The sequence below is a fragment of the Paenarthrobacter sp. TA1.8 genome (genome assembly GCF_048595705.1).
In the GTDB taxonomy this organism is placed as follows: domain Bacteria; phylum Actinomycetota; class Actinomycetes; order Actinomycetales; family Micrococcaceae; genus Arthrobacter; species Arthrobacter nitroguajacolicus.
Genome location: NZ_CP184287.1, coordinates 2,001,437 through 2,059,107, shown reverse-complemented (window position 1 = coordinate 2,059,107; position 57,671 = coordinate 2,001,437). Strand labels below are relative to the sequence as shown.

Annotated in this window: 46 protein-coding genes (2 of these 46 running past the window's edge); 20 read left to right on the top strand and 26 right to left on the bottom strand. The window is 59.7% G+C overall.

Features of this window, described 5'->3' with window-relative positions; translation table 11 throughout:
• Together ACNAOT_RS09575 and ACNAOT_RS09570 are read left to right on the top strand one after the other, a co-directional pair.
• Positions 1 to 345, top strand: the end of a protein-coding gene (locus tag ACNAOT_RS09575) for a flavin monoamine oxidase family protein (protein WP_420180858.1). It extends 939 nt beyond the left edge of the window; 345 of the gene's 1,284 nt are visible here — the last part of the coding sequence; the start codon falls outside the window, past its left edge; the stop codon is at positions 343 to 345.
• A gap of 210 nt (positions 346 to 555) precedes the next feature.
• Positions 556 to 1,137 carry a pyridoxamine 5'-phosphate oxidase family protein gene (locus ACNAOT_RS09570; protein ID WP_420180857.1) on the top strand — a complete coding sequence of 194 codons (582 nt, stop codon included), beginning with the start codon at positions 556 to 558 and terminating at the stop codon, positions 1,135 to 1,137.
• A 502-nt stretch (positions 1,138 to 1,639) separates the two neighbouring features.
• On the opposite strand, the gene ACNAOT_RS09565 is transcribed toward ACNAOT_RS09570, so the two are convergent.
• On the bottom strand, positions 1,640 to 1,927 hold the full coding sequence (locus ACNAOT_RS09565) for an antibiotic biosynthesis monooxygenase family protein (protein WP_420181146.1): 288 nt from the start codon (positions 1,925 to 1,927) through the stop codon (positions 1,640 to 1,642).
• 573 nt (positions 1,928 to 2,500) lie between these two features.
• Between ACNAOT_RS09565 and ACNAOT_RS09560 the strand changes: the two genes are divergently transcribed.
• A complete protein-coding gene (locus ACNAOT_RS09560; protein WP_420181145.1) occupies positions 2,501 to 3,754 on the top strand; it encodes a CaiB/BaiF CoA transferase family protein in 1,254 nt (417 codons plus the stop codon).
• Positions 3,755 to 3,766: 12 nt separating this feature from the next.
• On the opposite strand, the gene ACNAOT_RS09555 is transcribed toward ACNAOT_RS09560, so the two are convergent.
• On the bottom strand, positions 3,767 to 5,278 hold the full coding sequence (locus ACNAOT_RS09555) for a PucR family transcriptional regulator (protein ID WP_420180856.1): 1,512 nt from the start codon (positions 5,276 to 5,278) through the stop codon (positions 3,767 to 3,769).
• A 114-nt stretch (positions 5,279 to 5,392) separates the two neighbouring features.
• Between ACNAOT_RS09555 and ACNAOT_RS09550 the strand changes: the two genes are divergently transcribed.
• From ACNAOT_RS09550 to ACNAOT_RS09535, 4 genes are read left to right on the top strand one after another with little or no spacing between them, the layout of a single operon-like run.
• Complete coding sequence (locus tag ACNAOT_RS09550) at positions 5,393 to 6,781, top strand: aminotransferase class III-fold pyridoxal phosphate-dependent enzyme (RefSeq protein ID WP_420180855.1); 1,389 nt, start codon at positions 5,393 to 5,395, stop codon at positions 6,779 to 6,781.
• Positions 6,782 to 6,811: 30 nt separating this feature from the next.
• Positions 6,812 to 7,972, top strand: a complete 1,161-nt coding sequence (locus tag ACNAOT_RS09545; protein ID WP_420180854.1) for an acyl-CoA dehydrogenase family protein — start codon at positions 6,812 to 6,814, stop codon at positions 7,970 to 7,972.
• 25 nt (positions 7,973 to 7,997) lie between these two features.
• Positions 7,998 to 9,485 (top strand): aldehyde dehydrogenase family protein, encoded by a 1,488-nt coding sequence (locus ACNAOT_RS09540; protein WP_420180853.1) that lies wholly within the window; start codon positions 7,998 to 8,000, stop codon positions 9,483 to 9,485.
• 60 nt (positions 9,486 to 9,545) lie between these two features.
• Positions 9,546 to 10,415 (top strand): 3-hydroxyacyl-CoA dehydrogenase family protein, encoded by an 870-nt coding sequence (locus ACNAOT_RS09535; RefSeq protein WP_420180852.1) that lies wholly within the window; start codon positions 9,546 to 9,548, stop codon positions 10,413 to 10,415.
• Positions 10,416 to 10,640: 225 nt separating this feature from the next.
• Here ACNAOT_RS09535 and ACNAOT_RS09530 read toward each other — a convergent pair whose 3' ends face one another.
• Both ACNAOT_RS09530 and ACNAOT_RS09525 read right to left on the bottom strand, forming a co-directional pair.
• Positions 10,641 to 12,089, bottom strand: a complete 1,449-nt coding sequence (locus ACNAOT_RS09530) for an APC family permease (protein ID WP_420180851.1) — start codon at positions 12,087 to 12,089, stop codon at positions 10,641 to 10,643.
• Between the two features lie 292 nt (positions 12,090 to 12,381).
• Positions 12,382 to 13,758: an FAD-binding oxidoreductase gene (locus ACNAOT_RS09525; protein WP_420180850.1), complete on the bottom strand. Its 1,377-nt coding sequence runs from the start codon at positions 13,756 to 13,758 to the stop codon at positions 12,382 to 12,384.
• A gap of 394 nt (positions 13,759 to 14,152) precedes the next feature.
• Between ACNAOT_RS09525 and ACNAOT_RS09520 the strand changes: the two genes are divergently transcribed.
• Positions 14,153 to 15,297 (top strand): IS3 family transposase gene (locus tag ACNAOT_RS09520; RefSeq protein WP_420180849.1). Its coding sequence is split into 2 segments (ribosomal slippage): positions 14,153 to 14,429 and positions 14,429 to 15,297, totalling 1,146 coding nucleotides; the frame shifts between segments, so codons are not numbered across the junction.
• Positions 15,298 to 15,676: 379 nt separating this feature from the next.
• Here the strand turns inward: ACNAOT_RS09520 and ACNAOT_RS09515 are convergent.
• Positions 15,677 to 16,267, bottom strand: a complete 591-nt coding sequence (locus ACNAOT_RS09515) for a TetR/AcrR family transcriptional regulator (protein ID WP_420180848.1) — start codon at positions 16,265 to 16,267, stop codon at positions 15,677 to 15,679.
• 717 nt (positions 16,268 to 16,984) lie between these two features.
• Here ACNAOT_RS09515 and mobF point away from each other — a divergent pair.
• Together mobF and ACNAOT_RS09505 are read left to right on the top strand one after the other, a co-directional pair.
• Complete coding sequence (gene mobF, locus ACNAOT_RS09510; RefSeq protein ID WP_420180847.1) at positions 16,985 to 20,539, top strand: MobF family relaxase; 3,555 nt, start codon at positions 16,985 to 16,987, stop codon at positions 20,537 to 20,539.
• A 25-nt stretch (positions 20,540 to 20,564) separates the two neighbouring features.
• The gene (locus tag ACNAOT_RS09505) at positions 20,565 to 21,068 is read left to right on the top strand and encodes a hypothetical protein (protein ID WP_420180846.1); all 504 of its coding nucleotides are present in this window, start codon (positions 20,565 to 20,567) and stop codon (positions 21,066 to 21,068) included.
• 88 nt (positions 21,069 to 21,156) lie between these two features.
• Here the strand turns inward: ACNAOT_RS09505 and ACNAOT_RS09500 are convergent, their stop codons facing one another.
• From ACNAOT_RS09500 to ACNAOT_RS09460, 9 genes are all read right to left on the bottom strand, one after another.
• A complete protein-coding gene (locus ACNAOT_RS09500; RefSeq protein ID WP_420180845.1) occupies positions 21,157 to 21,438 on the bottom strand; it encodes a hypothetical protein in 282 nt (93 codons plus the stop codon).
• Between the two features lie 108 nt (positions 21,439 to 21,546).
• The gene (locus ACNAOT_RS09495) at positions 21,547 to 22,053 is read right to left on the bottom strand and encodes a single-stranded DNA-binding protein (RefSeq protein WP_420180844.1); all 507 of its coding nucleotides are present in this window, start codon (positions 22,051 to 22,053) and stop codon (positions 21,547 to 21,549) included.
• A gap of 51 nt (positions 22,054 to 22,104) precedes the next feature.
• Complete coding sequence (locus tag ACNAOT_RS09490; protein ID WP_420180843.1) at positions 22,105 to 23,250, bottom strand: ArdC-like ssDNA-binding domain-containing protein; 1,146 nt, start codon at positions 23,248 to 23,250, stop codon at positions 22,105 to 22,107.
• 85 nt (positions 23,251 to 23,335) lie between these two features.
• Positions 23,336 to 23,836, bottom strand: a complete 501-nt coding sequence (locus ACNAOT_RS09485; RefSeq protein ID WP_420180842.1) for a hypothetical protein — start codon at positions 23,834 to 23,836, stop codon at positions 23,336 to 23,338.
• Entirely contained in the window at positions 23,833 to 25,626 is a 1,794-nt protein-coding gene (locus ACNAOT_RS09480; protein WP_420180841.1) for a type IV secretory system conjugative DNA transfer family protein, read from the bottom strand. The genes ACNAOT_RS09485 and ACNAOT_RS09480 overlap by 4 nt, the downstream gene beginning before the upstream one ends.
• Positions 25,623 to 27,083, bottom strand: a complete 1,461-nt coding sequence (locus ACNAOT_RS09475; protein ID WP_420180840.1) for an ATP-binding protein — start codon at positions 27,081 to 27,083, stop codon at positions 25,623 to 25,625. The genes ACNAOT_RS09480 and ACNAOT_RS09475 overlap by 4 nt, the downstream gene beginning before the upstream one ends.
• Positions 27,080 to 28,558 (bottom strand): SCO6880 family protein, encoded by a 1,479-nt coding sequence (locus tag ACNAOT_RS09470; protein WP_420180839.1) that lies wholly within the window; start codon positions 28,556 to 28,558, stop codon positions 27,080 to 27,082. The genes ACNAOT_RS09475 and ACNAOT_RS09470 overlap by 4 nt, the downstream gene beginning before the upstream one ends.
• Positions 28,551 to 29,957 carry a type IV secretion system protein gene (locus ACNAOT_RS09465; protein ID WP_420180838.1) on the bottom strand — a complete coding sequence of 469 codons (1,407 nt, stop codon included), beginning with the start codon at positions 29,955 to 29,957 and terminating at the stop codon, positions 28,551 to 28,553. The genes ACNAOT_RS09470 and ACNAOT_RS09465 overlap by 8 nt, the downstream gene beginning before the upstream one ends.
• Positions 29,958 to 29,963: 6 nt before the next feature.
• On the bottom strand, positions 29,964 to 30,251 hold the full coding sequence (locus ACNAOT_RS09460) for a hypothetical protein (RefSeq protein ID WP_157372120.1): 288 nt from the start codon (positions 30,249 to 30,251) through the stop codon (positions 29,964 to 29,966).
• A gap of 622 nt (positions 30,252 to 30,873) precedes the next feature.
• Here ACNAOT_RS09460 and ACNAOT_RS09455 point away from each other — a divergent pair.
• Positions 30,874 to 31,059, top strand: coding sequence for a hypothetical protein (locus ACNAOT_RS09455; RefSeq protein ID WP_420180837.1), 186 nt, complete (start codon positions 30,874 to 30,876; stop codon positions 31,057 to 31,059).
• A gap of 70 nt (positions 31,060 to 31,129) precedes the next feature.
• On the top strand, positions 31,130 to 31,471 hold the full coding sequence (locus ACNAOT_RS09450) for a hypothetical protein (RefSeq protein ID WP_420180836.1): 342 nt from the start codon (positions 31,130 to 31,132) through the stop codon (positions 31,469 to 31,471).
• A gap of 1,360 nt (positions 31,472 to 32,831) precedes the next feature.
• On the opposite strand, the gene ltrA is transcribed toward ACNAOT_RS09450, so the two are convergent.
• Entirely contained in the window at positions 32,832 to 34,184 is a 1,353-nt protein-coding gene (gene ltrA / locus ACNAOT_RS09445) for a group II intron reverse transcriptase/maturase (RefSeq protein WP_420180835.1), read from the bottom strand.
• Positions 34,185 to 35,002: 818 nt separating this feature from the next.
• On the opposite strand from ltrA, the gene ACNAOT_RS09440 reads away from it, so the two are divergent.
• Positions 35,003 to 36,022, top strand: coding sequence for an HNH endonuclease (locus tag ACNAOT_RS09440; protein WP_420180834.1), 1,020 nt, complete (start codon positions 35,003 to 35,005; stop codon positions 36,020 to 36,022).
• A 681-nt stretch (positions 36,023 to 36,703) separates the two neighbouring features.
• Here the strand turns inward: ACNAOT_RS09440 and ACNAOT_RS09435 are convergent.
• The 3 genes from ACNAOT_RS09435 to ACNAOT_RS09425 all read right to left on the bottom strand — a co-directional run bounded on the left by ACNAOT_RS09435 (position 36,704) and on the right by ACNAOT_RS09425 (position 39,942).
• On the bottom strand, positions 36,704 to 37,492 hold the full coding sequence (locus ACNAOT_RS09435) for a hypothetical protein (RefSeq protein ID WP_420180833.1): 789 nt from the start codon (positions 37,490 to 37,492) through the stop codon (positions 36,704 to 36,706).
• Between the two features lie 1,009 nt (positions 37,493 to 38,501).
• Positions 38,502 to 38,846 (bottom strand): hypothetical protein, encoded by a 345-nt coding sequence (locus ACNAOT_RS09430; RefSeq protein WP_420180832.1) that lies wholly within the window; start codon positions 38,844 to 38,846, stop codon positions 38,502 to 38,504.
• Positions 38,847 to 39,099: 253 nt separating this feature from the next.
• Positions 39,100 to 39,942, bottom strand: a complete 843-nt coding sequence (locus ACNAOT_RS09425) for a hypothetical protein (protein WP_420180831.1) — start codon at positions 39,940 to 39,942, stop codon at positions 39,100 to 39,102.
• 279 nt (positions 39,943 to 40,221) lie between these two features.
• Between ACNAOT_RS09425 and ACNAOT_RS09420 the strand changes: the two genes are divergently transcribed.
• Positions 40,222 to 40,839 carry a hypothetical protein gene (locus tag ACNAOT_RS09420; RefSeq protein ID WP_420180830.1) on the top strand — a complete coding sequence of 206 codons (618 nt, stop codon included), beginning with the start codon at positions 40,222 to 40,224 and terminating at the stop codon, positions 40,837 to 40,839.
• Between the two features lie 116 nt (positions 40,840 to 40,955).
• On the opposite strand, the gene ACNAOT_RS09415 is transcribed toward ACNAOT_RS09420, so the two are convergent.
• On the bottom strand, positions 40,956 to 41,144 hold the full coding sequence (locus ACNAOT_RS09415) for a hypothetical protein (protein WP_420180829.1): 189 nt from the start codon (positions 41,142 to 41,144) through the stop codon (positions 40,956 to 40,958).
• On the opposite strand from ACNAOT_RS09415, the gene ACNAOT_RS09410 reads away from it, so the two are divergent.
• Positions 41,144 to 44,422, top strand: coding sequence for a HEAT repeat domain-containing protein (locus tag ACNAOT_RS09410; RefSeq protein WP_420180828.1), 3,279 nt, complete (start codon positions 41,144 to 41,146; stop codon positions 44,420 to 44,422). The genes ACNAOT_RS09415 and ACNAOT_RS09410 overlap by 1 nt on opposite strands.
• Positions 44,423 to 45,174: 752 nt before the next feature.
• On the opposite strand, the gene ACNAOT_RS09405 is transcribed toward ACNAOT_RS09410, so the two are convergent.
• The gene (locus ACNAOT_RS09405) at positions 45,175 to 45,936 is read right to left on the bottom strand and encodes a C40 family peptidase (RefSeq protein WP_420180827.1); all 762 of its coding nucleotides are present in this window, start codon (positions 45,934 to 45,936) and stop codon (positions 45,175 to 45,177) included.
• A gap of 105 nt (positions 45,937 to 46,041) precedes the next feature.
• Between ACNAOT_RS09405 and ACNAOT_RS09400 the strand changes: the two genes are divergently transcribed.
• Positions 46,042 to 46,296, top strand: a complete 255-nt coding sequence (locus ACNAOT_RS09400) for a hypothetical protein (protein WP_420180826.1) — start codon at positions 46,042 to 46,044, stop codon at positions 46,294 to 46,296.
• 753 nt (positions 46,297 to 47,049) lie between these two features.
• On the opposite strand, the gene ACNAOT_RS09395 is transcribed toward ACNAOT_RS09400, so the two are convergent.
• Positions 47,050 to 47,943, bottom strand: a complete 894-nt coding sequence (locus ACNAOT_RS09395) for a hypothetical protein (RefSeq protein WP_420180825.1) — start codon at positions 47,941 to 47,943, stop codon at positions 47,050 to 47,052.
• Positions 47,944 to 48,122: 179 nt separating this feature from the next.
• Here ACNAOT_RS09395 and ACNAOT_RS09390 point away from each other — a divergent pair, with 179 nt between their 5' ends.
• Entirely contained in the window at positions 48,123 to 48,446 is a 324-nt protein-coding gene (locus ACNAOT_RS09390) for an ArsR/SmtB family transcription factor (RefSeq protein ID WP_128397298.1), read from the top strand.
• Here the strand turns inward: ACNAOT_RS09390 and ACNAOT_RS09385 are convergent.
• Positions 48,400 to 48,903 (bottom strand): hypothetical protein, encoded by a 504-nt coding sequence (locus ACNAOT_RS09385; protein WP_420180824.1) that lies wholly within the window; start codon positions 48,901 to 48,903, stop codon positions 48,400 to 48,402. The two genes, ACNAOT_RS09390 and ACNAOT_RS09385, sit on opposite strands and share 47 nt — an antisense overlap.
• Positions 48,904 to 49,085: 182 nt before the next feature.
• Between ACNAOT_RS09385 and ACNAOT_RS09380 the strand changes: the two genes are divergently transcribed.
• Positions 49,086 to 49,367, top strand: coding sequence for a helix-turn-helix domain-containing protein (locus tag ACNAOT_RS09380; RefSeq protein WP_223948714.1), 282 nt, complete (start codon positions 49,086 to 49,088; stop codon positions 49,365 to 49,367).
• On the opposite strand, the gene ACNAOT_RS09375 is transcribed toward ACNAOT_RS09380, so the two are convergent.
• The 4 genes from ACNAOT_RS09375 to ACNAOT_RS09360 all read right to left on the bottom strand — a co-directional run bounded on the left by ACNAOT_RS09375 (position 49,339) and on the right by ACNAOT_RS09360 (position 52,490).
• On the bottom strand, positions 49,339 to 50,280 hold the full coding sequence (locus ACNAOT_RS09375; RefSeq protein ID WP_420180823.1) for an alpha/beta hydrolase family protein: 942 nt from the start codon (positions 50,278 to 50,280) through the stop codon (positions 49,339 to 49,341). The two genes, ACNAOT_RS09380 and ACNAOT_RS09375, sit on opposite strands and share 29 nt — an antisense overlap.
• Positions 50,281 to 50,533: 253 nt before the next feature.
• Positions 50,534 to 50,989 (bottom strand): hypothetical protein, encoded by a 456-nt coding sequence (locus ACNAOT_RS09370; protein WP_420180822.1) that lies wholly within the window; start codon positions 50,987 to 50,989, stop codon positions 50,534 to 50,536.
• Positions 50,986 to 52,002, bottom strand: coding sequence for a hypothetical protein (locus ACNAOT_RS09365; RefSeq protein ID WP_420180821.1), 1,017 nt, complete (start codon positions 52,000 to 52,002; stop codon positions 50,986 to 50,988). Before ACNAOT_RS09365 ends, ACNAOT_RS09370 begins: the two co-directional genes overlap by 4 nt.
• Entirely contained in the window at positions 51,999 to 52,490 is a 492-nt protein-coding gene (locus ACNAOT_RS09360; RefSeq protein ID WP_420180820.1) for a hypothetical protein, read from the bottom strand. Before ACNAOT_RS09360 ends, ACNAOT_RS09365 begins: the two co-directional genes overlap by 4 nt.
• 278 nt (positions 52,491 to 52,768) lie before the next feature.
• Between ACNAOT_RS09360 and ACNAOT_RS09355 the strand changes: the two genes are divergently transcribed.
• Both ACNAOT_RS09355 and ACNAOT_RS09350 read left to right on the top strand, forming a co-directional pair.
• The gene (locus ACNAOT_RS09355; RefSeq protein ID WP_420180819.1) at positions 52,769 to 56,737 is read left to right on the top strand and encodes a helix-turn-helix domain-containing protein; all 3,969 of its coding nucleotides are present in this window, start codon (positions 52,769 to 52,771) and stop codon (positions 56,735 to 56,737) included.
• Positions 56,738 to 57,502: 765 nt separating this feature from the next.
• Positions 57,503 to 57,671: the 5' portion of a hypothetical protein gene (locus tag ACNAOT_RS09350; protein ID WP_420180818.1), read on the top strand. 1,256 nt of this gene lie beyond the right edge of the window; the window shows 169 of its 1,425 coding nt (coding positions 1-169); it begins with the start codon at positions 57,503 to 57,505; the stop codon falls past the right edge of the window.

The window sequence follows — 57,671 nt, the reverse complement described above, 5'->3', positions numbered from 1 at the left end:
TATTGTGCAGTCGCCGAAAATGAACGTCTTCTGGTAGCCTTCACTGACTCCAGCTCATTCGATCCGACGGACGCCAAGGCTGTTGAAGACGCCGTACACCACTATTTGCCGGAAGCTGACGTCCTCGGCGTGGACTACCACGACTGGTTAGGAGATCCGCTCTTCGAGGGTCCTTGGGTTTCTCCACGAGTCGGGCAGTTCAGCCGGGTTCATAAGGAACTCGGGCAACCCTTCGGGAGAGTCCACTTTGTCGGCTCCGATGTTTCGTTGGCCTTCCCGGGATACATAGAGGGTGCCCTCGAAACGGCCGAACGCACTGTAGAGTCCATTCTTACCTCCCCATAGGTACTCGTCGAAGACAGGTCAGCTAGCAATTGGCAAGATCGGCCCATCAGACGATGGGCGTTGACCGGGCCGTTAGCCGGGCCGCAAATTGGGACCGCGCGGTGCTGTTCGCGCTGCATATAACCATCCAATACACACGTCCCGAGGAACAGATAGTCGACAGCAACTAATCTAGACAAAATCGTTCCGCGGGGTTCCAAAGGGGAGATCGTGCCAGATATCAGCCTTGATGGGGTATTTCAGAAATTAAATCATTTGCTGCTCGAGGCAACAAAAGCGCGTACACCGTTCACAATCCTGCAACTCGCCACAGTCGACGGAGCCGGAGCGCCAAAAGTCCGAGGCGTGGTCGTCCGCCAGGTTGAGGATGGAAAGCTCTCATTTATCACCGATCTTCGGTCCCCAAAAGCTAAGGAGATAAGCGAACAAGCCCTGGTTGCGCTCAGTGCATACGATGCTGACAAATCAGTGCAGTTGCGCATAGAGGGCAGCGCGCTGATCAACGCAGACGAAATGCGGCGCAAGGAATTCTGGGATAACTTACGGGCCCACACCCACCACCTCTTTAACTCCAGCATCTCACCGGGCGCCGAGCTACCGCAGCCGCAAGATACGCCGACGATGGGGATCCAAGCACACTCCCCTGGCTCTGGGGAGCTTTACGAACATTTCGGCCTTGTCGATGTCACGGTCGGGCGCTTCGATTGGCTTGACCTCTCGTCATACCCTCACCAGAGGTGTCAGTTCACCCGCAACCACGATAGCTGGAAAGCCATATGGGTCGCTCCTTAGAGTACCGGCTGCTTGAGACCGGGCCGAGGCTAAGTCTGACGCTCTGGACCTCATGATGTCACTGAACTATGGCCGTGCGCCTAATCGCCCTTAACCGGCTTACGACCCAGCACCGCAGACTGTGGAGACTAACTGGCCTGAAAGGTCGATGACTTCCTCTCACTCGTCCAGGGCCGTAACTCGCCGGTCTGGGCCGCGGATTTCGTCAGCGGAAGCCAACTTTCCCGAAGGACACTTTACCCGGGCCAGCAACCTGCTCCTCAGTGATGTTTGCCTTCGCTGCGAACAATCGATCGCTTGGTTGTTACCAGCAGTGGAAAAGCATCGCCCGGCGCAAGCAGCCTGGAGTGCGCAGGCGGCGGTAAGACCCTATCGACGGAACGGGTCGGCGAGATGTCGCACGCGCCTACACGTGAAGTTTCGAGAGTCGCCTTTACCGTGTCTGACGAGGATCATTAGGACAACGATCCACCGGCCTCTGTGCCACGACCACCTACACCTACTAGTCGTCGTTAGCCTGCGCTTCCTCGATGACGTTGTACCAAACAGTCTGATGGTCTACCTGCTGTAGTTCATCGAGCCTTGCGCGTGTGGAGAGAAAGGCGGGATCCTCGTGCCAAGCCTCCCAGTCACGCTGATTCCTCCATGTCCCCACGATGACCCGAACGTTGGGGGCGTCAGCAGGTGAAAGCAGCTGGCCCGACATCCAGCCCTCCCTATCGTGGGCTGAGCTGAAGCGTTCTCGGATTAGCTGATCCCACTCACTCTCTGAGCTTGACTGGAGCTGCATGGTACTGACAACGGTCATCATAGGACCTCCTAGAAGGATCGGCTTCCACCAAGCACGTCTAGATAGATTCTTAGGTTATGAGCGCCTTGTCAACGGGAGTAGCGCCCCGGCACTCCGTATTTCCCCCGGTTTCGTGTGTTTCTTGACCCGGAGAACGATTGCTCGCGGAAGGCAGCGGCGCTCTATCCCGTAAGTTAATTGAATTGTTTGCCGGTTGAATCCCCTCTTTATCCCCCTCGTCGCCACCGGCGCCTTGGCATCCAGACCCCCTCTGCGGAAGTCCCTGTCTTCACGGCTAGCTCCAGGCTCACGGCACCGCCAATGTCTGGTTGAGTCTGGGCAGGCTCTAATCGGGACTCCCGTCTCCATCACGCCACTTTCGCCTTGGGCAATCAGACGAGGTTGCAGTGTGCCAAGACCTGGCATCAGTGGTTGTGCATAGCGGCTACGGCAGGGACGGTTTGTCCAATGGTTGAGCGGACATGCATTGCTAGGCTTCGAATCCTTGATCCAGATCCCCTCGGCAAGCCGATGCCGCCGCGGGCAATCCACGAAGGGACGCCCATGACTCCGATGCCCGCCTCCACCGACGGGAATGCCGCCCAGGTGCAGAGAACTACGCCCGCGGGACCGTTAGCCGGTCTGCTCGTCGCCGATTTCTCCCGAGTCCTGGCCGGTCCTCTGGCCACCATGACGTTGGCCGATTTGGGCGCACGGGTGATCAAGGTTGAGCGCCCCGGCAACGGTGATGACACCCGCAGCTGGGGACCACCGTTCTCCCCCACCGGGGCCACTTACTTTGACAGCGCTAACCGCAACAAAGAATCCGTATGCCTGGATTTGTCCGAGCCCGGTGACCGGCAGCTGGCGAGGGAGCTCGCCCTGCGTGCTGATGTCCTGGTGGAAAACTTCAAGCCCGGCGGTATGGACAAACTGGGCCTGGGCTACGCTGAGCTATTCGAAGGCAACCCCGGACTGATCTATGCCTCTATCTCAGGCTTTGGCAGCGCCGGTGGAGCCACACTGATGGGCTATGACTTCATCGTCCAAGCCATGGGCGGCCTGATGAGCATTACCGGCGAGGAGCATGGAGGGCCCACCAAGGCCGGCGTCGCATTGGTCGACGTGCTGACAGCCAAAGACACCACGATTGGCGTCCTTGCCGCCCTCGCAGCCCGAGCCACCTCGGGGCTCGGCGCCCATCTGGAGCTTAACCTTCTCTCCAGCCTGCAAGGCGCTCTGGCCAACCAGGGCCAAGCCTTTCTGGGTTCGGGTACCGTGCCGCAGCGCATGGGAAACGCCCATCCGTCGATCGTGCCCTACCAATTGCTTCAGTGTGCGGACGCGCCGCTGGCGGTGGCCTGCGGCAACGACGGGCAGTTCGCCAAACTGACCCAGGTCCTGGGCATTGCTGGGCTTGCCCAAGACCCCCGTTTTGCCACCAACAACGCCCGAGTGGAACACCGCACGAAATTGGTACCCCTCTTGGAGGACGCCCTGTCCTCGTCATCTGCCCTCATCTGGCAGGACAAGCTCATCGACGCGGGCGTTCCCGCCGGCCATGTGGCAAGCATTGAGGAAGGCCTTGAGTACGCTGAGTCCCTGGGTCTTGAACCGACAATCGAGGTCTGCGATGTCGCCGGCGACCCGGTCGGGCGGCAGATCCGCCATCCCATCACGTGGATCCCCGCCATTCCGGCGCCTGCGGCCGCTCCGCCCTCTTTGGGCGAGCATAGCGGCGCCGTCCGTGCCTGGCTGGCCGACGGCGCCGACGATGGACACGCTTCCCAATGGAAGGGCGCTGACAAAAAGCCGACGAAGCACTGAGCGAGACCGGGTTTACACCCAGCGCATCGCTAGCCACAGGTTCGCCGCCACATCGGGGTCGTCCGGATCTGCCTGCAGCAGTTCCGTGGCTATTCCCATCCGGTGGCGCAGCGAATTCCGGTGGATCCCCAACTCCCGGGCGGCGCCCTCCCATTGGCCCCGATGGCGCAGATAGGCACGTACGCTGCCGATCAGATCCGCCCGCTGATAGCCGCGCAGCGCCTCCACCCAGCCTTGAGTTCGCGGGTCAAGGGCCCCTTCCGGGACGTCGACAATCTGCCCGTCATTCAGCGCACGCACCATGACGGCCAGCTGCCCAACCTCATCGTGCACACGCGCCAGCGGCATTGGCCTGCTCAGCACTGCCGTGACGACGATATTGCCAGCAGTGGCGCGGGGATCCCGCGGAGAGGCGCCCACCGCGCTATCCGGAATGCCCCCGGCGTCGTGCTCCGCGTCCAGCAGGTAGAAACCAACGCCGTTGGCCTTATGGCGCAGTCGGCAGGAACGCAGGGCACCTGCAGCCTGCGGCCAGCCTCTCGCGGCACGCAGCCGCGACTCCAGTTCGCCGTAATCCTCGGCTGCGTCGGTCCCGCCTCGCACCACCAGGACACGCACCGCTCCGGCGGGTACCATGATGCCGAAATCCGGGGCCAGGGCCCTGCCAGCGTCAACATGGCCGGTGAGAAAAAGCTTTGTAACGGCCGAGCCGAGCGCGGCAGCGGTGGCGTCGCTCTCCTGCTGCTGGGCGGCCTTGAGCGAGAGCAGGACGCAGACGGTCATAATGACCTGCCGGTCGGCCCGCGTCAGTTTGCGCCCGGCACCAATGGCCAAGAACCCGACCGTTCGCCGGCCCACCAGCACCGGATATTCGACGACGTCGGTGCCATGAATCTGAAAGGTCGAGGCGGAGTGTGTCACCGCCATATCAAGCCGCGACGTTTCTCTGCGCAGCTGCTCCACTATCGTGTGGTTGTCTGCGGGCCACAGGGTTTCCACGGCGTTGTCCGCCGGAAGATAGGCCACCCAGCCGCCTAGCGCCTGGGCCAAGGCCTTGACGACGGAAGGGAGGGCATCCGGCTGCGTCGCCGCCCGGGCCAAGGCAGTCTGCGTGCCGAGGCTGGCGGTCAGGTCCGTCTGGCCCTCCCGGCCTACCAAGTCCCAATAGGCCCGGGACACGTTCATGAACGGCGTGCCCTCAGGCACAACCAGCAGCTCGAGCCCCGCCGACGCGCAAGCAGAGATCAAAGCGGGCGGCACTTCATCCACGCCGGCACCCAGACCAAGGCCCAAGGCGGCGATGCCGCGCTCCACGAGGCGTCTGACATAGGCGTGCACCTTGGCCTCTCCCCCGGAGACAGGCATGCCGGTGGTGAGAAGGAGCTCCCCGCCCTCCAAATACGGTGTGGGGTCCTCGAGCTCGGAGATGTGCACGCCCGAAATTTGCCGCCGGGCCACGTGCCCTCCCGAGGCGGGACGTAGATCCCTGCCCAATTTCGTGTGCAGCTGGGCCAGACTTATCACACAGTGGTCCTTTCCAGGGAGACGCAAAATCCTTTGGACATTCTAGCTAATTTATTCTCATTCTTAGACAGACCATCTAATGCCAGGCGGGGAAGGGTTCACTACGTTATTTTTATGACGAGTTCCACAGATAGCCTGCCCCAGACCCGCCACATAGCCACGGCCATTCCCGGCCCGGCGTCCGCTGCGCTGCACTGTAAACGTGAAGCGCATGTCACGTCGGGATTCGGCGTAGCTATGCCCGTCTTCATCAACCGCGCGTCCGGCGGCATCCTGGAAGATGTTGACGGCAACCGCATCATTGACTTCGCCTCCGGCATAGCTGTGACCAGTGTGGGCGCTGTGAACGCCCGGGTCCAAGCGCAGGTGGCCGCCCAGATGGCTAGGTTTACCCACACCTGCTTCATGGTGACCGAGTACGATTCTTTCACCCAGGTGGCCGCGTGGTTGAACGCGCATATCCCGGGAGACTTTGAGAAGCGCACCGCGCTCTTTTCCACCGGAGCCGAAGCCGTGGAAAATGCCGTCAAAATTGCCCGTGCCGCCACGGGTCGGAAACGGGTTCTGGTATTCGACGACGCCTACCACGGCCGATCCCTCCTCACAATGGCAATGACGGCCAAAGTCAACCCCTACAAGAAAAACTTCGGCCCGTTCCCGGACGAGGTCTTCCGCGCTCCCACAGCCACCCGGCTGTGGGCCAGAGCAGGCGAGGAAGCCACGGCCGCCACAGCATTGGCCGAAGTCGAGGCACTGCTGAAGGCCAACGATCCCGAGACGTTCGCCGCCATGGTCATCGAACCCATACAAGGCGAGGGCGGCTTCCTGGTCCCTGCCCCCGGCTTCCTGGGCGGACTGCGGGAACTGGCCACCAAATACGGCATCGTCCTTGTAATGGACGAAATCCAGACCGGCATGGGACGGACCGGCAAGCTCTTTGCCAGCGAGCACGAGGGCGTCGCCGGCGACCTCACCCTGACCGCCAAAGCCCTCGCCGGCGGCCTGCCCCTGAGCGCCGTCACCGGACGGGCGGAGCTCATGAACGCGCCGCATGCCGGCGGACTCGGCGGCACGTACGCCGGAAACCCGGTGGCCTGCGCCGCCGCCATGGGCGTATTCGAGACCTTCGAAGACGGCACGCTTCTGAAGAACGCCCTGGCCATCGAGGCCACGGCCCGCGAGGTTCTTCAGCCTCTGGTGCACAGCACTGCGATCATTGCAGAGTTCCGCGGGCGGGGCGCTATGCTCGCCGTCGAGTTCGCGGACAAGACGACCCTGGAACCACGTGCCGACCTTGCTGCCCAGGTGGCCGCCTCATGCCACCGGCAAGGTGTCCTCGTCCTGGTCTGCGGGACCTACGGCAACGTGATCCGGCTACTGCCGCCCCTGGTCATCGGCCCAGAGTTGCTACGCGACGGCCTCGATGTGCTGCGCGAGGCTATCCTGGCGGCCAATGAAGGCCAATCGGACACTGCCAGCGCATCAGCGCTGGCAGTTGTCTAAGCCCCACCGAGAAGACCCTTGGAGAACACCATGAACGAAACCTCTGATCTGCTGAACGTCGACTCCCTTTTCAGTTCGGAAGAACTTGCCCTGCGGGACAAGGTACGGTCGTTTGTCGACAGTGCCATCCGACCCAATATAGCCACTTGGTATGAGCAGGCGGTCTTCCCGGCGGAGATCATCAAGGACATGGCTGAGCTGGGCTTGCTGGGCATGCATTTGAAGGGTTACGGCTGCCCCGGCCGCTCCGCCGTGGAATACGGCATCGCGGCCATGGAACTTGAAGCGGGCGACTCAGGCCTGCGCACCTTCGTCAGCGTCCAAGGCTCACTGGCTATGAGCGCGATCTACAAGCACGGCTCCGAGGAGCAAAAAAACCAGTGGCTGCCCCAAATGGCCGCCGGTGACGTCGTAGGGTGCTTCGGCCTGACCGAACCCACAGCCGGCTCCGATCCGGGCAGCATGAAGACCTTCGCCCGTCGCGACGGCGACAGCTGGGTCATCAACGGCTCCAAGCGCTGGATAGGGCTGGCGTCCATCGCCCAGATCGCCATCATTTGGGCCATGACCGACGACGGCGTCCGGGGCTTCATCGTGCCCACCGACACCCCCGGCTTCGAGGCCACCCCGATTGGCCCCAAACTCTCCATGCGGGCCTCCATCCAGTGCGACATTGAGCTTAGAGAGGTGCGCCTCGCGTCCACGTCGGTACTGCCAAATGCCAAGGGGCTCCGCGGCCCGTTCGAGTGCCTCAATGAAGCCCGCTACGGCATCATCTGGGGAGCCATGGGCGCAGCGCGGGACAGCTACGAGACGGTCGTCAGCTATTCACGGGAGCGCCTGCAGTTCGACAAGCCGCTGGCTGGCTACCAGCTGACCCAGGAAAAGCTAGTCGACATGGCCCTGGAAATCAACAAGGGCATGCTCTTGGCGTTGCAGATTGGCCGTCTCAAGGAGGCCGGCCAGCTCAAGCCGCACCACATCTCCGTCGGTAAGCTCAACAACTGCCGCGAGGCCATCCAAATCTGCCGCGACGCCCGCGCCATGTTGGGTGGCAACGGCATCACCCTGGACTATTCGCCGCTCCGCCATGCCAACAACTTGGAATCGGTGCGTACCTACGAGGGCACCGATGAGGTTCACACGCTGATCCTCGGCAATCACATCACAGGCATCCCGGCCTTCCGCTAAGCCGCGTCCAGCAAGGAACATTGCAATGAGTACAGCAGTCGAACTGCAGCATTACATCTCGGGCACCTGGGTTCAGGGCGGCGGCGGCATCTTAACCTCCGTCAATCCCGCACGGCCGGCCGAAACGGTGGCGCACGGCCTGCACGCCGGACCGGCCGACGTCGAACGCGCCATGGCAAGTGCCGCCGCCGCCAAGCATGGCTGGGCCCGCACTCCTGCCCATGAACGCGGCGCGGTACTGCTGCGCGCGGCAGTGATCTTGGAAGAGAACGCGCAGCTCTGGGGGCTGGAACTGGCCCGGGAGGAGGGAAAGACGCTGGCCGAGGGCCGGGGCGAGGTGCTGCGCGCAGCGCAGATATTCCGTTATTACGGCAACGACGGCGACCGCGAGGCCGGTTCGGTGTACGCGTCCCCACGGCGGGGCGAAAAAATCTTCGTCACCCGCAAGCCGCTGGGAGTAGTGGGAGTCGTGACGCCGTTCAACTTCCCCATCGCCATCCCGGCATGGAAGATCGCCCCCGCGCTGACCTATGGCAACGCGGTCGTCTGGAAGCCGGCGAGCACAGTTCCACTGCTGGCCATGCGGCTGACCCAGGCGCTGGAACAGGCGGGGTTGCCCGACGGTGTGCTGAATCTACTGATTGGACCGGGCTCCATCGGGACCGCGTTGGTGGAACATCCGGCGCTGGACGGGCTGTCCTTCACCGGATCCACCGGCGTAGGTCGCACCCTGGCTGCCGCCGCGGCTGGCAACGGCGTCCCGATCCAGGCAGAGATGGGTGGAAAGAACGCTGCCATCGTTTTGGCCGACGCGGACCTCAAACTGGCCACCGAACAGGTCATCTTGGGTGCCTTCCGCTCCTCGGGGCAGAAGTGCACGGCGACGTCCCGGCTGATTGTGGCAGATGCCGTGGCCGATGAATTCCTCGCCGGACTGGCCGCCACGGCCCGATCCCTGCTGGTGGGCGACCCCGCAGATCCGTCCACCCAAATGGGGCCGGTGATCAGCGGCGCCGCCCGGGAGTCCATCCAGCGCGGCATCACCACCGCGTTGGACCAAGGGGCTGACCTGCTAATAGGCGGGCTCCCTTATGAAGACACTGCACGGGTCGCCGGTCACTTCGTGGCCCCTACGATCTTGGAACTAAAGGGGACAGCCCCCGCTGACATCTGGCGCGATGAGTTGTTTGGCCCCGTGCTCAGCGTTCGCAGGGCGGCCTCGACTCAGGCCGCGTTCGATCTGGCGAATGACAGCGATTTCGGGCTCTCTGCAGCACTCTTCACCCAGGATGTCACCATCGCGCTAAAGGGAATGGACGAGCTAGACGTCGGAATCCTGCACGTAAACTCCGAATCGGCCGGCGCCGATCCGCACGTGCCGTTCGGCGGGGCCAAAAAGAGCGGCTACGGGCCCAAGGAACAGGGGCAGAGCGCCAAAGAGTTCTACACGCACACCACCACTGTCTACCTCCAGGGCAGCCACAGCTCTAGCCTCCGGGGTGACAGCGCCTAGGGTCTCACGCCCTCCCGGCGCTCAGCCCCGAACGTCATCTTCCACCGAACCGGAAAAATCATGCAACCCACCACCATCACCCGCATCCTCGTTATCGGCGCCGGGGCCATGGGCTCACAGATCGCGCTGACCGCTGCCTTAGCCGGCTACACCACAGCAGTTCACGACGTCTCGGCGCACCGCCTGGACGACGCCGCGGCCCAACTATATGAACGCACCAATAAACTGGTGAAGTCCGACAAGCTGGCTAGGGAGCAGGCCGAGCGCGCCCATGAACGGCTCGAATTCAGCGCCGACCTGGAAGCCGTGGCGCCTTATGCCGATTTTGTCATTGAGGCTGCCACCGAACAGCTGGAAATCAAGAAGGCCATCTTTGCCCGGCTCGGCCAGCTCACCCCACCCCATGCCATCCTGGCCACCAATTCCTCGACAATCGGCTCCTCGGCGGTAGCTCAGGCCAGCGGCCGGCCCGACCAAGTGTGCAATATGCACTTCTTCAACCCCGTACTGGTCATGGAATGCGTGGAAGTGGTCCGGCACGCCGGCACGTCACAGGCAACCGTGGATACCACCCTCGAACTAGCCCAGCGCCTAGGCAAGACGCCGGTACTGATTAACCGGGAGGTTCCAGGCTTCGTTGCCAACCGACTCATGGGCGCCCTTCAAAAGGAAGCACTTGCGCTGCTGGCCGGAGGCGTGGCAAGCATGACAGACATCGACGCTACGGCAAAGATGGCCCTGCGCCATCCAATGGGTCCGTTTGAACTGATGGACCTCGTGGGGCTGGACGTTGTAGAGCACATCGCCCAAGCCACGTACGCCGCGACCGGCGACCCGGCCGACTGCCCTGACGAGTCTGTTGCAGCCCTCGTCAGGGCAGGAAAATTGGGTCGCAAATCAGGCGCCGGGTGGTATAGCTACACCCTGTGATCTGACTGTCCACGGTGGGGCAAGGCGTGACCGTACAGACGCGCCGCTCTGCTCCCCACGCATTCGAAAAAGGCGGCTACAGCCCGTCCTCCCTTGGTATGCGCGCACATGCGATTCGAACCAGGCACTCCCTCTGAACGACGCGTGAAAACGAGATGCTCTCCGAAAGGGAGACTGAGTGATCCAGGCCCGCCTTCCGGAGAGCACGCATTTGTGTTCGCCGTGTCAGCCTTCGATTGATAGTGGCTTAGATTTCTTTGAGCGTATGGAGGCCGTGAAGCTAATGAGGAATATGGCGACTGTGCCGATCATGACATAGGGGAGGGCGTTCAGGGGTGCTGGTCCGGGGTTGAAGATGCCATTCACGTAGAGCCATAGGACTGTAGCGGAGGCTAGCACTGCTCCGAGATTTACGATGAGGGACCTTTTGGCGTGGGTTCGGCTCAAGAGAACTGCGCCGCCGATGCAGATGAGGAAGTAAGGGATCACCCAGAAGTACACCAGCAGCGTTGCAATGTAGCCATTGATCTCCAGAGGTGAGGCCGGGGTGAGCCAGACCAGCAGGGCGGGTCCGATCAGGGAGGGAATTCCGATGCAGACGATGGCAGCAATCGGACTGTTGTACCGTGTGCTGACCTTAGTCAGAGCTGATGGTAGGAGGCCGTCAGAGGCCGCGCTGACAACTACTCGGGATCCGTAGTTGAAGAATCCGATGAGACTCGCGAAGAGAGCTACGGCTAGAACGAGGTCGCTGACATTTGACAAGAATCCGACGCCGGCTGCTTCGGCGAGGACCGAGTTCGGGGACATGCCCAGGGCAAGTTTGTCAGCAGCATCAACGAGAGTCGGCACCTGGATCACCGCGCCAGCCAAGTAGAAGAGGCCTATGCCGACAGGGATGACCATGATGGCGCGAGGAATGTTCCGCTTCGGGTCTCGCGTTTCGGCGCCAAGAGCTGCGCTGCCCTCAAATCCGATGTAAAACGCGGACCCGATCGCAAGACCCTGAAGGAAGCTGTCAAAGGTGAAGTCGTTGAGGCTGAGTTGTCCTGCCAGATCGACGTTTCCGCTGAATGCGGTGGCGATGGTGATGATCAGCATAATGGGTAGCGACACTATGGTGAGGATGACGCTGGACCGGACCGACAGGTCGATTCCTCGGTATGAGATGGCCATCGCTATCAGCGCCGCCAATGCGTAAATAGTAAGTTGAATTTCCGGGCCTGCTGCGTTCGGTAACCCGACGGAGACCAGGAAGCTTCCGAAGAACACCCCTACTCCCACGATCAGTGACATGATCGCAACGATGTAGCCCGGGATCATGGCCGCTGCGATGACGAGCGGGCTCCACGGCCCGAAAACGTGGCGAATGTAGGAATAAAGCGATCCGGTTCCGATGAAACGTCGGGCGAACACTGTGACGAACAAGCCGACGATGGTGAATGCCACTACCGATGCTGCCATGGCCAGCCAGGATGACCGCCCGGAGTAAGCGGCGAGGTAGGCCGGCACCTGAGCCAGCCCAACGGCCGGAACAAAGGAAGCTATGGAAAGGCCCATGACCTGGCGCCCGCTCAGATGCCCTAGCTGTAGATTGGCACTGGCGATATCCCCCGCCGTGCCATCTCCGGAACCAACTACTGGCTGTGGGCTTTCAGGAGAAGAGATGTTCAATGCAGTTACGCCTTTCAACTCTGATGAGGCACTTTTGGCCGTTTTCTGGAACTTTGAACTTGTCGGAAAGCATCTCGAGGAGAACCCAGAAAACCGGGATTTTTGGGGTGCTCCTGCTGCATGTACTTCGTGCGTGCTCACCGAATCGAGCTATCAAGCTTTGAGATCCTGGCACCTGTAACCATTCGGCGCCGGGTCTTGCAAGTCACTTTCAGCAGTGCGCTGGGTAAGTGGACTGTCATCCCATTCGAGAAAGAACGGGAGTCTGCTGAATTTTTGGTGGGCGAGTGACTTATGGTCCAGCGGGATCGATGTTGTAATTCCGTTGGAAGGAGTTTTCAGGGTCGTATTCACGTTTGACGGCGGCAAGGCGACGATAGACGTCCGGGTTAAAGACTTCGGCGACCATCTCTGGTGTGACTTCCGAGTTGTTGTTTAGCAGGCCGAATGTGGATGTCGTTACGCCTGCGTTGAGTAATGCTGCGTCCAGCTCCCGTGCCTTATTCGGGTACTTCTCACTCCCGTGGCTCGCGCCGTTCCATTCCGCCAGGGCCAGCACGCCCATAGCATCGCGGTGTCGGGCGGGCGTCCCCTTCGGGTTTCCGAAGGGTATTCCCTCGATTTCCAGCTTGACGGAGGCCCCGCTTGACGGTTCGCTCGTGAACTTGTCGAGATTGGCTGCAATCGCTTCGGCGAAACGGCCGTTTGGCACGGCGATCTCACGGTCGATCCATAGATTGGACATACCGTCCTCAAAACTACCTACCTCGGCGTTGAGAGCGACTACTTCGTCATATGAGCGGACGGTGATCGAGTCGGATACCGGTCGACCCAGACCGCGAAGCCGCGCGATATCCCGTTCAGCGGTGTCGAGCTTTCCGAGGTGCCCCACGCAGACTGTAATGGATGGCGCCCGGTTTTCGTCCACGCCGACGAAAACGCTGGGGTAGAGATGGTCCGCCATTGCGTTGAGCGTATCGAGCAGGGATGTCAGGAGCCCGGCGAACTCATCAACCGTTGGCTCCCATGTCATGAACCCGGCAAGCATCTTCTTCGGTAGCTCATGGAGCGCGATCTCGATCTCGGTGACGACGCCGAAGTTGGGGCCTGCACCCCTGATTGCCCAGAACAAATCCGGCCGTTCATCATCGGAGCAATGTATAACGTCGCCAGTTGCGGTTACCAGAGTTGCTCCCAGGATGTTGTCGCTGGCGAGGCCGTACTTGGGAGTGAGGAAGCCTACACCGCCATTGAGCGCAAGTCCGCAGAACCCGACTTTTGGATGCATGCCGGTGACAGCCGCCAAATCGAACTTGGCTGCCTCTTTGACTAAATCGCCGGCGATCACGCCGCCGCCGATCCGAGCGCGACGCGCGTCCGTATCGATGTGGATGCCATTGATCAGTCTGAGATCCAGGACGATGCCGCCGTCATTGGTCGCGTAGCCATTTGGATTGTGGCCGCCGGATCGAACCGAGATTTCTAGGTTGTTATCCCGTGCATATCGTATGGATTCTCTGACGTCCTCCTCGCTCGTGCACCGTGCGAGCACCGACGGACGTTGCAGATGACGACCATCCCAGATACTTACGAGCGCACCGTATCCGCTGTCTTCAGGGTAAAGAACGTCACCGCGAATATTGAGTGGAGTTCTTGTGGATGATGCCAAGTTCGAATCCTTCATCTTGCGGGGGAAGGCGCAGTCTCATCGCCGAGACACGCTCATCTATTGATACATGGACAAGTGTCCATGTCAATGGCTCATTCGCGAGATGCAGGTTGTTTTTTTGAAGTAGCCCCTTTTGTCATGTGGATGAAAGGCTCCCAGCAAGAAGCTCCGTGCGGCAGTGGAGCGGCCGCCACAGCCCCTGTCTCGTCAGCGGCGGCGATCTTGCCACCAGGCTGCAGTTCTTACTGGCTCAGCACGCAGGTTGGTTATGATCGACCCAGACCTAGAGTCTTCCGGCGTTCAGGAGCGCGCTGGCCGCCCTTACTGGGGACTGCCCCCGGTTTTGTTGACTCCTTGACCTAGCGAGCTTGTGCCTCGTGGAAGGATGTTGACCATGCCCACGGCTTATGGGGCGGAGTTCCGCCAGGATGTTATTGATGTGGCCCGTAAGGGCGAAGCGCCGCTGGCGCAGATTGCCAAGGATTTCGGACTGTCGGTCACGACGCTGAAGCGTTGGATTGCCATAGCTGAGCGTAAGGATTCCGGAGCCGGCCCGGCAGGCGATGATTCTGCCGAGATGCGGGAGCTGAAGAAGCGCAACCGCCTGCTGGAGCAGGAGAACGAGATTCTGCGCCGCGCTGCTGCCTATTTGGCCAGGGACATCAACCCAAAATGATCTACCCGCTGGTCACGGATCTTGCCGCCGACGGTGTTCCCGTAGCGGTGACCTGCAGGGTGTTGGGATTCAGCAAGCAAGGCTATTACCGGTGGAGGGCCAGCCCGGTAACGGAACGGGACTGGGTAGATGCGCACTTGGTCAACGCTGCCTTGGATATCCATACCGACGACCCGGCATTCGGTTACCGTTTTATCGCCGACGAACTTCCGGAGAAGGGCATCACAGCGGGTGAGAACAGGGTCCAGCGCTTGTGCAGGGACCACGGTATCTGGTCGGTGTTCTCGAAGAAGCGTGGCCTGAACCGCAGACCCGGGCCGCCGGTTCATGACGACCTGGTGGAGAGGGACTTCACCGCTGCGGCTCCGAACGAGCTGTGGCTGACGGACATCACCGAACATCCCACGGCCGAGGGCAAGCTCTATCTCTGTGCTGTGAAGGACGTCTATTCCGGGAGGATCGTTGGGTATTCGATGGACTCGCGGATGAAGTCCTCGCTGGCCGTGGCAGCATTGGAGAATGCGGTGCGGGCACGCAAACCTGCAGGGACAGTGGTGCATTCGGATCGGGGGTCCCAGTTTCGGTCTCGCCGGTTTGTCGAATCACTCCGGCGCCACGGGCTGACAGGGTCGATGGGCAGGGTCGGTGCCTGTGCGGATAATGCCGCGATGGAATCGTTCTTCTCGCTGCTGCAAAAGAACGTCCTGGACCGTCAGCGGTGGCTCACCAGGCAGGACCTCCGGCTGGCGATCACGACATGGATCGAGAGAACCTACCACCGCCGGCGTCGGCAAAGACGGCTGGGAAAACTGACGCCCATCGAATATGAAACAATCAACCGGACCGCGCTCATAGCGGCCTAAGACCCCGAGTCAACAAAAGCCGGGGCAGTCCCCTGCTTACACCGATGAAATAGGTTCGCTCGCGCCATGCTCGGCAGCAACCGATAAAGGTCCGCTCCGCCCGTGAACGTGCCGCGACAATGACTTGTGCCGCTAGGAATTGGCCGGACGTCCGCCCAACGGGCGGCGAGGTTATCGCGGTCGGCAGGGAATACCACGGAAGAAGTGCGCCGCAAGTGAGACTCGAGCTACAGAGGGTTACGAAGCCGATCGGGGGAGCCTATAGCTCTGACTGTCCGCGTCCTACCTCGGCTCCGCCCGAAGCGAGCTGGTTGATAGTTTTCAGCTCAAACAGGCCACTTCACGACTTACCGATGGCGACATCAACATGCCGCATGGCCTACAGACCCGCTTTATCCAAGTATGCATCCACCATTAAGTCGCAGAGTGCCTTGTGGTTCGGGTTTCCGGGGTCTGCAAAATACTGCAGACTACAGCCGTCCATAATAACGACAAGTCCGCGTGCAAGATCTCCTATAGGAATGCCCGGTTTCAGATCCATTCGATCCAACGAAATCGTAAGCAGACGCGCGATCTCAGTCTCGTATTCGCTGTAAACGGTACGCGATAGTCCACTATGACCGGGGTTCCGCTTCGACCACATACCGAGTTCAAATTGGGCTATCACATACGTCTCATCGGAAACCATTTGAGCCCAAAAGGAGTCTAGGATCAGATGAGCAATGTCTTTAGGATGATCCGGGCCGTCAATCACCTGAGGTATGGCCCGGACAAGTTGCTGCAGCAGCTCCGCGGCAGCGGCCTGCATAAGCTCGTCCTTGTCGGTGAAGCAAACATGAACGGCAGCCAGAGAAGCGTTCGCTTCGCTGGCAATCGTCCGTAGGCTCGCACTTTGGACTCCATCACGTTTGATTACCGTGATGGCGGCTTCGATGAGCTGCTCGCGACGGTCCACAGTTGATATACGCAATTGATTCCTCTGTTGCTTCGGCTTCTAGTCATACTCTAAATCCAAAAGCAGCTCCGACGCGTGCCACGGGCACCGGGGCGAGAATCACGGCGGACAGGCTAAGGGCTCCACATATGACGTCAGGTTTGGGGTCCGAAGTCCAATAACTGACGTGCTCGATCGAAGGTCTAGACCCAAAGCTGACGGCGCCTCCAGCCTCGCCCGCCGCAGAACCAGACACCACCCCCGCTCAGCCTTGGGTTAAACGTCACCGCCTACCACCTACACTCGGCTCCTGCGCCTGCAAGCCATTCGTGGTCTCACACCTCTGGCATCCAAGGCCAAACCCTCCGGACAGTCATGCTGAGAAGGCTCGCCTGACCCATGAAAGGCTGTGAACAGAAAGACCTCCGACGAATCATCAGCTCCGAGCGATCAAAGCTGTCGTCTCCGCTCAGACCGCCTCACCACAGAGCTAAGATCCCAGTCCTCTGAACTCGAACGCCTCCACGCGATCTACGAGGAACAGGAATCTCGAAATAGCCTCCTTAGCAACGAAGTCCTTCGCCTAAAACGAGCCCAGCGAACGAACATCCGGGATCTCGCCCACGTAGCCGCGGCCCTCGTTCAAGTCTCCAAAGCAAAAGGAATCGCACTCGACCCCATAACGGTGGGCATCCTCCGCCGTCGTGGGTGGCTCCCAGGCAAGTCGAGAGCCGGCGCACCGCGGCTATGACCATGTCCATCGCCAGGCTGTCCGTTCAGTCCGGTCTGAAGTACCTCTTCAAGTCCACAATGCTGGACGACGCCATGCCCACTCCCCCGGATACCATCAGCTACTACTTGGCGACGGGAACACCGCAGGGCCGATGGATCGGGCGCGGACTCCACGGCGTACACCGAACAAAAGGTGACGTCGTCACCGAGTCCGACGCACGGTCCATCTTCCAAAGCGCCCAGCAACCGGACACGGCAGCGCCACTCGGCCGCGCCTACGGCGAAGCCACAGTTGCGCAGCAGAGCCAAGGACAATCCAACAGCAAACACGCCGTCGCCGGTTTCGACCTCACTTTCAGCGTCCCCAAATCGGTCTCCGCTCTCTGGGCCCTCAGCCCGCGCCACCTCCAGGAACAAATCCTGGAAACCCACCACGAAGCCATCGAGGCAACCCTGACCTGGCTCGAGGACTTGGTCATCAATACGCGAGCAGGTCGAAACGGCGCTGCTCACATCGGCACCCGCGGTGTCATCGCGGCGGCCTTCGACCATTGGGAATCCAGAGCCGGCGACCCCCAGCTCCACACTCACGTCGTAATCGCCAACCGCGTACAGCGCATCACGGACAATGCGTGGGTCACCCTCGACTCCAGGAGCCTATACAAGGCCGTCGTCGCTACAAGCGAGCATTACAACGGCCTGCTCTTCGATGCCCTCCGGTTGAACCTTGGCACCGAAACGGACATCCGCTCCCCTGCTCAAAACACCCACAACCCGAGCCAGCAGCTGACTGGCATCGATGACGTTCTCATCCGCGAGTTCAGCAATCGGTCAAGGCTCATTGACGTAGAAACGGATCGGTTGGTGCGCGAGTGGGTGGCTGAACACGGCGTCCCACCATCAGCCACAACTATCGTGAAGCTTCGCCAGCAAGCCACTCTCTCGACAAGGACCGCAAAAGTAGCCACACCCTCTCCCCTGCGCGAGCTTTCCGCCAATTGGCGGGACCGCTCAAGGAACAAAGGATTCACGCCCGAGAGCGTCGTTGCCTCCACCATTCGGCGATCCCACACCCGGCCCTTCCACATCGGTGACTTAGGCACTGACTGGATTGCCGCCGTCGGACTTTTGACGCGCCAACGGGTGGCCGCAAAGCGATCCACTTGGAATCGCTGGAACCTGATAGCAGAAGGCGAGCGCGTTTGCGCTGAGATCCGTTGCGCCTCGCCAGCAGACCGCAACGCGATGGTCGACGCCGTTGCCGCGGCGGCAGAGCTACAGTCCGTGCCGCTCAATGAGTACCGTTACGGCCTCCCTGCCGAACCGAGCGACGATCTGCGCTTTGCTGGTCGCAGCGTTTTCGACTTTCATGGGTCGCGCCTATACACGGATGAGGCGACGCTCGCCTTTGAGGATGAAGTCATTATTGCAAGGAACGACGACGGCGGGCCGGCGGTTAGCGCAGATGTCGCCATGGCCTCACTCGCCTCGTACGGAAAAGACGGCACCTTTGAGTTGCACGAGGACCAGAGGGCGGTTGCGGCGGAGGTGCTTCTTAGCTCACATCGCTTAGACGCCATAGTGGGGCCGGCCGGGACAGGGAAGACCACGACCCTCGGGGCGATCAAGACCGCATGGGAGGCCCAATTCGGTGTGGGCAGCGTCGTCGGACTGGCGCCGGCTGCTGCGAGCGCCGACGTACTTGGTTCGGAGCTCGCCATGGATACCGAGAACGTCTCCAAGTGGCTCTATGAATCGGTTGGTGGCGGAGCGGCCCTCAGGGCTACGGCGTTCCTCGATGCGGAGTCACGGCTCGGGGCAATGAAGGGCGCTGGCGCCGCGGCTGCGTCAATGCTCGAACAGAGGATCACGCGGCTGGTGGCCGAGCAGACCCAGTGGACGTTTCGACAGACTCAGCTCGTTGTTGTCGATGAAGCGTCTATGGTCTCGACTTACCAACTCGCGGCAGTAGTACGCCAAGCCAAGGACTGCGGGGCAAAAGTCCTATTGGTTGGCGATCACGCCCAGCTTGATTCCATTGACGCTGGCGGCGTTCTGGGCTGGCTCGACCGGCAAGGAAAGGCTGCCAGGCTGAGCTCGATTTGGCGCTTCAAGCACTTGTGGGAACGGTGGGCTTCCCTCGGTCTACGGGCAGGCGATGCTTCTGTCCTCTCGGAGTACGAACAGCATGGACGTATTAGGCACGGAAGTTATCTGGACATGGTCGAGCGCGCCTACGCGGCTTGGCACTCAGATGTTCTTTCCGGTCAGGTATCCGTATTGATCGCACCCGACAACGAAACCGTCGGGATGCTCAACGAACGCGCTCAGGCTGACCGGGTCATCTTGGGCGTTGTTGACGCTGAGCAAACCCTGGTCCTCAGGGACGGGGCGAGGGCCGGTCGGGGCGACATCGTTATTGCGCGGCGCAACGAAAGAACCATTCGTGACGAGCAAGGCTCCTTCGTTCGGAACGGAACGTTGCTCGAAGTGCTGGAGGTTGATAGACGCCACGGCTCACTGCGCGCCGTCAGGAAAGACACTCGAGCTGTTGTGGAGTTGCCGGGCCGCTATGCGCAGTCGTCGGTTGAATTGGGGTATGCAACCACCGCCCACCGCTCCCAGGGCATCACTGTAGATACCGCGCACACAGTAGTCACTCCTGGTCGTCTTACGCGCGAGCTCTTATACGTCAGCATGACTCGCGGACGACTTTCCAATATGGCCTTCGTTAGCGAGAACGATCCCGATGAAGACGAAGTCCTGGACCCCGGCGCGCGATCAAGCTGGCGGATGATACTGGGCGAAGTCCTGGATGCTGAAGGAGCGGAGAAATCAGCCCATGAAGTCCGCGACCTGGAACGCGCCAGCGCGGATAGCCTCGAGAGGCTGACTCGAGAGTACGACTACCTTGCTCAAATAGCAGCAGGCATCGATCTGGCCCAGGCTGTGGAGAGTCTCTCACCCGACCGATCGAGCGGATTGGAGAACTCCGCGGCTTGGGGAGCTGCTGTTGCGGCCTGGCGGCGTTCCACCAACATCAGCCGCGCGGGGGCACTCCGTGTCTTGGCCGATGCTTTGAACTCAGACAGCACTGCACGGGATCCCGCCGCCGTAGCCCACGCACGTCTGCGCAGGTTCTGTTCCGGGATGCCGGGCACGCCCACGGACGCTCTCACCGAGAAACTCGTCGTGGCCCGGGAAGACCTTCGTTTCATGCTGGCTCAGGTGCGCCGGAGGATCCTGAGCCGAACTGAGCTTGTCGCACGGACAGCCCTGCTCGACGAACCTCCGTGGACAACGCAGTTGCTTGCTGAACTCGGTCCTAAAGCCGCCCCATTCGAGTCCGCGGACTTGCTGCGTGAGGTAGCCGTTTACCGGGACCGCTGGGGCATCAAAGACTCGCCACTCGCTCTAGGACCGGGTCCTGCTGATCACGAGTGGGAACAACGCCCGCAATGGGACGTCCTCCAGCACGCGATCCGGACCGCTGACCGCACCTCAGCGGAACTAAATTCCGCAATGAACTCACCGGAACCGCAATTCAGCCTTACCAACGCGGGCTGGCAGCTTTAAACTGGATTCAGAGGCACATATGCAGATGAACCCAGTTCTCAAGCCCAAGGTAGCAACACCTGCGCTGATAGTCGTGAGCGCAGTGGCACTGGCGCTGGCCATCATTTTCATGGCACTGGCTGCGGCTTTGTCGACTGCCGCGGGCTGGATGCTGCTGATCATCGCGGCCGGCGGTATCCCGATCCTCCTTCTCTGGGCTCGGCGCGTCCGCGGCCTACAGATTTGGCGGGCTGAAACTAACGCGCAATGGATGCGACTCGAGAAGCTAAAGAACAGTGGTGGCACCACCGCTGAGATCACAGTCCTCAGCATCGATGCACCGCAACCCACGGGAGCCTGGATTACTATTCGCTGGAATCGCTTCGACTTTGTTCAGCCTGCCTGGATAGAAGCACTGCCAGAGCACATCTGGCCCGGCTCCGTGCTCCTTATCTCCCCTGACCCATCCCAAGTACGTCCAGGCCTACCCTGGCCAGCGACCTACCGCATTGCAGGCGATCACGTCTTAGCTTGGGCTCCCATGGTCTAACCAGCCGGGAGTGGCAGTAGCGGGCGACTAAACAAGGGACAAACAGAGAAGGCCAACGCGGGTGCGTTGGCCTTCTCCATCAGCAGGGCTATAGCGGCCGTCCCCGCCATGACTCCTGATCAACTCTCTTTATCTGCCCTGCCGGAAACCACTGAACGTGATAGGCCCGCTCGTCATCCACCCACTCCACCAGCCCATAGGACCTCGTGTATTTGATGGCACGTCCATAAACCTCACTGACGCGGACAAACGGCTGCTTGCTGACGTCCAGCTCCATGATCTTGCCGTCGTCGGGCTGGGGGTGGTTGTTCTCGGCATCTGTATGGGCCATCATGCGGGCGAACGCTGCGGAGTCTTGCTTCGGTCTCATATAATCCAGATTAGAACATATATTCGAATGCGGCGCAGCCGTTAATGCAGAGTGCAGCCCACGTCGCAAAGCTGAGACGTGGGCTGTGAACCGCTGCAGCGAACATAATCAGGCAGACATCTCACTCCCCGGCACCCCGCCTAAAGGGGACGTCACCACCGGGCTTTTGGTCGTCACGTTGTAGACGGGCCAACCCGACGCGGTCGTGGCCTGCGGACCGGTTGCCTCAACAGCCGCCTCTGGCTCGGCAACCGCCCGGGCTGAGCGCTGATACGAGGCAGTTCCGAACCGAAGATCCGGGCCGATGGTGTCCGCCAGGATTCGTCGAGCCTCTCGGCGCTCGCCGTCCTTGTCGTAGGCACGGAACTCAAGGTCACCCGAGACGGTCACAGGATCCCCCTTCTTGAGTGAGGTAGCTGCGTTCTCCGCCAGCATCCGAAAGGCCGAGACGTTGTGGAAGACCGGCTCACCGTCCCGCCACGTGCCGTCCGGGTTCTGAATACGTTGGTTCACAGCGACCCGGAGTTTGGCGTGCGGGGTCCCGGACTCTCCGATGGTGAGCTCAGGATCCGCAACAAGGTTCCCGGCGATGGTGATAGGGATCTTGGTATTCATTGGTTTACCTTCCTTAGCCGACAGGTCTCTCCCGTCGGACAACTGCGTTGCCTAGGGGCCCTTCAACTCCGGGCCGTTCAAAGAGCTGCTCGGCCCAGGCACGCCGGCGTATGTTGATGAGGCCTTTAAGTCCCGCGACGTATTGACTGCGGCAAACTTCCCTCCATACCCAGGCGGATCCGAGACAGCGAGTATGCCTTTAGTCGCCGCCGTCACCCGCCCCAGCACAGACTTAGCGATATCTACGCGCGACGTCGGAGCATGCCCCTCGTGCAGTGCCTTCTCGGTTCTAATGACCGCGTCAGCCCAGCCAGCCAAGTAAGTGGCCGACTGTGGCCCACGATCAATGCCGTGAGCCCTCAGGACGGTATAGGCAACCGATTCGGCTTCCACTTCGGCCAAGCCGCGATGATTCGCACTGCTGCCGTAGAGCCGGCCAACGCTGTCGTCCGGACCGTGTAACAGCACGTGACCAAGTTCGTGAGCAAGAACGGCCACCTGCTCTTCGGTGCTCATCCAAAGGCCAACTTGGATTCGACGAGCATCGAAGTCTGTGTAGCCGCTCGTGTAGCCGTATTGGACACCGGAGACCTCCACCCGGAAGCTGCGTTCCTTCGCGACATCACACAGGGAACGCCACAGGTCGTCCAGGTTTTCGCCGGTTTCAACGCCCCCGCGCGGCACCAGGATCGGCGTTCCCTCGGTTTGGGTAACGTCAAAGACTGCCTGACCCCGCCACCCGGTAACGACGTTCCTCTTACCAAGGCTGACCGCATCGGCCGGCGTTGCCTGGGCTACCGGCAACAGTTTCCGCGCACCATCCGCCATTTTCAGCTCCTGCATGGAAGCAGTCCGCGGCGCGATCACCCAGAGCGCATGCTCGCCCCGCAACACGGTCCGCCCATGCCGCGCCCACTCTTTGTAGCCGGCAACGAGTGTCGGTTCCTCGGCACCACGCTGCGCCATCTGCGCCATCAGCAGGGCGACGTTGCCCCCTGAATAACGCCACAAGGTGGCTGAGGCATCGAGCAACACCTGCCATCGAGCCGGCGACTCAATAGCTTGCTCAAGGGCAGCATGGAGCCCTTCGGTCAGGCTCGCGATGCGCTCTTCAGATGACATTCGAACGCTCGGCGGGAGGCCGACGTCGTCCGTCCCGCCAGGCCGGTGAGCGTTCGATTCAGTTGCAGCGGCCACGACAGCCATCCTTCGTACTTCTGAGTCAGCCCTGAGAAGGGATCACCTATCCATGTCCGGTCCGAGCCAGGACGCCATGACCGGATCAGACCCCAAACTGATGGGCGCTCAACTTCCAGTCATCGAAAGCCGGTTCCGCTGGCACAACCCTGGTGACCGGCTCCTTGTGGCTCTGCAGACCGACGCACCCTGCCGTTCTCGTGTGGGTTCGGAGACGCTCGACGGCGTGTGGGAGCCTTTCGTGGAAGGCCAACGGACCGAAGCCCGAGTCTTCAGCAGTGAAGGAAGCCATCTCGGCCCTTTGCAGTGCATAGAGCTCGGCCACGACTTCCGAATGCCGCCACCAGCAATCCGGCACCACGGAGGTGGTCAGCTGGTAGGTGGCGACGAACCATCGAACCCATTCAAAGAGGCTCTGCCACACAACCTCAGCCTGCTCTGGTGATATGTCTCGCCACCGGCGAGTGACGCCCACAGTGCGCGGCGAGGGCTGAAACGACGAGCGAAACAACTCCGCAGTCAGTTCGTCATCGAGGTCAGAGACTCGGCCAACTTCAAAGTCAGAATCGTCGGCCTGGGTGCTCATGATTCAACCTCAGGGTGCGATTCCTGCCGGGTCAGGTGACCCGCAGCCAACTCCCGCTCCGTCTCAACTTTCGAACGGCCCAGTTCAGCAGCGTCCTTGCGTTTGTGCCAGTCCCGCAGGTCAAGAAGGATGGGTCGAGTTCTTCGGCCGAGCATGAGAGCAGTACCAACCGGAAGTCGACGGATCTCGTCCAAGCGGATCACCGGAGTGTCCCGGATCTGTTCGCCGTCCTGGCGTCCTTGAGCGGACCAGGACCGGGTGTTCATGATGAGGCTGCGCTCCCCCAGCAGCCCTGCCAGCGAGCGCAGGTCACGCTCGTCAGACCCGCCCCCGAAGATGACCTTGATGATCGCGGAGTCCCAAATAGTCGCGGCTTCCTCAATCGACCAACCGCTACGTGCCTGGGATAGGGACTGAAGGACCACAAGAGTCGAGATGCCAATACCTCCTCCATCAGAGAGCACAACCGGAAGCCCGGGCCACGGAGACAGGTTGGCAATCTCATCAAGGATCAGTGACAACGGTGGGTCCAGTCGCCCGCCGGCCGAGACGAACGCCATCTCGCGAGCAGCATTGTCGATGTCGTCGATCAGTGCCGACAAGTACGGGCCAGCGGCCGCCGCGCCGGAGCGAGTGCCAATCAGGTACAAAGTCCCCCGCTGTCTGATGAATGCCTTCGGGTCGAACTCCTGGGCTTCGTCTTGCGGGTTCAGCGCCGCCAAGACCCGTGGCGAGGACAACGGTGCGACCGCTGCAGAGACTCCGATCCACGAGTTCGAAGTATTGCGGGGATCATCCTCCAGGATCCCCATCAAGTCCGACTGCCAACCGAGGGCAGCTCCCGTTCGGCCGAGGATGTCCAATGCCTCGCGAGCCAGGACCGGGCTGGAGGACCAACGGCGGAAAGCAGCAATACCCTCGCCCGACAGAGCCGCCGCGTGGAGAAGACACTGCAGCACGATCAGCGACCGCTTCTGCCACGCCGCGTTCTCGCCCTTCATCTCAGTATCTGCAGTAATCACCAGGGCTCGACGGGTGGCGATATCAGGATCCCCACACCCACGGACAGGCGACCACCGAAGCGTCGAGGGCAGTCCCGACATACCTTGCGGATCGAAGACAGTAACAGGCCGCCCATCACTCATCCGGGCCCTCATGGTCACCACCAGGTTGTCGGCACGCGTTGATGTCGTGACCACCGCCCCTGGCGCATCAAGGATCGCGTTGATGACCACATACAGGCCCTTGCCCGACCTAGGCGCACCCTGAATAACCATCGACTCCTCCGTCGAGACGTGGATGGTCACACCCCGCGAGCGCCCGAGCGTCCACGAGACGTCTTGGATACTCGGTCGGCTAAGCCCGGGACGCGCGTAAAGACCGCGACGTCGGACGGCTCGGGAGCCAAAGTCGCGAACAATCTCCGCCCTTCCGGCCACGCCGTCCCTGCTCAGGATGTCTTGCCGGAGCCACGCACCGGATTGTTTCCACATCTTCCAGCCGAGCACTCCCCCAACCGCGAGCGCCGAGACCACTGAAAGCACACTGCCCACGATCCACCAGACTGCAGCCAGGTCGGGCGCGCACTCCCGTGAGATCCAGTCAACCCGGCCTACTACCAGCCCGACGCCGGCCATGGGATTGAAGGACGACGGCGGCCTGCCGCCACACTGCCGCGGCGTCACCAGAGCGGCAGCGGCCTGGACGAGAAAGCAGAAGACCACATAGCCAGCAATCGCCCATAGACCTACCGACATCATCGGGTTGGTGCTTCCTGTTCGTGTCCTCACAGGTGCATCCGATCATCGGTGCCGAAAACCTCAAGCTCATCGGTAGTCACCCGGTTCGCCACGATGAACGAGCGATTCCCTACCTTCCACAACCCGACACCCTTGGGCAGGTTCTCAACGTGATCACACTCAGCCTCAGTGAGCCCCAATGCCTCTTTGGTCAACCGCATGGCGTCGTGCTTCTGCCGGTAAATGATGCGGGTATCCGCCTCCGTCAGCAGCCCCAGCGCTTTCTGCCGGTGGCCGCTTGTGCTGTCGCCGATCTCATTTAGGTCAGCGACCTTGTGGATGATCAGCAGGTTGGCGATCCCGTAGGTCCGCGCGAGCCTCCACTGCTCACTCATCTTCGCCAACATGTACGGATCGGCAAGCATCCGCCAACCCTCGTCGTACACGACGAGCCGCTTGCCGCCGTCGGGGTTTGTCACCGCTGCTTCCAGCCAGGTAGCGCTGCAGGCGGCAGCCAAAGACAGCGCCTGCTCGGACGCGCCGATCAGGGCCGACGTGTCCATCACCATCATTGGCGCGTCTGCATCGAACTCCACGGTCGAGGGAGCGTCGAACATACCTTCCAAATCACCCGAAACGGTCCTTCGCAGCGAGTGACTTACAGCGACGCCGCCATCCCTACCAACCAAAGCCAAGGTTTCCGGGGATGGATTGAGCAGGTGCTCCAGCACCATGGGGAGCGTTGGTGTCGAGTTCTCGGCAGTCGTTTCCATCAACGCCATGTCCAACGCCGTGTGTTCAACCGGATGCAGCGGAGTGCCCTGTCGCATGAGAGACACGAGAGCCACGAGTAGTTGCCGGCGCCGCTGCCGCACGACGGCCTTCCACTGCGTGTCCGTCAGCAAGCTCGGCCTCGGTCCAGCATCTAGCGGGTTCACCCGCGCCGACCGACCCGGGCCAACAGAAATGACCTTGCCGCCCACAGCGTTGGCTACCGAAACCCACTCACCTTTAGGATCGGAGGCCACGGCCGCCTTCCTGCCCAAAGTTATGGACCTCGCAACAAGCGACTTCCCGCACATCGACTTACCAGTCCCCACCGTGCCGATGACAACGATCGACGGTCCGCTGATGATTCCCTTGTCGTAGAGAATCCACGGATCATACGAGAAGGCGCCGGAGCCGAAGACATCCGTTCCGATGTAGGTACCTTCATGGCCAAGGCCGGACTCCGTGATGAACGGGTAGGCAGCCGCGAACGTCATGGTGGATGCTCGGTGCGGAGCCGGACGCAAGCGATGAGGACCCCACAAGGAGTTGGCCTCGCGGCTCCCCCAGTCACCACGAAGGCGCTCGCGGTCGTGGCTTTCCGCCGACTTGTCCTCTTCGCTGTGGAAGAGCCGCCTTTTTGGTGAAGTCGACTCCATGGCCGCCGCCCTTTTGGCGTCCTTCCGCTCGGAGCGAGTGCCCGACGGCGTGTAGGTCACCTCTTGGCTCTTGAGACTCATCGCAATCCCCGCCCCAACGGAAGTCCTCCAGCGATGAACGCGGCCCACTGCTGGCCCGCAAGCAGACGCAGTTCAACAAATGCGCCTGCGGCCGCTGATTCGAGTTCATGTCGATGCCGGGCCAGGTCTTCCAGAGATTCGGCGGTGATGGTGACGAAGGCCGTGGGTCTGACATCGCCGTGTCCTGCGACGATCTCCTCTTCCCGCTGAGAAACCTCTTCTTCCTCAGCACGCTGCTCCCGCGTCGTCGGACGATCGAAACGCGCATTGATCCGCCGTCGTGTTTCGTGAGCCTCCTGGGCGGAGCGAATGTCGCGCAGAGCTTCAATCGTCGGCACAGTGCGAATGACCTGGGTAACGGTGTGCCTGAAGTCGCCGACGTAGACGAGCGGGTGCAGGAAGCCTGGATACACCTTCTGGCGCGGCCATTCGGCGACCCAGAACGTTTGATGGAAACCAGAGTCGCTTCGAAGGTAGGTCCAGTGCTCCTCGACGGCCATAGGGCCGGAACTCTGACGAAGTGGCTGCATCTCTTCGCTGGGCTGATGCTCCGACTTGGCGGATCCGTGCGCGAGGGTCTCGGGATCAAAAGCACCGCGTAGGACGCTGAGCAGTTTTGACTCGGACAGCCACTCGTCCACCCTTACGCCGTGAGTCGCCAACGACGTCGTGATCGCACCGACCTCAAGACGCAGCAACCGTTCGAGACCGTTCTTTCCACCACCTGATTCCTTGATTCGTCGGCGAGACTTTGACGTATCCACGACCAGCGACAGCAGCACATCGTGGCTCATCGCCGACCCGGCCGCAGAAATTAGATCTTGGTACGCAACTTGCCCCCACGAGCTGCGCTCGCCGTCTACAGCGGTGACCGTTCGATCGTAGAAGTCCTGCAGCGCTGACGACGGGTACGGCACTGTGTAGTCCTGGACAGCGATCCGGGCGATGTCCGATCGTTGGGCCAGCCCCGCCTGCACTCGGGACCAGGCTTGAGCAGCCCAGGCTTTGTCATCGTCGTCGAGCAGAGCGAAGGATCGGGTGCTACAACGAAGCACGACCATAGCTTCTTTGCCCGGGGCGTCTAGGATCACGCACTCGCCACGCGAAAGTGGCTGAACCTTGAGGTTGCCCAGACCCCCGGGCAGAGCCAACTTTCCTGCTTTGACCGGACGCTCCGGCCGAGCCAGGTATCGGGTCTGTCCAAGAACACTCCGCACGAAGAACAGCACGATAAGGCTGCCCCAAATTGGGTACGGAATCCGTGAGTACTGGAGCACTCCGATCAGGACCAGAGACACCCACATCGGTGCTGTCACTACGAGGCCGCTAGGACCGCCCGCAGCCGAGGCAATAATCGCCACGAGAATGCCTGTGGCTACCAGCGCAAGCTGATACCACTTCAACCCCATGAAGATTCCGCGGCGTTCGTACCTAGGAAATTTGACGGGCTCCAGCGCCCGCGATTCATCACTCATTGGACTTGTCCGGAGGTAGAGGCCTGTAGGTGTCCTTGTGCTTGATCGGAGGCAGTTCGGTCGATGGCAAGGCACTGTTTGGGGCTCTGACTTCAGGTGCTCGCGTTGTTGGTCGAGTGCCCGGGGACGCTGTCTTTCCCGGGCCAGCTCCAGCACGGTTCGCGTTCGTGCTCGTGCTGACTTCGCGGTCAGTGACCACCTGCCCCCGTAGGACTGATGTGCTGGAGTTGGAACTGCCCGACGACGACCGGTCCGTCCAGGCGACGTCACCGCCCGTGCGGTGTACCGGCGTCGTACTTGTCAGGCTCCGAGGCAGCGGAACGGAAGGCGGCAGAGCTCGTGTGGGGATTTCTCGGCGGCTCGACGGAATAGGACGTGCAATTGAGGAACGGGCCATCATTGACGCGATCGTCAGGCGACCGCCAAGTTGCCGACTGAGTTGTCGCGTTGCAACGCTGTTGCTCCGCGACAGAACGTGGCCGCCGCCCGCGGTTTGAGCCGCTGCGGCCAACTCTCCACCCGCGAAGCTGACGAGTCGAAGCGCCATCAATGGTGCTCCACAGGCCAGGACCATCCCGACAGTTCCGGCGGCCAGCCCCGCGAAGGACTTCGAATCGGCAAATAGCTTGATGGCGGTTGCCAGGACAGTCGCCGCCAGAGGTTTAGCAAGGAGAAGGGCGACGACGATTTCACACCAACGCCCGGCCCACACCTTGGATTTCTCCCACGGCAGCATCATGAGGGCGACGGGAGCCACTGCGGCGAGGACTGCCAGCGCGAACGTCCGGAAAATCATCGAACACATGAGGATGAACGCCAGTATCCACACCACGACGACAGCCATGACAGTGACGATCGCGCCTCCAACTGCGCCGCCCTGGTTACCGGGCGCGAGGGAGACGACATTCCATTCCCGGTCTGAGCCCTGAGGAGCTCGTTCAAAGCCAAACAACCGCATGAAGACGACGTAAGGGTCTGTACCGATCGATTCCAGGAGTGCAGCGGAAGCTTGGTCGCTGGCTCGAGTGAGCTGACGAACGACATATACAGCCGCCGCTACCAGCGGGATGGCAATCGCTCCCCCGATCAGGGCACGCAGCAGTCGTCGCGGCTGTTGGCTCAACAGCCCCGATAGGAGCTGGATGATCATCACCACGACCAGCGGTGTCATCATGACGATGACCCACCAGTTGGTTAGTCCTCCGATGGCGGTCCACTGGGAGTCGTCGACATCGGAGAAGGTGAAGGCGCCCGTGATGAAGCCCCACATCCAGGAGGCTATGTTCTGCAGGACGTTGGCAAAGATGGATGTGATGGAACCTTGGATGCCGTCGTTCGCTTGGGAAACAAGTCCGCATCCTGGCGGCCACCAGCCGTTGAGGTCGCAATCGACAGGCATGGCTGCTCAGAAGCCGAGTGGGAATGCCGTTTGCGACCAGAGGATGTAGCCGTTGATCCCACCGAGGATGGCCGCCACCGGGCCAGTCCACAGCAGAATCACGCCTCCGCCGGACGCGAGCCGCGAGGATTGGCTCAGCTTGCCGGCCAGGAGCATCGCGGCTCCGATGATCGCCACGATGGCGATGACGATGAAGGCACCGACGAGGATGCCCCCGCCGATCTGCTTCAACGACTCAAGAAAAGGGAAATTCGCGTTTGGTGTGATCCCAGGATCCACCGCTGCCAGAAACATCTGGTGCTCCATCCAGTCGTCTTCCAATGGAATGAGCTGATTGGGCTCACGACTTCATGGACAGGAAGGGAGGGAACGACATGACTTCGAAAACCCTTGGTGCCAAGTGGGCACCGTACCACTCTGGTCAGGTACCTGAGTCAGTAGACACTTGTCGACACCTCACTCAACGACTCATCTCAGAGCTGTGCCTCCAGTGAATGATGAAACAGGACATGGGTACTCCGCATCTGGTAATTTCCCTGATTCAGAGAAGAAACTGCCTCTGAGATTCGTTTTTCAGCGCTGGTGAAGCCTGTTCATCAACGCCACCCCTATTCATTCTCTATCAGCCCGGTGAACCGGGGAGGCCATGAATGGTAACCAAAGATCTTTTATGAGGTGGGTCAATCAGGACAACTGACCATGCTTCGTAGGATGCTCTCCGAGCGTTGGCGGCCGGGTTCTGTCGCGCGGATCATCGAGGCGGACCTACACGGGGTGGGCGGTGGGATACTGAGGTCAGTCGACAGGAGCTTTACGTGGGAACGAGGCAGGTGAAGGGCGAATCGATGAGGGAGCTCACCCTGGTAATTAGCTCAGCGCACGTACCCTTGGCCTCGGACGAGCAGGCTGCCGGCTGATGGCGGGGAGCATCGGCGAGCAGATGATCCTTGCCGAGTGGCTGTTTGTGGAGACCGTCGACGATATCCGTCGCAGGTGCCAGAACCCGGCGATGCGCACGCGGTACGAGCTGCTGGGCATCGCGCCATTGCTGCGCAAGCTCCTGATCGATGACGCGCCGCTGCTCCAACGGTTCGTGCCGTGAGGCGAGAGGTGCCGGTGAGTTTCCGCATCCATTCGTGGAACGACCTGGAGGACAGACTTGCGGCCGCGGCTTGACGCGCAATTTCGGGATCGGAGACGAGAGAATCGTCGCCGGCCCGGACCCATCGTCGTTGACCCTCAAGCAATTTCTCAGGACCGTCATCGGAGTTGCCGAAGGGAAGGATCTCAAGGTAAATAGCGTGATCCGCTACTACTCGCACGTCGAGGGCGGAGTTCATTTCGGCGTACCGAAGGAGCCCGGCGAGCCAACCTTGAGCACCATGTCCCCGATGCTCTTGGGGCACTCGACGGGCCAGCTTCAGATCCTCGGCCACCTTGGGCAGATCGTCGCTGATGCGCTGGAGCCATTGCACCGTTCGATTCTCTCCCAGCCGACGATTCACAAGCTGTGACATTCCAAAGACGACCGAGGGCTGTTCCTAAACCACTGGACTGCGGAGTACCTCGAACGGACGGGCGCGGGGTAACCGGCCCCTTCTTCTCCTGTGGCAACAGGCCGCTGTGAAGGCAGGAGCAGCGGTTCCATACGAGGTGGCGGCGGAGGGGACTGCTGAGGTACGAAACTGTCCCTGGAGACCGTGCCGAGGTGCTGCATTGCAGCTGCTGATGTCGTGCCTTGGCACCATGGTGCATGGGTATGGAAGCCGCTTCGGCGGTCTGGTCAGCACGTCCTCTTGGCACCGCTTCGGAGGACTCTGCGTGTCCTGGTCCAATGGATGTCGCACCCTGCTCCGCACAGCCTCAGAGCGTCCAAAGGGAGGCGGGGGACGCTGTCCCGGTCGTCGCTCCATGAACACTGCCGCTGCTCCCCCACCGGCTGCTGCGTCGTTGGTGGCACCACTGCACAGTTCGTCAGGAAGCCGCCTGCGCTCCCGACGACTTTGTTGCAACGGGCTATTGCAAGATTCCCTTCAGCAGCCTCTGCGGCTTCGTCACAGCAGCTGCTGGATGGCCGGCGACAGCTGTGGCTGATTCTGCTCCAGTCGCTCCACCCATTGGCCTCTACGATCTCTTGCAGGGCCCGGCTGAGCAGCTTTTCCAGAATGTTCTACCCCGCTGCAGCGCAGGTCTTAGCCAGGGCAGGTCTTATTACCCAGGGAATATCCTTCGAAGGGGTGGGTGGCGGCTGTCATCGGACTGACCTTCGCTTCTGTGTTGCCCCGCCCTGCACCCCCTCGTCCTTGGCCTGCCATGATGTGCAGCGTTCCTCCGAAACACATTTATCACGAGGTGGCAAGAGCTCTGTGTCCGCCTTGGAGGGTCTTTGCCACCTCGAGGTAACCGAATTGTGGAACCACCTGGCAGGCACTGGGGCAATGGGCCAGTGCCTCGCCACCCACCCCCTCCCCAGGCTCTTCCCAAGCAGTGTGCATCCGCTCCAGCGTGGCGCTCGAAGAGCGCCGGCGGGCAAGAAAAATGCAGCCCGAAAGTTGCAAGCTTGTGCCCATGTGCGGGCTGATTTTGGCCACAGATGTCCGGAGATGGTCTGAGCTGCGCAGGAAGAGATCCAGTACAGATGCAGGAGCCCGGTAGATTTGCGCTCCGCTCGGACCTTGCGTCCATAGTTGGCCGATTTCTGGGCAGAACCAGCCCGGTTCTTTGCCCATGATCAGTCCACAGCCCATAACAGGCCACAAACCACCCCGGTTTCAGGTCAGTAGCCGTCCGGCGTTGGGCCAAAAGTGGGCTTGGCTTGAAGCGGGGGCATTAGTGGCCAATCGAGTAGGAGGGCCGGGTTTCCCGGCCCTCCTCTCACACCACCGTACGTGCGGGCCTCGCATACGGCGGTTCGCCAGGTCGTTGAAAGCGATCCCACGCAGCGCGAAAGAGAATGAGGCCTTGCCCTGCCCAGTACTCGGTTGCGAGGGCCCTGTGGAGGATGGGTGAGCCCGCGATCCGCCAATAGGCGCGGCTGGTCATGCCCCATTGGTAGGCCAGATTAGGCCTGATCCCGAGCTTGCGCAGATTCGCCACACGGGTGCGCGGCCTCTTCCATTCCTTCCACCGGATTTGGCGCATCCTTCGCCTGAACCACTCATCAAGGTCGGAGAACTTCCTCGGTGTCAGTGACAGCCGGAAATAGCCCATCCATCCCCGGACGTAGCGGTTCAGTTGTTGGATGCGGTATTCCATGGAGACACTCCATTTGCGGGAGGTCAGTTCCCGGATGCGGTCCTTCATGCGTTTGAACGCCTTCGGAGCGACCCGGATCTTCACCCCGGCTTTCGTGAAGTAGAACCCGAAACCCAGCAACGTAGCTACCCTTGCCGGATTGATAACGGATTTCTGCCGGTTGACCCGCAATTTCAGGTCCCGTTCCAGAACTTTCGTGCCCTGTTCCAGCATCCGTTCCGCAGCTCTCTTGGACTTCACAAAGATTCTGATGTCATCGGCATACCGCACGAAACGGTGCCCGCGAGCCCAGAACTCCTGATCAAAATCGTCCAACATGACGTTCGACAGCAACGGAGATAAAGGCGACCCCTGCGGAGTTCCCTCCACCGTTGGCTGCCGCACCCCATCAGCCATGATCCCGGCTTCAAGATAGCGCCGAATGAGCCTCAAGAGCCGCTTGTCTTTCACTTTCCGCGCAACCCTGGCCATCAGCACATCGTGGTTCACCCGGTCAAAGAACGCATCCGGATCAACCTCAACCACCCACCGATACCCTTGACCGATCACCGTTCGGGCGACCTTCACCGCATCATGGGCGCTTTTGCCCTGCCGGAACCCATACGAGACCGGCACGAACCCCGGATCAAAGACCGGGGACAGGACTTGCGCGACTGCCTGCTGAATCAACCGATCCAGCACGGACGGTACTCCCAGTTTCCGCTTCCCACCGTCAGGTTTGGGAATCATCACCTGACGCACCGGCAACGGAGCATAAGTCCCCGCGTCCAACGCTTCCCGCGTTTCTGCCCAATGTCCTAAGCACCACGCACGAAGCTCCTCCGTGCGCAGTCCGTCAACACCGGCAGCACCCCGGTTACGCTCAACACGTTTCAACGCGATCATCAGATTCTCCCGGGAGAAGACTTCCTCCCACAGACCCTGACCATCCCTGATGTTCTCCCCGATACCCGCCGGATCCTCACTACGCACAGACAGCGGCCCTCCCGGATTCACCGTTCATACCTTCCTCTCTGTCCCACCACTCCCGTGGGTTGGCTGCGATTCTTGTGGAACACACGAGAAGCATCGCTTCAAACCATCAATTCCCAGCGTTCAGCCCTTCCCGGCAACCATGAAAATTCCCGCCGGTACTATGGCCTCGGCTGACTTCTGCCCCATCAGCAACGGCCCTTAGAGCCGCACCGCTCCACCCGAAACAGGTGACGCACTGGGACAGATCTCCCCAGATAAGAACATTCACTTTCCCCCTGCCGCCGCCGCATCTACACACTGGCCGTTTCGGTGGAACGGGCTTCACCATCTTTGGCTGGCTTACCCCGACCAGCATGCCTTCTATGCGGTTCGTGTCCCTCGGTGCAGGGATTTGCCTCCGGCTTCCTTCCCACCCCACCTCACGATGACGCAGTTGCCATTAGCTAGAAGTTAAACCACCTTCTCCTCCAGAGGACTCTCACCTCCAAGCAAATGCCCATGCTGGGCGTACCAAAGCGGGGGACTGCCCCGTGGGCAGTCCCCCGGGGCAGTCCCCGGCCCATTTGGGTCACGTTTGGGCCGCCGCGGATTTCACGGGAAGGCACCTGAGGAACGTGATGGCGGCATCGCTGCGGTTACCCAACAAACACCTTATTGGACATCACGTATCTGCCGCGCAGAACTTCATCCTGCTGATTGCAGGTTGGGGACGAGTGAACAGTGAACATCAGGCCTAGTGCCGCCCTAAAGTCGACAGCCAAAGCACTGCTTTCGTTTATCTCTTAGGCTATAGGCACCTACCGTTGAGGAGTCATGTGGCACAGAACATCAGCAACCTAGTCGATTCGTATTCGGATGCCAAAAATCGATGGTTGCTCCGTTGGTCCTTATGGGAGGCCCAAGAAAAGAAATGCTATATCTGCGGCGATCCCGACGGCTTCGTGGGCACCCAAATCGATCACGTGATCCCTCAGACCGAGAGGGTCGATTTCAACGGCTTATGGGCGAAGGTTGGCGGAAGACTGCCTAACAAGGGCGTCCACCACATCTCAAATCTTCGAGCCTGCTGCTCCGACTGCAACTCTGCGCGCATCAAGGGGAGCAAGGTTCTATCTGAGAATAGGCTGGATCTGGAACTTCAGAATTCAGAAAAGCTTATGAAGGCGGCGTTCAAGGTACAGGCGGACATCCGTCGACATGGCGACACCGCTGAATCGCTGGTTAGGGTTGCGACTTCCGATACAGCCGCAGACTTCGATCTCCTCTGGGATGTTGACCTCAACCAAGCAGTCATAGCTGCATTCCATGTGGGTTCCGTTGGGCGTAAGCCGATTGTTCGTTTATATGCGTCGAATCGTCGTGTTTCAGCCCATTTGGATGATGAAAGCCTGCGTCTACTCGCGGCCATCCAACTCGTAACTGGCGTTTCCGTATCTCTGCTGCTGGGCCAGGCAGTGGAGCGCGCAATCCAAACGGTAGATGACACTGCAGAAGAATATGCATCGAAGTCTTACCAATATGTCTATGGCGTCGGCTTTGGCACAGTAGATTGGCCCGACCACACTGACTTTTCGGTCTCTGTTGCTGATTTCGAGATTGGTATGCAGGTCGCCTCGTGTGTAGTGACGATCGAAGTGAATGAAGTCCTCAGCCTTCCAGTTTCCAAGCAGTCCAATGACGGCGGGAAGCTCGAAGACCAGCAGACCCAGCCAATACGGTTGGTCGGCACCATTACGGTCCCCGCAACAATGCCGGTAGGTTACAACCCAAGCGGCAAGGTTGGTCTTGATGTCTGGGTCGATGATGATCGCAGTCTCGAAGTGAGTCACTCCTGATCCCACGCGCAGTGGTCAGGTGCTGAGGCCGACTTTGGAAGCGTCTCCGGGACGGCTAACTTCATAGGACTGGCCCCCGATCCAGAGCCCCAGAATCGCAACGTGTACGACGTGTCTGAGATTCGCGCCTCTTACCCACTCAGCCTTCGAGCTCTCGAGGTCGCGTCTGTGCGAGTGAAAGACGCCTGCCAAGGTGAAGATATTGACGCTGCCTCCACTGAACCTCATACCGCACTTCAGGCCGTGTACGACTTCCAAGAGGGATATTTCCTCCCTCGTGGCCTGAAGTCTCGCAAAGAGCAAAACAAAGTGTATGCCGAGGAAGGTGGTCAAGTTAATGTGGCACTTGTGTTTGTTCCAGGAACCCGCACGCACCAACTGGTTAGCTTTCCGACCTGGGGGCTTTGTGGACGATCCGCACGGCATGGGAGCCTATGGACTTGGCTGGATCCGGAAGAACACATCCGGACAGATCACAGCGATAAACCTCGTGACGCGTGCTTATGAGAAGCATGTCCGTTGGAGGCTTCTTTGGTCTCTGCGCGACGAAGCTTGGGACTGGTTCTCAGAACGATTGCCACAGGCAAAAGCGCGTGACGGGCAAGTCTCAAGAAACGACGTTCATCGAGACGTCGCGGCTGCCGAAATCATGGCGCGTCACACCGAAGTAGGCAACGCTCTTCACTTGTCGGCTGCGCTACTTTTTTCGCGCGGATAGTCTGTGCCACTGTCCCACAAGCGATCTGATTGTTCGGCGAAGTGCTTGAACCAATGGCCGTCATCCTTTTCTAGGATGAAGATGGGTGCACGTTCGGCTTTGCCTTTGAATTCATACATTTGGACCATGAGCATTTCCGTGGGGAATCCCACATCCATTGCATTGATCCCAACGCTTGGTGCGAAGTTAATGGTGCGCAGAGCTACGGTGCCTTTGTCGTTAGGTAGGGCTTGAGCTACTCCGAACGCATATCGGATATCCCTCCTGATGCTTTCAGCGGTCTTATTTGGATGCGTCTCCGCAATCATTTCTAGGAGACGCTCATCATTTGGGTCCGGTAGTAGTATTCGGACTGTCCCATTGTGGCTCAGTATTCTAATGAGGTGCTCGCGCATTGCGGTTATCGTACGTTGCATCGTGGCACCCGTATAGAAGTAGCTGTGCGAAACCTTGGTCTGCGCATCCAAGTATTCTTGGGGAAACTTCAACGAGAATAGGTTTGTTCGAGCGCTCTTCCAAATGGAGGCAAATCTCGAAATCTCGCCCCGACTTCTGATCTGAGACCATGCGAGTAAAGCGAGCATTCCGACAATAACGGGGCTCAGGTCATCTGGAAGGTGGAGGAACTTCTCCACCGGCTCAATAAAACTTCCGACTGCAAATACAGTCCCGGCGACAACCAGGATAACATCATCCAACTGCGCCCAAATGAAGTGCCAGAAAGCGCTCCAGCGTCCGGGTGGTTTGGTCAATTAACGGCCCCTACCCGATTCCTCAGCTCTTGCTCTAACCGTCGAAGGAGTTTCGACTTCTCATCTTGACTCAGCGCTGGACGATCGTATGTACTCGCTCGAATTTCATGCGATGCATACATGGTTGCCCGCTCTGACACTGGATGAGATGTAAGAAGGAGAGTAGCGACGAAGGAGTTTTTCCCTATGAGCGTTTCGTGGGGGACATTGGCGGGAACCTCATGGAACTCTCCCCCAGCGCTGTGGCTCGTTAGGACCGGCTTGAGAAGCGCTTTGCCCGGCGCAGTGAAAGAATCCCTGTCCACAAGGTAGTCTATGTCAGCAGTGTGGTACTCCCTTGTCTCCCCTAGGCCGGTAATTGACGTCGCATAGAGAGTCTCGGAATAGGCACCGACCAGGATTTGGCTGCAGAGGTGCCACACATGCGTATGGATTGGCGCGTCGTCGGGTCGGGTTATTCTCCCCACCTCCGGCCAAATATGAAGCCGTAATTTTCCAAGGTCGTGGTTGTCATTGATATGGAACACCGCGAAGCCGTTGGGGTGCCACGTGCTGTCCAACGAAAGCAGCTCGTCGAACGAGTCGATGAGTAGACGATCCGCCTCACGTTTCAAGGCACTGCGCGCCAATCCGCAAAATTCCTCGTAGGCCGCATTCTCCCCCGCGTGCTGCATCTCCACCCCTGTTCGTCATGCTTTGATAGGCCCTACGTATAATAGCGCCAAGCGTAACGCGAAGCCGTGTATCGCCCGGTAAGCTGGACGCTAGTGGCGACATCCAGTGAAACTTGTGTCGCTCGGTCGAGTCTAGCGGCGCTGTAGGCGGGTCGACGCCGATAAGGTGCAGCGGCTCAACCGCTCTGAGACGCGGAACAGTCGAACGACTGGCAAGCGCTTCTGGATCGACGAGAGTGGCTCGACTACGCGATCTTGACGCTAAACGAGAAGCTCGCCGCCGAGTCGCGCGTCTGGCCACCGTTTGTCCACACCGCAGAGGAGAAGTGATGCCGTCAGATAGCGAACAGCCCGTAGATCCTGACAGTCCGCGGAAGTCCGATCGGAACCTGATCGCGACGGGCCACCCACTCGCCCACCGGGTTGTCGAGCCAGTCCCCTTCTCCTGGTTCTGCGACAACGTCGCTGGGAGTCGGTCGAAGGAGCATATCTTCCCTCAGTGGCTCCTCAAGCACCACGGGGCCATGGATGAGCGAGTCCACCCCATCCGTGTCAGCATGCCACTGGGCGGCGTCGTGGCGCCTGAGCGCGGAAAGCGTCCACTGCGCTCCCATTTCAACGGGGAGGTCTGCGCCGGGTGCAACAACGGTGGGTCGTTCCCTTGCCGCAATGGCGTCCACACATAAGCCGGAACCCGCGTAATTCCGGGGATTTTGGTACCAACCGCCTATATCAACTTTGGTTGCACGGAGTTCATATAGTCACGCCACTCATTGTTAGTTATAGGGGTGGGTACCAGAAACGCGAAAATAAAAGTAACGGACCACTTTCGCGAAAGCGGAATATGCGGAGCGGCTAGGGCACTACTTGCTGAGCGGGATGACCGCCACGGTTCATCAATCCGTCCCAGAGATATTCTGCTGAATAGCCGCGTCAGCCCTGAACTCCGGCCAACGTTCCATTCATCGCCGACTGAATGATCCCGTTGACCGCAGCAACGAGAACATTGGAGCCAGCCTCAGTGAGGGTTTGCCCCACTTTGCCCAGCAGCTCCTTGACCTTGCCGCTGCTGACGCCAGGCTCGTTGAGCTCCCCCTCCAGCTCAGCCAACTCGTCCTCGGCCGCTTCCCTGATATTTTCTTCAACGGGTAATGCCCCCATAAGTCCGCGGATTGCACCAATAGTCTCGACGATGGACTGCACTTGTTCCTGCGTCAGCGAAACGGTCTGGACATTGTTGTTCCCCACAGCAATCGCAGAGTGCGAGATTTGATTGTGGCTGAAGTTGTTGATCACAGCTGCAGTTCCTCCTTGGTAGTCGAACACCGAGCGGCGCGATCGGGCCCAGCGGATTCCTTCTGGCGTAACGTAAGGCCTGAGGGCTTCGCCGCCGGCAGTTACGATCGCTTCCTTTACAAAGCCAAGAGACTTGAGTTGTTCCCAAGCCGTACCCACCAAGTCCTCCGAGAACGGATCACCAAGATAGTTGGCACTCGAAGTCTTATGAACTTCTGACAACGAGTACGCCTCTGCTCCCGACATCTTTAGGTCAGTTAGCCACCTGAGGATGACGTTGGCAGCATGTTCGAGGCGCTTCATGGAGTCGCCCTTGAGCAACACGAAGCGTTCAGCCAAGTCCTTGCCTTCAGCTGTCAGACCCATATGCAAGATCCCCGCAGCCATGATGTCAAATGTGGCTACACCTTCGGATTTGAGCAGGCTCGCATCGCTCGTGAACACCTGATTATCGTCATATGAAGGATCAACACCCTTCAAGAGATCGACGTTGACCTCAACCAGATTGGGGATCGCCCTCAGATGCTCGTGAATCCGTTCCACCATGCGAAGGCGGCGAAGCCCACCATCTGTTTGGGCTACGTCCTCTGGATCCACTGTTCAAAGTCCCTTCAGGTTCATAAGCGCTGACGATCAGATAGACAACCAATTTTACAGCCATCAGTTCCGCGTCCCCGCCAGGATGCACCGAACGGCACGGCCACAAGCAGGTAGCCTCGAACGATCAGACACTGCCCTTATACAAGTGGAGATTCGACCATGCCGGAACAAGCGCACCCCTTTGGTGGTCGCTCAAGAGACGAGTACGAGGCGATGCTCTTGGCAAAGTTGCAACCGGATGCGATCCGGGCAACTCTATCGTTTGCTGGGCTGTACCAGATGACGCACGAAATGTTGAAGCAAGCCATCCTTGAACGGGTCCGCGATTTCTACCGCACCCGCTTCGACGAAACCGGCTCCGTCCTTGACCAAGCGGCCTACAACGAACATGTCGTGGAAGCCGCGCTTTCGAGCGGTTGGATCAACCGCCGCAATCAGGATTTCGCCGCTGCAGCTGCATGGCTGGTGGACATGGACGCCATAACGGCAGCGCAGGCGAAGCGCCTCGATGCCATATATAGTCATCGTCACGAGCTGACTCACGAACTAGCAAGCTTCATTATCGACCCGGACCGCAATCTCGACCCACAAATATTTATTGACGCCGTCGAAATCCTTCGGGACGTCCACCGCTTCTGGATTGGCGTTGAGCATGACATAGGCGTCTTCGAGCACTTGGGAGACATTTCACTGGACGAGATCAGTCCGGCGTCTTTGATGTTGCTGGAGAACTGCATTGGCGCATATCTCGGGGGACTCCCAAATGCCAACGAGTAGGCCTTCGGCCGGTTCCAGAACATCGTCTCGTTCGGATTGTGACGAGAAACACTATTTCCGCCCCTGGAGTCGGTCTTGAACGGCATCAGCCTTACCGTGGCCCTGCTCCTGCAAGGTTAATCCGGAACCACGGCGACGGGCCGCGCAAAGGAATTGAAGATGACACGGCCACGACCCTCAATGTCCACGAGCCTTCGCTCGGCACGTTTGGCGCCTCCAACAACGAATGCAATCTTGTCATTGGAGAACCGTACGCTGGGGACATGAGCCAAACCCAGGGTTTCTCCTACCCCTTCGAGCAGCATTGAGCCTCACCGATCTCCTGAAGGACTCCGGTTCGCCGGTTCGTGCCTTCCTCAAGCATGTTTCGCCCGCCTTGGAGGCGGCTGCCGGCAACACTGAGAGTGCCCAGATCGCTGCCAGCGACCTCGGGCTTAAGGCACTGGCAGACAGCAAAGCGATCGTTCCACGAGCCGCTGGCGTGCAGGGAACGTTGTCGGGAACCGCATTCGATTTCCGTGTGCGCATGGAACTCCCTGGATTCGACACGCAGCAATCAGCTGCAGCCGCAGGAATCAGTCGGGCAGCCCAGTATCGGGAGCTGATCGAAAACGGTCACCATCGAGTAAATGTGCTTTCTGAGATATTCGACTTAGCGAAGGCACTGATAGAGGAACCCAGAGACGCCGCCGACCTTGACGTGGCCGCGATACTCCTGGGCCACTGCGAGCGGGTCATGCGTACCGGTTCGCGGGCTTTGACCGGAAGTACCGGACAGTTGCTGGATGACGCAGTCAATGGTTCAGATTTCGCGAACAAAATCAGCTCGATGACAGTGGGTGACATCGCTTCGTTGGCTGATGTGAGCCAGCCCCAGCTCGAAGAATGGCGAACGGAAATCGCCGACGGAGCGGACTTCTGCCCGAACCCAACATTTGCGGGTTCCGAACTTGTCGGAGGAGCCGACGCGGACTGGATCATTGGTGACACCCTCATCGACTGCAAGGTCTACAACAGTCTCACCGTGTCCGAGTTAAAGGAATTCCTGCTCCAGCTCCTTGGCTACGTCATGCTCGACCTCAATGACAGCCTGGGCATTCGTCGTGTCGGAATATGGCTTCCGCGTCAGGGCTTGATGCCGACATGGAGCCTTACCCGTCTACTCTCAGGACAGCCGGACTTGCTCCTACCCACGCTACGAAAGGACTTCGTTCGTTCCACGGGAAGAACCCAGCTCGCGATCAACGAGCCAGTATCCGAACGCCGCAGGTATCAACTACTCGCCGAGAACCGGAACACCCCGTTCGAGACCCTGATTGAGCTGGCCCGAAATCACGACTCGAGTATCCGCCGTTGTGTCGGCCGCAACCCGTCAACTCCCGAAGCCACCATCCGTGCTCTCACGACGGATCGGGTGTGGAGTGTTCGCGAGGCGGTCGCCATGAACGAAAAGGCCCCGAGAGGCGTCTTGCTTGCCCTTACCGGCGACCGAAGCTCCGCTGTGCGCAGGGCCGTGGCCTCGAATCCAAGGACACCCCTGACTCTCATCAAGGGCCTGACCGCAGATAAGCACACGAGCGTTCAATGGGCTGCGAAATCGAACCCTGGGCACCTTGGCCTTGAACGTGCGCCCATGATGCATCCCACCAACGAATCTCCGAGAGACCTGGCCGGCACCAGCATCTCGCGCGATCCTGACAAGGCCTGGTCCAATCTGCCTTGGCTCGGAAACTTCCTCCTGACGTTGGGCGAGACGTCAGAGTCCTGGAATCCGATGTTGAACATTCCCGAGTCCAGCTGGCAGTGGGGTCTCCAATCGGGACGCGGACTCGATAGCCCCAAATGGTCCCACGTGAATCTTCCTGAGAACGTTGCCCACGACTTGATGCGTGCCGATCGGCCCGATTTCGTGCGCCAAGCCGCTGCCTGGCATCGAAGCATTGAGTCCGTTGAAGTCCGCGATTCCCTACTCACCGACACTAATCCTGAAATCCGATGGCGCACGCTCCGAAGGTCAACCGATCTGATGGACAGCACCCTCGCACCGTTGCTCGCTGAGTTGGGCTCCTCTCGGGAAGCACGGGTGAGGTTCCGCGCCCAAGGCTCCTCTGTGGACTCCTACACGCTTCGCTACAATCGGGCCCAATTTAGCGATGAGGTTCTTGAGGTCGTTGCGGCACACCGTTCCACCCCTTCGGAGGTGCTGGACCGCCTCTGCGCCGAAAAATCATTAGCCGTCCGTGAACGTTTGCTCAAGAATCCGGCCTTGGCTGAGGATGCGCGGACATCGCTAATGGAGACGATGATGAAGAGTCGCCTCACCGAAACACGCGTTCTCTTGGCACAGCTGGATAATCTCCCGCCGGAGACGCTAACGCGGCTCTCCTCTGACAAGAGCCCCGAAGTACGGACCATGGTGGCGCAGCGCGATGGACTCCACCTCAGCATTCTTCGACAGCTCGCCGTCGACTCATCCTGGCAAGTGCGCATGGCGGTTCTGGACAACGAAAACCTCTCTGATGACCTCCTCACGGTTATTGCTACGTCGCTTCTGCAGGAGGCCCCGGACGAAGGGCTTTCCGACGTGCTCGAAGTCGTCCTCAGACACGACCACGGTGACATACCGGAAGACGCAATAGCTGACGCACTTGCGCGCCTGTCCAAAAGCCGGTTCCGGGACCCGGACCCACGCGCGTTGGCGGCCAGCCATGAGCGAACGCCACTCAGCGCACTGGTTAGGCTTTCCCACGTGGCGGATCCTTATGTTCGAGCCGCTGTTGCAGGAAATCAACGAACACCCACCGAGGTCTTGTGCAGGCTCTCATCAGACTCAGATGAATACGTCAGATCGCGAGTCGCTGTCAACGAAGCTACGCCCAGAACTGAGCTGGTCGCACTCTCTGACGACAGCTCACCGACGGTACGTCGATCGGTAGCAGAGAGGGTGGAATTGGACACTGACATACTGAATCGCCTTCTGGACGACAAAGACATTAGAGTCAAAGCCACCGCCTTAGCCAATCCCTCGGCACGAAAAGCCTTTCACGATCGCGGAGAATCCCTTGATGCCGCCAAAACCGAATTCGACAGACAGCGGCGCCCGTCACCAAGAAGCCGCGCCACGCTCGTCACAATGTCCTCAAACACGCGGGCAGAAGTGCGCATGGAGGTAGCCTTTGACCAGAACACAGGTCCAGATATTCTCACCTTCCTAGGTGGGGAAGCCCGCAGCAAACGCGTTCGTCGGGCAGTTGCTGCAAATCCGAACTCGCCGGCGAATCTGCTGGCATCGCTCGCTCATGACTCAGACGAGCAGGTTCGTCAGGCTGTTGCATTCAACGGCTCAACGCCAAGGAGCGTTCTCCTGGACCTAGCAACTCAAAGCATAGATCTGGCTTTACTCGTGGCACTGAATCCCGACATACCCGAAATTATTCTGGGTGCGCTGATGGACGATACAGAGCCTCTGGTTCACTTCGTGGCCAAAGAAGTGCACGACGCCCGCATGACCTCCATCCGTGCAGCGACCGCGGACACTACCCACAACTCAGTCAGTTCGGCCATGGGCAGCTCGTTGGAATGAGCGGACTGTCAGCTTTCCCAATATGAAGAACCTAGCGTTGTGAACCCACAGCCCGCAGCCGTTGGAGCTCCATTTCGCCAATCGATCGGCCTGTCTTTTGCCACGGCTCACAGCCTCCCTGCGCTCATCAAAGGATGCTCCTTCTGTGCGCAGCACCCGGACCCCCAGTGCTGATGACCCGCGTCCAACCGAGCGGAGATCGCCTCGACAAGTTGTACTTCCTCCGCACAAAACAACCTTGGATCCAGTACCCGCATGTCAGCGACGAAAATGAGCGATACAGTTGTGCGGCGGAACTCTGCGCCCACAGCCTGATGCCGGCCGCTTTGCGGGACTTCAACCCAGCCGGAGTCAACATCAGAATCCGGTACAGGACAGTCAGCGGCTGCTCATAGACAGGGTCTTTCGCTGAGACACAGCAAACCTCGAAGGCAATCAGCATCAGCTTCAGCAGCACAGCAATCATGCCTGCGACACAGCCGGCTCCTACGATCGAGAAGCCAGCGCAGAAGAGCCGCGACTCGTTGTCTGTTTACGCCGCCAAGACGCACGGCACGTGAAGCCAAGCACCGATGCCTATCCAGATAAAGAACAGGGCCTCATAGAGAGCCACTGGCGGATATGCGGCAAATATGTCGGTGACGTCTAGCCGAGTTCGTTCCCTCCATCGCGGGTTCATTACGTGGTTCGAGCCTCGCCATCGTATGAGGGAACACCCTCAGCGTACATGCCAGACAGCTAACGACGTACGCTCACGGTGACGCGCCCAATATACTGAAGTACGCCGTACCCGAGTTCCAGTCAATTGGGTGCAGCAGCGTCCCAGCTGCTGGATTCAGCGCACTGAACATCGTCCCATCACCAGCGTAGATACCCACATGACCCCAGTTGTTTGAGCCTTGGGGATTCTGTACCACCAGATCCCCAATCTGCGGATTATCGGTCATACGTCCTACCCTCCACTGCTCCACACGTGGCAGCTCAATTCCCACCTGACGATAGATCCACTGAACGAACCCAGAACAGTCCCACGCCTTGAACGCAGTACCGCCCCAAACGTAGGCGCCGCCCACCCCCATCTTGCTGACGCGAAGGATGTCCTGGCGGATCTGGCTCAGCCCCTCAGTTGAGACGTCGCCAGAGCTCGCGGCGGGAGCGTCCGTACAAGCGGGAGCTGGCGCAATCCCACTGAGTGCATCCACGATCGCGGACGCTTGCGGTTCCCATCGGTCGTACAGCTCGGGGAAGGCCGAAACCTGCACCGACTGTGCAGCCTGTCCTTTACTCAGGGAAGCCCAACCGGGGATATCCAACAACCCCCGAGGGCTTCCGTGATTCGGCCCCGATATCCCTCCATAAAAGGCTTTTGCGTTGTAGGTGACATCCATCAATTCTTGGACACTCCCCCACCCGGCGGCAGGACGCTGCTGAGCCGATCCGACGGAGTCGTGATCACTGCCGACTCCATCGTGCGGGTAATTGAAGGAATCGGGGACGTTAGTATTGGCAAGCATTCGGAGGCTGGATTCTTGCAAAGACATCATGATGGCGATGACTAGTGCCTCTCGAGGCAGACCGAGTCCTTTCCCGACCGAGACATACCCCTTGGCGACATTCACTTGAGCCGCCGAAAGCCCGGCGACTCCAACGCCGGTTGGCAGGTCGAGCACATCGGGGCCGCCACCAACACCAGCCTCAGCGCCAGGGACACAGGCGACGGCCGTCGTCGTATGGTCCCCCACCAAAACAACCGCCACCGCGCTGGCAACTACAGCAAATGCGAGCGCGACCACCGCCACGAACGCTCCAACCAACCTGAGAAGGGTGCGTCGTCGCACGAGAACTACGGCAAGCCCGGGATGAGGCATCAGTAAACGATTCGGTCGGATGACGCGTAGAACGCAACCATCACGCAACGATCAGCAGGTGCTGACGGAGCTGGAGGACAGTTAACCATGACACTGACGGGTGCGGAGTACGTGTTGGTACTTGCCGACGCGTGGTCCTCGACGGAGAGTCTCACAGTGCAGACATGTAGCCCGGGCCACGGAGCCGGCCGTTCGCGCACCTTGACCAGTTGCTCGTCACACGTCAATGACTCCGCCTTCGCCTCCCGAAAGGCCCCTTGGCCCGCCAAAGTCACGAAGGATCCAGCGTTTAAACCTGTAGCCTCGAACTCTTGAACCAGAACGGTCCACGGATTGGAACCATCCGGAAGCAAAATCCAAAGATCGCGCATCCTGCCGTAGACCTCTGAGTAGGACGAGGTCCTCGTATCCCACGTGTAGATAGCCTCGGCAGCGGCAGAGGCAACTGCGCGAAAGTCCATCGGCCCGGGCATAGGCGATACAGCCGACGGTTTGGTTGTTCCCGAAGGCTTAGCCGAGGGCCGTGGCGCGGCTGGAGATGCGATCGAAGCAGGAGCCAAAGCTACAGGACCAGCCCCCGTGGCTGGCCCCTTGGACGGCAGCGCAATTAGCAGCGTCAAAGAACCAACCATGAGAATGATCGTCAGTCCAAAGACCCATCGACCTAAACGAGCCCGAACCCCGTTGGCCTTGCGTACGCTCATGATCACCACCTCAAAGGCTTTTGGTCGTCAGCTGCGGAGCAAAGGCATCCGCCGATTAGAAGGAGGCCGCCCTGCGGACTAAGCGCCAAGCAGTTTGGTACAGACGCCGCGCAGTGCCGATCTGCACAGCAACATAGCGATCGGTGACGCCCAGCTCCCGGGCCAGACGAGCAATCGCTGTTTGCCGTTCCAATCCGTGAATGTCAGGAAGAACTATCGCGTTGGCGACCTCACGCAGGAGGACACTGGGGAGGCACTCAACCGCACGCTGACAGAGCTGACCGATATCGCCGATGCTGCCCGGGGTGACATCGAGTGCCAGGCTGACTGTCTTCGCCGTCTGGCGCACAGCTGTCACGGCGTTCCAACGACGGCGGTCGTGCGGCGCTGGGAGCGCATATTGGCGAGGCGCGGTGAGGCTCTCAACAGCCATCCGCCATGTCGGCGCTGACACAGCTTCACGAGTCAGCTGCAAGACCATAACGGCCCACTCATGGTCGATGATCTCCTGGTTTTCGGGATTCTCCTGAGCGATAAGGATCGCTGAAAGCCGTCCCCATGGACCCGAAACCTCGTCGCCTGTGGGGTCGAGCAACAGAGGTAGCGTCTTGTGGTTGAGCTCGCGTCGAGCGTGGGCGGCGCAGATGTTCGACGTCACGCCCTGGACCCATGCTTCAAAGGGGACACCAGGCAACGCGCGGTAGCTCCCCCTCGCTACGCCGTTCCAAACAGCCACACGGATGTCCTGCAGTACGTCATCAACATCGCACGCGCGGCCGATATGAGCCAAGTGAGAAACGACGTAGCGCCGCACCCCTTCAACCGCCCCCATCATCTGGTCAACGGACACGGACAACATCGGCTCCGGCGGACCAGTGAGCGAGATGTCCACCGTTCCGGGACGTGACTGCAGTTGTTCGGCCTGCTCAATCTTGTCGTTTAGGCTCATCGCCCTCACCGCTTCGAATAGCTACTGTTCTCTAACGTTCGCCGCAAAGTGGCCACTTGTCGCAGCCGACCAACTCAGCCGCAAAACCAAAGCATCTAAAATTTATTGTCAAAGATACTTTAAGTATCGTCAAGAGTCCGCTTCTTACTTTTTTCATGTTGTTCGGCAAGAATTGAGCCATGCCACGGATTACGCAGCCTCACGACGATGCCTGGTCACCCGACGTCGAGGCAGCGGTGGCCACCTTTGGAAACAGGGCTAGGAACGAAATACTGAGGTTTCTAACGACTTTCGGCCCAGCGACGCGCGGGGACATCGTGGATTCCGTCAGCGCTGGCGAGCCAAGTGTCGCAAAGCATCTGGTCGCTCTGGAGCAGGTAGGGGCGATCGTCGTCGACGTTCCGGCCGGGCGCCGCCACGGCCGGTCCCCGCGGTACTCAGCGAATCCCGCTCGCATCAAGGAGCTGCTGGATGCTCACCTTCGCTACGTCCTGGAGGAATAGCTGCTGCCCCTTCTCCATGAGGGTGAAGTTCGATGTCCTTGTTCAGATACTCGGAGATAGCGCGCAACGTCTCCGGGGAGACATCCCCCAGGGTCCTGACGGCAAATGACTTCACTCGGGCCGCCCTCAACGACTTCACAAACTCCAACTGTGAATCTATGCGCTCTGGAATGTCGCCTTCAATGCCCTTCAGCAGATAGGAAGGATTGACGTCGAACATATCACAGATGGCGGTGAGCACCTGGGGATCGCTGACCAGACGTCCAGTTCCATCCTTCATGTAAAACCATCTGGCCCGTGAGATCTTGACACCCCGAGCGTGGAGTCCGGCCTCAACTTCCCTGAAAGTAACCGGCGATCCCCTCTCGGCAACAACCACGTCCAGCAGGAGGTTCAATCGCCGCGCGAGCGTTGCCTGCGGTAGCTCGCCGTTGCGGCTAGCGTCTTTCGCCGGCATGCTCCACCTTTCGATTGCCTATCTGACCGTGACCATGGCTCCTTCGCCATCAGTATTCCGCGAGCGCCGTACCGACACAATCATTTGCAGTTTGAATCTGTTGTGCGGATGACCGCAGGCGTATCCTGTCGTTGTAGACCCGTCTACAGCTTTCAACCTTCTCACCCCGAGCCGTGGTTTGCATGTCGACATCCATCCTGATGAACCGAACACGCACCCAGATACTCCGCTTCTTGATAAGGAGCGGGCCGGCCACCCGTACCGTCTTGGCTTCAGAGCTCCAGACTTCGAAGGCCACCATTCGACGTCATCTCATGCTCCTCGAGTTAGCCGGCCTCGTTCATGACTTGGACGGTGAGCGCTTCGCTGCTCGGCCCGCGCTTATTGAGAGCCAGCTCATCGACTTGGCCGACCAATACTCCGTGCAAATGCCTCCTACGACGCCACCGCTTGTTCAGGACTAGCGTCAGCCAACGCGAGGCCATGGAACCAGTCCTCAACGGAGTGCTCCCACTTGTCGGGGTCGAAATTCCACTCGAGGGAGTGGCCCACGGACTCAAACTCCACCAAGCTGACGAGGTCGGGCCGCACCGTCGCAGCCCTTTTCGATGCTTCAAACGGGGTGGTGTCATCCTTCCTGCCATGGAGGATCAGGATCGGCTTCTTCAGCTCCCCCGCCCGCGCTAGCCAATCCAGGGCATCTAGGTGTATCGGTTCGGCGAGGCCGGTCACCCACCGAAGCGCTTTCGACTGAAGGATGGCGAACCCCAACTGCACGAGCGGACGTGGCAACCCGGCGGCCTTGGCGTTCGCGCGCAACGTTGTACGCCAGTCAAAGACGGGGGCGTCGAGAACCATCCCCACTATTCGAGGAGCGTGCGCTGAAAGGGCTGCCGCTTGTAGGGCTAAGGCCGCACCCATTGACCACCCGAAGATCACAATGCGCTCAGCGCCTTCGGCAACGGCATAAGTGATAGCCGCTTCGACGTCGCGCCACTCGGTTTCGCCGAGTCTGTACCGCTTATCGGACGACGGCGGTGCGTCGCCGTCGTTTCGGAACGAGACAACCAGCGAGGTCAGTCCCAGACGTCTGGTGACTGGTATGCCTCGAAGACAACCGGCTCTCCTGCCCCCCATCCCGTGGATATGGATCGCCCATGTCCTAGCCCTGTCAGAAGGAGGCGAGTCGAACCTCCAGGCTGGAGCCACGCCGTCGTCGACGGCAATCTGAACGTTTCGGTATGGCAGGCCTAGTTGTTCGGGTTCGGAGTAGACGTAACCACTCCAGATCCCTGCCGCCGCTTGTGCAAGGTTTCCGGAGTCCACGCGCTCCACCACGCGGGTGACTAAGCCTCTGTCCGGACTCGTTTCAACCACGGGACCTAAGCACGCATGGCCGGCCCCCTTCGCAAACCATAAGCTGTGTCGTCCCGCGGCCTTGGTGTGTATGGTTTCAGGCAGCTCAATGAAAAGTTGCCCATCGCTGCAGGGATACACCGACCGAATGGAAAGATCTTCGCGACGGCCGAATTTAGGTACGACTACTCGGCGCGCAAAGTACGCAGATCCACAAAGACCCGCCAGGAACACGACCAATCCCATTGTCAGCCCGACACCGATGACCAGCTGCCTATAAGCCACCGACACCGTTCTCCCCCGTCTGCTTCCTTCGGTCGTCAATCACCTGGCGGAGCTTCTCCAGTGTTTCTGGAGAGATCCCCTGCAGCTGTCGGGCGGCAAAAGTGCGCACACGAGACTCACGCAATGCCCGCAGAAGCTCCAACTGCGCATCCACTAGCCGCGGGATCTCCCCTGCATCGTCGAGAAGGTAGTCGCGGTCCACCCCGAAGAACTCAGCCAGATTTCTTAGCAGCGCGGCATCAGTAGCCAATGAACTATCTCCGCTGCGCATGTAAGCCCAACGGGATCGCGACAGCGGGGTCCCACGCTGGCTCATGTGCTTACTGATCTTTGGGTAACTCAGAGTCTCTGCGCCACCTGCTTCATAGAGGTCGAGGAGCAAATTGAGCTTCCGAGCCAACTTGGACTGCGGCGTCTCGGAGACGCTGGCACCATCATCCGTCATAGCGACCTCTCCCCTTTCCCTCGACGAACTGAAACTTGGCGCACGAAGGGCCCCGCCAGGTATATCTCAGCGGCGTTCAAGACACTGAGGTCGTAGATGTCCAAGGAACTGCCTAAACCGGGCTCGACTAACAGTGCGTCCTGTACTTCAACGAGCATTCTATGAAGCCTTTGGGCACGGTCTTGTTGGCTGACTATTTCGGTGTTTGGCACGAGCCTAACGTCTTGCCGCTTCTTTGCTGTCTTATCCCAGATTTTCGTTAGGTCGCTGATCAACTCCTCCTCAGTTACGGACTTCCTACGGCGGAGAACTCGACTTGCCACGGGCGGGATGGCCAGGCCTACACACAGGAAGGTCATGGCGGCAATGACCACCGCATCATAAATAGGCGCGACCGCACGCATAGCGTCCAGGCGTCCTTGCAAATGCAGAACATCCATGACCAGCACAAGCAGTACGAGGAGTACGGCGAAGCTACAGCCCAACCCTATTAACGTAAATGCCGTGCGGAAATAGGGCCTCGACATGTCGCCGCGGAATCGAAAACACGTAACACCGGTAACGCTAACCACGTAGCCGATGTAGAGGAACTGAATGGATGAGTAGAGGGCAGCAGGCCACTGGTCACCGTAATCCACCATGAAACGAGTGGAACTGCCTTGGGTGACGATGGCACTGAAGCTGGCTGCAAGGCCCACGATCACCACGGCCAAGAGGGTCACGCCGGCACTGTCTCGTTTCTCGCCCGTCTCATCCTGCGTCGCCGCCCGGATAATAGCTCTCGAGAGAAAGTAGATGCCCACGACCATGGATATGTTGGCCAACAAGTCCACGACGTTATCACGACCCAGTATCGAATCTGTGCCTATATAGACCTGATCGATATTCAGCGTGAGGGCGATTGAAATCGTGACGGCGGCTGTCAGCACGCTGTGATCGCGCCGCACTCGGATTCCTGGGAGGAGGGCGACGACGAGTAGCCAAATCAAAGCTGCGGCCACAACTTGGATCATTCGAAAATCCTCTCGAACGATCTGGGCTCCATTGCACTGTTTCTGATTGCTCCTGCAAAGAGATCGGCGAGCGATTCCGCAGCGGCTTCTAAGTCGTCTGTGAAGCTGCTCCGGGCAAGGACGCGTGAGACAAGAGCCACAGGAAGGCTTGGGAAAAGGACTTCGATGTAATCGGCAGGGACCACGAGTTCGTCGTGCCTCAAGACCATGTGCCCGAGTTCGTGCAGGACGAATTGTTGTCTATGGAGGCCAGAAGGACTGACCGCATGCAGGATGATCTCAACATCGTCCGTGGAAAGCCATAATCCACATACAGAGCCGCCGTTCAGAGCTCCGGCAGCTTCAATCTGAATTGGACGATGTCGGACGCCCTCGACCACTTTGACAAGTCGTTCCAGGTTCAGATGGGACGGCAGCGGCAAGGAATCGAAGGCTCTCGCTGCACGCTCTGCCGCTGTTTGTTTCGTGTGATTTCGGTTGCTGTTCATGGCATCCCCAGTGATGCGTTTCGACTCAGGGCGGGGTGACCTGACACGTCTTGCCGTAAAGCCACTCACGAACCCTTCCTCCAATTGAACGCCCGCACTCTGGACATGTCTAGAGCTTGGTTTCACGTTGCACCCCCCGGCCACTACCGGCGGCACTGCCTTATCTCTGCGTATGGGGGGTGGCCGTTGGCTCGTTGCTAGAAGCGAGCGGTCGTTCAACAAGCAACGAGAGCAACATCCGAAAGTCAACAAAGTCCACAATGTTCTATTCTTTTGTTATGAGTAGTGCGGATCACGCCAAGAACAAGCAACTCCTTAACGTGCGCGTAACAGCCGCGCTGCTCGGCGTCCACGAGAACACCGTGAGAAACTGGGTCAAAGGAGGAACGCTGGTCTCCGCGCGCGTTCCCGGCTCATCACAACATCGTTTTGCACCTGAGGAGGTTGAACGCCTTCTCAAGGAGCGTGGCGAAAGCGCATCATCAGTAGCACCAGCGCTCCGGACCGGCGGGCCGGAGCTGATTGGTGCAAATGAACTTAATAACTGGGCGGCACGGGAGGATGCAAAAGGGGCCTTCCCCGAACTCATCCGTCGCCTTTTGGCCGTGACACCCGGCGTCACCAACGTCGACGTGCGGGCGCACGAAGGCGGTGCGGCCCCGGGTTGGGATGGCACGGCAACATCAATCGGCAGCACATATCTTCCCTCCGGTGAACTGCGATTCGAATTCGGAACGGAAGCCAACCCGAAAGGGAAGGCACAGGATGACTACGAAAACCGTGTAGCGTCGCTCCCTCAGGACTCGAATTCGATTTTCGTCTTCGCAACGCCCCGCAACTGGCCGAAGGCAAAGGCTTGGGTGACTCAACGCACTGCAGAATCGAAGTTCGCAGGAGTAATAGCGATTGATGCTCACCGACTTGAAGGGTGGTTGCAGGCGTCTCCACCGGTGCACTACTGGATTTCCGAGCGACTCGGCTATAGACCCAGAGATGCGCAAACGATTGAACATTGGTGGGACTCATTCCAGGGACGCACCACTATCCCGCTTCCGCCGGAATTCTTCGCTTCAGGGCGATCAAACGCGTCGGATGAACTCCGGACCGTGCTGACGGGCGCAGCAAAGGCCGATGCAATCGTGACTTTAACTTCACAGTGGCGCGATGAGGCGCTTGCCTTCATCTTCTCAGTGTTGGCATCGCACAAAGATCTTCTCTACCGCACCATCGTGGTTACTGATGAAACCGCGTGGCAACGACTGGTGGAATCTACTGTTCCCCTCATCCTGATACCGGAATTCGACAGCGACCCCGACCTGGCAGCGGCGGTGAATGGTGGACACCGCGTTGTCCTGATCGCTGAGCCCGACGATGTCATTCTCGGTGGGAAAGCGATCGAACTTGCAAAGATTGACCGCGTTGCCGCCCGAGAGGCCTTGAAGGCTGTGGTTTCCGACTGGGACGAGGCCGAAGCGATGGTGGCTCTCGCGCGTCGAAGCATGGCCGCACTCATCCGCTCAATCGCCCTGGAGCCGCGTTTCCGCAGGCCGGACTGGGTCGCCAGCGCCGAGACCGCTGGCACCTTGGCACCTCTTGTACTTGCCGGCGAATGGTCTACCCGGGAAGCTGATTTCGTTGCTTTGCACAAGTTGACTGGGCTTTCACGGGTAGACGTAGAGAGACTCCTGACCAGGCTCACTACCCGTATTGATGCACCCTTCGTACGTTCGGGAGGTACGTGGAAACTGACATCGCCAACAGAAGCCGCCATTCTTCTTCTGCCGACGCTCACAACTAGCGACCTGGCCCGCTGGAGAGAAGCGGTCGAGGATGTCTTGCTCAAACCGGACCCACACGAAGGCATGGACGCCGCAGCCCGCTTGACAGAAAGTACGGACGACAAGTCTCAGCACTTCTCCGACGTACTGAAAAAGGGACTCGCGAACGGCTTGGCACTGTCAGCAGCCAATGCTGCGCAGCTTCCATCGGAACTTCGGATAGAAAGTCATGTGGACACGATCGTCCACAGGTTGCTCAGCACCGCAAACGCGGACAAATCGGGGGACACATGGGCGCGGCTGGCAATCTGTCTCCCGGCGATGGCCGAGGCGTCCCCTGAGATCTTCTTAGACGCCGTCGAAATAGGCCTTGAGCAACCAAACCCGGTCCTGCGCGCGATGTTTAGAGATCAAGAACAAGACGGACTTTTTGGACCATCTTCGCCCCACCCGAGTCTCCTTTGGTCTCTCGAAACGCTCTGCTGGTCGCCCGATTACTTCGGGCGCGCAGCACTACTGATAGGGCGGCTTTCGTCTGTAGACCCCGGAGGGCGGCTCAGCAACCGACCCATCGAAAGTCTTCAGGGGCTCGTAACCGGTTGGCTTCCTCAGAGCGGTGCCCCCGTGGACGACAAGCTCACGGTGATAGAAGTGATTGTTCAGCGTGAGCCTGCCATCGGCTGGAAGCTTCTCATGGGAGTCTGGCCGCAGTACCACGCGACTGCGTTCCCGCCTCACTCGCCGACGTATCGGGATTGGAGCCCTGTCAGGCAAACGGTCACTTACGAAGACTGGGGTCGCTTCGTCCACAAGCTCGTTGCTATCGCCATGGAAGTCGTTGGTATGAACACTCAACGTTGGCTTGAAGTGATTCCGAAACTCGCAGTGCTGCCCGCCGATGACCGGGGAATCATTATTCAGAGGCTCCGGGATGCCATCGGTGCTGGCTCCTGGACGAAGGAGCAACGGTACGCGATCTGGGAATCACTGGCCAGGGAAGCCGACAAACACGAAGAGTACGCGCATGCGGAGTGGGCCATGTCGGCCGAAGACGTGACGGTGGTTCGCGCTTTGGCTGAAGCTCTGACACCTGATGAAGACGCCCGTCGCTTTTCCAATCTCTTTGATTGGCGGCCTCGCATCCGCAACTACAAGTGGGGTAAAGAAGGCTACGACGCAGAACTGGCCCGGTTACGAAACGAGGCCCTGGAAGAAGTTCTAAAGCTTGGCGCGGATGCGCTGGCCTCGCTGACCCTCGATGCCAAGAATCCTCAGATTCTGGGCCGTATGCTCTCGGAAAGAGCTGACGCGCCAGAGGATGCGATCCTCGGTTGGCTTAGCAGTCAGGAACAGAATCCGCGACAGGCCGCCTTGGTCTTCGCACGAGAGAGGATCGCCAAGGAAGGATTTTCTTGGCTTAAAATGGCCTTGGACAGTCCTGAAATGGCGCAGAAGACTGCGCAGGAAGCGCTCATGGCGGCCGTTCCGTTCGAAAAACTGTATTGGACTCAGGTTGCCTCCCTTGGAGAAGAACTGGAGGCAGCGTACTGGTCTGGGACGCAACATCTCTATGCCCCGCCGGAAGAGCGCGAAGAAGCAATTGGCCTCCTCACCGACCACGGTCGCCCTTGGGAAGCCGTGGCTCTTCTCAGCGAAATGATTCATGACGGCGCTGGGCCGTCTGCTGACCTCATCAAAGGAGTTTTTAAAGGAATCCGGGACGGCGCTGGACGCATCCAAGACACAACCATGAGCAGCTACTACCTCGGCAACGTTGTGGAATACATGGAGAAACACTTCCCTGACGACAAGGACCTTCCAGGCTATGAGTTCCTGTTCTTCGAACTGCTGCATGATCATCACCCGTCCGCCGCACTCTACCGCGCTCTGGGAGCGGATCCCAGCGACTTCATCAGCATGATCAACGCTATATACCGAGGGGACGATGACCCAAAACGGGACCCCACCGCTCAAGAGAAGGCTTTCGCTCATCGGTCCTTCAGCGTTCTCACAAATTGGCACACTATTCCTGGGCTCACCGAAGACGGCACCGTAGACGGGGACCATTTGATGGCTTGGGTCCGAGCTGCGCGGCTCGCCTTCTCGGACAGCGGGCGCACTGCCATCGGTGATGAACAGATAGGTCAAGTCCTGGCATCAAGTCCTGTCGGGACTGATGGCGTGTGGCCGGCCGAATCCGTCCGAGAAATCATCGAGAATATTGGAAATGCCCGACTGGACACTGGTCTGCATATCGGCGAGGTGAACAGCCGCGGGGTCACCAGCCGAGGCATTTATGATGGCGGAGATCAGGAGCGCGAACTCGAGAGGAAGTACCGAGAAATGGCGGCGAAGATCTCCACGCGTTGGCCCCGCACGGCCCGAATACTACGTGGCATCGCAGACAGCTACCAACAGGACGCCCGCCGCCACGATTCTGAGGCTGAGAGAAGGAGCGATGACGGATAAGAACGAGACTTTTAATCAGGCGAAGGCCTCCTCTTAGAGACAGCGTTAGGAGGTCGGACAGTTCGCTGGCCTCCTAAGAGGGCCGTTTCTTCAGCCAACCCAAGTCGTCAATCGGCAAAGTTACCGTGATGCCGCGAGTGCGTGATGTCCAGAACCACAGTCGGCGGAAGCCCGCACCGACATCGGTCCTCGATTCGCTCCGGCTCTAGAAGTTCCTTCTGTCTTTGGCTGCTGTCCACCGGATGGCACGTCCTTCGGGACTACCACATGACCAGAGAGACTAAGACTGGATGGAGCTCGTCGGAGAACTCGGCTGGGCTGTATTGCCCAGCCGAGGAAGCGAAGGATGGGACCCCGGCCAATGAACCCGTGGTCAGGGTCGGCGGAATAAGTACCGCCGATGGCGTCAGAAAATAGTTAGGCGTCGCCAGCTACTGTGAAGGCGACGTGACCTGCGTTCGACCGCGGCAAGCCCCAACAGCATCATCCCATCGCTAGGACGCCCACTACTGGTGGAGGAAGGTACGTGCACGGCCCAGCAGACCTACACGAAGCCGCAACTGAACTACTCGACCGAGACCACCGCACGGACGGCAGTTGAACGGGCTAGAAGACCACACGGCCGATGGCTTGATGATTCGCCTAACAAAAAGTGCCCGGTCGAATACAAACGCGAAACAGCGGCTGCTGATAACTGAAGCAACCTGTTCTCATCAGTCGCCGTGTATGCGCGCAATAGGGCACTGAGTCCTGAAGAATGATGCCATGATTGCCCTGCGCCCCAGCCAAAGTCACACTCAGTCACGCGGAGACCTGTTCGACAAGAGCGCCCGTCGCAACCTTCTGGTAGTCCTCGACGCTGACACGGTGGACCTTGCTGAGGAGGGCTCGGTACAACTGTCCGGACTTTTGGCCCACGATGCCATCGAGTTCT

Excerpts from the sequence above, each read along its gene's own strand:
- ACNAOT_RS09565 (WP_420181146.1), bottom strand. The coding sequence starts at position 1,927 with ATGCAGCTCCAGTCAAGCTCAGAGAGTGAGTGGGATCAGCTAATCCGA.
- ACNAOT_RS09560 (WP_420181145.1), top strand. The coding sequence starts at position 2,501 with ATGCCCGCCTCCACCGACGGGAATGCCGCCCAGGTGCAGAGAACTACG.
- ACNAOT_RS09550 (WP_420180855.1), top strand. The coding sequence starts at position 5,393 with ATGACGAGTTCCACAGATAGCCTGCCCCAGACCCGCCACATAGCCACG.
- ACNAOT_RS09545 (WP_420180854.1), top strand. The coding sequence starts at position 6,812 with ATGAACGAAACCTCTGATCTGCTGAACGTCGACTCCCTTTTCAGTTCG.
- ACNAOT_RS09540 (WP_420180853.1), top strand. The coding sequence starts at position 7,998 with ATGAGTACAGCAGTCGAACTGCAGCATTACATCTCGGGCACCTGGGTT.
- ACNAOT_RS09535 (WP_420180852.1), top strand. The coding sequence starts at position 9,546 with ATGCAACCCACCACCATCACCCGCATCCTCGTTATCGGCGCCGGGGCC.
- mobF (WP_420180847.1), top strand. The coding sequence starts at position 16,985 with ATGTCCATCGCCAGGCTGTCCGTTCAGTCCGGTCTGAAGTACCTCTTC.
- ACNAOT_RS09505 (WP_420180846.1), top strand. The coding sequence starts at position 20,565 with ATGAACCCAGTTCTCAAGCCCAAGGTAGCAACACCTGCGCTGATAGTC.
- ACNAOT_RS09500 (WP_420180845.1), bottom strand. The coding sequence starts at position 21,438 with ATGAGACCGAAGCAAGACTCCGCAGCGTTCGCCCGCATGATGGCCCAT.
- ACNAOT_RS09495 (WP_420180844.1), bottom strand. The coding sequence starts at position 22,053 with ATGAATACCAAGATCCCTATCACCATCGCCGGGAACCTTGTTGCGGAT.
- ACNAOT_RS09485 (WP_420180842.1), bottom strand. The coding sequence starts at position 23,836 with ATGAGCACCCAGGCCGACGATTCTGACTTTGAAGTTGGCCGAGTCTCT.
- ACNAOT_RS09475 (WP_420180840.1), bottom strand. The coding sequence starts at position 27,083 with ATGAGTCTCAAGAGCCAAGAGGTGACCTACACGCCGTCGGGCACTCGC.
- ACNAOT_RS09470 (WP_420180839.1), bottom strand. The coding sequence starts at position 28,558 with ATGAGTGATGAATCGCGGGCGCTGGAGCCCGTCAAATTTCCTAGGTAC.
- ACNAOT_RS09465 (WP_420180838.1), bottom strand. The coding sequence starts at position 29,957 with ATGCCTGTCGATTGCGACCTCAACGGCTGGTGGCCGCCAGGATGCGGA.
- ACNAOT_RS09460 (WP_157372120.1), bottom strand. The coding sequence starts at position 30,251 with ATGTTTCTGGCAGCGGTGGATCCTGGGATCACACCAAACGCGAATTTC.
- ACNAOT_RS09455 (WP_420180837.1), top strand. The coding sequence starts at position 30,874 with ATGGCGGGGAGCATCGGCGAGCAGATGATCCTTGCCGAGTGGCTGTTT.
- ACNAOT_RS09420 (WP_420180830.1), top strand. The coding sequence starts at position 40,222 with ATGCCGGAACAAGCGCACCCCTTTGGTGGTCGCTCAAGAGACGAGTAC.
- ACNAOT_RS09415 (WP_420180829.1), bottom strand. The coding sequence starts at position 41,144 with ATGCTGCTCGAAGGGGTAGGAGAAACCCTGGGTTTGGCTCATGTCCCC.
- ACNAOT_RS09405 (WP_420180827.1), bottom strand. The coding sequence starts at position 45,936 with ATGCTTGCCAATACTAACGTCCCCGATTCCTTCAATTACCCGCACGAT.
- ACNAOT_RS09395 (WP_420180825.1), bottom strand. The coding sequence starts at position 47,943 with ATGAGCCTAAACGACAAGATTGAGCAGGCCGAACAACTGCAGTCACGT.
- ACNAOT_RS09390 (WP_128397298.1), top strand. The coding sequence starts at position 48,123 with ATGCCACGGATTACGCAGCCTCACGACGATGCCTGGTCACCCGACGTC.
- ACNAOT_RS09385 (WP_420180824.1), bottom strand. The coding sequence starts at position 48,903 with ATGCCGGCGAAAGACGCTAGCCGCAACGGCGAGCTACCGCAGGCAACG.
- ACNAOT_RS09380 (WP_223948714.1), top strand. The coding sequence starts at position 49,086 with ATGTCGACATCCATCCTGATGAACCGAACACGCACCCAGATACTCCGC.
- ACNAOT_RS09370 (WP_420180822.1), bottom strand. The coding sequence starts at position 50,989 with ATGACGGATGATGGTGCCAGCGTCTCCGAGACGCCGCAGTCCAAGTTG.
- ACNAOT_RS09365 (WP_420180821.1), bottom strand. The coding sequence starts at position 52,002 with ATGATCCAAGTTGTGGCCGCAGCTTTGATTTGGCTACTCGTCGTCGCC.
- ACNAOT_RS09360 (WP_420180820.1), bottom strand. The coding sequence starts at position 52,490 with ATGAACAGCAACCGAAATCACACGAAACAAACAGCGGCAGAGCGTGCA.
- ACNAOT_RS09355 (WP_420180819.1), top strand. The coding sequence starts at position 52,769 with ATGAGTAGTGCGGATCACGCCAAGAACAAGCAACTCCTTAACGTGCGC.